63 protein-coding genes and 1 pseudogene (2 of these 64 running past the window's edge) are annotated in these 53,426 nt (G+C 67.3%); 18 read left to right on the top strand and 46 right to left on the bottom strand.

From position 1 onward, the window contains the following. The 4 genes from ftsY to rpoH all read left to right on the top strand — a co-directional run. On the top strand, positions 1 to 641 hold the 3' portion of the coding sequence (gene ftsY / locus ACUVYZ_RS05050; RefSeq protein ID WP_439933576.1) for a signal recognition particle-docking protein FtsY. 319 nt of this gene lie to the left of the window's left edge; only the last 641 of its 960 coding nucleotides appear in the window; the start codon falls outside the window, past its left edge; the stop codon is at positions 639 to 641. Positions 642 to 643: 2 nt separating this feature from the next. Next, positions 644 to 1,297: a cell division ATP-binding protein FtsE gene (gene ftsE, locus ACUVYZ_RS05045; protein WP_439933626.1), complete on the top strand. Its 654-nt coding sequence runs from the start codon at positions 644 to 646 to the stop codon at positions 1,295 to 1,297. Then, positions 1,294 to 2,205, top strand: coding sequence for a permease-like cell division protein FtsX (ftsX, locus tag ACUVYZ_RS05040; protein ID WP_439933575.1), 912 nt, complete (start codon positions 1,294 to 1,296; stop codon positions 2,203 to 2,205). The genes ftsE and ftsX overlap by 4 nt, the downstream gene beginning before the upstream one ends. Before the next feature lie 116 nt (positions 2,206 to 2,321). Then, positions 2,322 to 3,191, top strand: coding sequence for an RNA polymerase sigma factor RpoH (rpoH, locus tag ACUVYZ_RS05035; protein ID WP_439933574.1), 870 nt, complete (start codon positions 2,322 to 2,324; stop codon positions 3,189 to 3,191). A gap of 55 nt (positions 3,192 to 3,246) precedes the next feature. On the opposite strand, the gene ACUVYZ_RS05030 is transcribed toward rpoH, so the two are convergent. From ACUVYZ_RS05030 to ACUVYZ_RS05015, 4 genes are all read right to left on the bottom strand, one after another. Then, on the bottom strand, positions 3,247 to 3,861 hold the full coding sequence (locus ACUVYZ_RS05030; protein WP_439933573.1) for an SCO family protein: 615 nt from the start codon (positions 3,859 to 3,861) through the stop codon (positions 3,247 to 3,249). Then, positions 3,861 to 4,754, bottom strand: coding sequence for a heme o synthase (gene cyoE, locus ACUVYZ_RS05025; protein ID WP_439933572.1), 894 nt, complete (start codon positions 4,752 to 4,754; stop codon positions 3,861 to 3,863). Before cyoE ends, ACUVYZ_RS05030 begins: the two co-directional genes overlap by 1 nt. A gap of 84 nt (positions 4,755 to 4,838) precedes the next feature. Further along, positions 4,839 to 5,360: an SCO family protein gene (locus ACUVYZ_RS05020; protein WP_439933571.1), complete on the bottom strand. Its 522-nt coding sequence runs from the start codon at positions 5,358 to 5,360 to the stop codon at positions 4,839 to 4,841. Positions 5,361 to 5,403: 43 nt separating this feature from the next. Continuing rightward, positions 5,404 to 6,114: an SURF1 family protein gene (locus ACUVYZ_RS05015; RefSeq protein WP_439933570.1), complete on the bottom strand. Its 711-nt coding sequence runs from the start codon at positions 6,112 to 6,114 to the stop codon at positions 5,404 to 5,406. Positions 6,115 to 6,224: 110 nt separating this feature from the next. Here ACUVYZ_RS05015 and ACUVYZ_RS05010 point away from each other — a divergent pair, with 110 nt between their 5' ends. Further along, positions 6,225 to 6,422, top strand: coding sequence for a twin transmembrane helix small protein (locus ACUVYZ_RS05010; RefSeq protein WP_439933569.1), 198 nt, complete (start codon positions 6,225 to 6,227; stop codon positions 6,420 to 6,422). A 113-nt stretch (positions 6,423 to 6,535) separates the two neighbouring features. Here the strand turns inward: ACUVYZ_RS05010 and ACUVYZ_RS05005 are convergent, their stop codons facing one another. The 12 genes from ACUVYZ_RS05005 to bioB form a co-directional block, all read right to left on the bottom strand. Continuing rightward, a complete protein-coding gene (locus ACUVYZ_RS05005) occupies positions 6,536 to 7,387 on the bottom strand; it encodes a cytochrome c oxidase subunit 3 (protein ID WP_439933568.1) in 852 nt (283 codons plus the stop codon). A 38-nt stretch (positions 7,388 to 7,425) separates the two neighbouring features. Next, positions 7,426 to 7,632, bottom strand: coding sequence for a DUF2970 domain-containing protein (locus ACUVYZ_RS05000; RefSeq protein ID WP_439933567.1), 207 nt, complete (start codon positions 7,630 to 7,632; stop codon positions 7,426 to 7,428). 3 nt (positions 7,633 to 7,635) lie between these two features. Continuing rightward, complete coding sequence (locus tag ACUVYZ_RS04995; protein ID WP_439933566.1) at positions 7,636 to 8,196, bottom strand: cytochrome c oxidase assembly protein; 561 nt, start codon at positions 8,194 to 8,196, stop codon at positions 7,636 to 7,638. Further along, on the bottom strand, positions 8,193 to 8,309 hold the full coding sequence (locus ACUVYZ_RS04990) for a cytochrome oxidase small assembly protein (RefSeq protein ID WP_333840721.1): 117 nt from the start codon (positions 8,307 to 8,309) through the stop codon (positions 8,193 to 8,195). Before ACUVYZ_RS04990 ends, ACUVYZ_RS04995 begins: the two co-directional genes overlap by 4 nt. 32 nt (positions 8,310 to 8,341) lie before the next feature. Continuing rightward, complete coding sequence (gene ctaD, locus ACUVYZ_RS04985) at positions 8,342 to 9,931, bottom strand: cytochrome c oxidase subunit I (RefSeq protein ID WP_439933565.1); 1,590 nt, start codon at positions 9,929 to 9,931, stop codon at positions 8,342 to 8,344. Positions 9,932 to 9,985: 54 nt separating this feature from the next. Next, positions 9,986 to 10,810: a cytochrome c oxidase subunit II gene (coxB, locus tag ACUVYZ_RS04980; protein WP_439933564.1), complete on the bottom strand. Its 825-nt coding sequence runs from the start codon at positions 10,808 to 10,810 to the stop codon at positions 9,986 to 9,988. 31 nt (positions 10,811 to 10,841) lie between these two features. Then, positions 10,842 to 11,315 carry a DUF2244 domain-containing protein gene (locus ACUVYZ_RS04975; RefSeq protein ID WP_439933563.1) on the bottom strand — a complete coding sequence of 158 codons (474 nt, stop codon included), beginning with the start codon at positions 11,313 to 11,315 and terminating at the stop codon, positions 10,842 to 10,844. Positions 11,316 to 11,476: 161 nt separating this feature from the next. Beyond that, positions 11,477 to 12,169 carry a dethiobiotin synthase gene (gene bioD, locus ACUVYZ_RS04970; protein ID WP_439933562.1) on the bottom strand — a complete coding sequence of 231 codons (693 nt, stop codon included), beginning with the start codon at positions 12,167 to 12,169 and terminating at the stop codon, positions 11,477 to 11,479. Beyond that, on the bottom strand, positions 12,166 to 13,062 hold the full coding sequence (gene bioC / locus ACUVYZ_RS04965; protein WP_439933561.1) for a malonyl-ACP O-methyltransferase BioC: 897 nt from the start codon (positions 13,060 to 13,062) through the stop codon (positions 12,166 to 12,168). Before bioC ends, bioD begins: the two co-directional genes overlap by 4 nt. Beyond that, a complete protein-coding gene (locus ACUVYZ_RS04960; protein WP_439933560.1) occupies positions 13,025 to 13,831 on the bottom strand; it encodes an alpha/beta fold hydrolase in 807 nt (268 codons plus the stop codon). The genes bioC and ACUVYZ_RS04960 overlap by 38 nt, the downstream gene beginning before the upstream one ends. Then, positions 13,828 to 15,042, bottom strand: a complete 1,215-nt coding sequence (gene bioF / locus ACUVYZ_RS04955) for an 8-amino-7-oxononanoate synthase (RefSeq protein WP_439933559.1) — start codon at positions 15,040 to 15,042, stop codon at positions 13,828 to 13,830. The genes ACUVYZ_RS04960 and bioF overlap by 4 nt, the downstream gene beginning before the upstream one ends. 36 nt (positions 15,043 to 15,078) lie before the next feature. After that, positions 15,079 to 16,056, bottom strand: coding sequence for a biotin synthase BioB (gene bioB / locus ACUVYZ_RS04950; protein ID WP_439933558.1), 978 nt, complete (start codon positions 16,054 to 16,056; stop codon positions 15,079 to 15,081). Positions 16,057 to 16,168: 112 nt separating this feature from the next. Between bioB and ACUVYZ_RS04945 the strand changes: the two genes are divergently transcribed. Next, positions 16,169 to 16,852: a ComF family protein gene (locus ACUVYZ_RS04945; protein ID WP_439933557.1), complete on the top strand. Its 684-nt coding sequence runs from the start codon at positions 16,169 to 16,171 to the stop codon at positions 16,850 to 16,852. On the opposite strand, the gene ACUVYZ_RS04940 is transcribed toward ACUVYZ_RS04945, so the two are convergent. The 17 genes and pseudogenes from ACUVYZ_RS04940 to ACUVYZ_RS04860 form a co-directional block, all read right to left on the bottom strand. Beyond that, positions 16,849 to 18,081: a tetratricopeptide repeat protein gene (locus tag ACUVYZ_RS04940; RefSeq protein WP_439933556.1), complete on the bottom strand. Its 1,233-nt coding sequence runs from the start codon at positions 18,079 to 18,081 to the stop codon at positions 16,849 to 16,851. The two genes, ACUVYZ_RS04945 and ACUVYZ_RS04940, sit on opposite strands and share 4 nt — an antisense overlap. Next, entirely contained in the window at positions 18,078 to 18,971 is an 894-nt protein-coding gene (locus ACUVYZ_RS04935) for an ExeA family protein (protein ID WP_439933555.1), read from the bottom strand. The genes ACUVYZ_RS04940 and ACUVYZ_RS04935 overlap by 4 nt, the downstream gene beginning before the upstream one ends. 1 nt (position 18,972) lies before the next feature. Further along, entirely contained in the window at positions 18,973 to 20,790 is a 1,818-nt protein-coding gene (mshL, locus tag ACUVYZ_RS04930; protein ID WP_439933554.1) for a pilus (MSHA type) biogenesis protein MshL, read from the bottom strand. Next, positions 20,787 to 21,224, bottom strand: a complete 438-nt coding sequence (locus ACUVYZ_RS04925) for a hypothetical protein (protein WP_439933553.1) — start codon at positions 21,222 to 21,224, stop codon at positions 20,787 to 20,789. The genes mshL and ACUVYZ_RS04925 overlap by 4 nt, the downstream gene beginning before the upstream one ends. Beyond that, positions 21,209 to 21,904, bottom strand: coding sequence for a hypothetical protein (locus ACUVYZ_RS04920; RefSeq protein WP_439933552.1), 696 nt, complete (start codon positions 21,902 to 21,904; stop codon positions 21,209 to 21,211). The genes ACUVYZ_RS04925 and ACUVYZ_RS04920 overlap by 16 nt, the downstream gene beginning before the upstream one ends. Further along, positions 21,901 to 22,548 (bottom strand): hypothetical protein, encoded by a 648-nt coding sequence (locus tag ACUVYZ_RS04915; protein ID WP_439933551.1) that lies wholly within the window; start codon positions 22,546 to 22,548, stop codon positions 21,901 to 21,903. The genes ACUVYZ_RS04920 and ACUVYZ_RS04915 overlap by 4 nt, the downstream gene beginning before the upstream one ends. After that, positions 22,545 to 23,441, bottom strand: a complete 897-nt coding sequence (locus tag ACUVYZ_RS04910) for an agglutinin biogenesis protein MshI (RefSeq protein ID WP_439933550.1) — start codon at positions 23,439 to 23,441, stop codon at positions 22,545 to 22,547. Before ACUVYZ_RS04910 ends, ACUVYZ_RS04915 begins: the two co-directional genes overlap by 4 nt. A 179-nt stretch (positions 23,442 to 23,620) precedes the next feature. Beyond that, on the bottom strand, positions 23,621 to 27,241 hold the full coding sequence (locus tag ACUVYZ_RS04905; RefSeq protein WP_439933549.1) for a DUF6701 domain-containing protein: 3,621 nt from the start codon (positions 27,239 to 27,241) through the stop codon (positions 23,621 to 23,623). Next, the gene (locus ACUVYZ_RS04900) at positions 27,238 to 27,717 is read right to left on the bottom strand and encodes an agglutinin biogenesis protein MshP (RefSeq protein WP_439933548.1); all 480 of its coding nucleotides are present in this window, start codon (positions 27,715 to 27,717) and stop codon (positions 27,238 to 27,240) included. The genes ACUVYZ_RS04905 and ACUVYZ_RS04900 overlap by 4 nt, the downstream gene beginning before the upstream one ends. Beyond that, complete coding sequence (locus ACUVYZ_RS04895) at positions 27,707 to 28,516, bottom strand: PulJ/GspJ family protein (RefSeq protein ID WP_439933547.1); 810 nt, start codon at positions 28,514 to 28,516, stop codon at positions 27,707 to 27,709. Before ACUVYZ_RS04895 ends, ACUVYZ_RS04900 begins: the two co-directional genes overlap by 11 nt. 71 nt (positions 28,517 to 28,587) lie before the next feature. Further along, positions 28,588 to 29,103, bottom strand: a complete 516-nt coding sequence (locus ACUVYZ_RS04890; protein ID WP_439933546.1) for a type II secretion system protein — start codon at positions 29,101 to 29,103, stop codon at positions 28,588 to 28,590. Positions 29,104 to 29,170: 67 nt separating this feature from the next. Then, positions 29,171 to 29,566: a hypothetical protein gene (locus tag ACUVYZ_RS04885; protein WP_439933545.1), complete on the bottom strand. Its 396-nt coding sequence runs from the start codon at positions 29,564 to 29,566 to the stop codon at positions 29,171 to 29,173. Between the two features lie 100 nt (positions 29,567 to 29,666). Beyond that, positions 29,667 to 30,092 carry a hypothetical protein gene (locus ACUVYZ_RS04880; protein WP_446033038.1) on the bottom strand — a complete coding sequence of 142 codons (426 nt, stop codon included), beginning with the start codon at positions 30,090 to 30,092 and terminating at the stop codon, positions 29,667 to 29,669. 3 nt (positions 30,093 to 30,095) lie between these two features. Further along, a pseudogene (locus tag ACUVYZ_RS04875) lies at positions 30,096 to 30,173 on the bottom strand (prepilin-type N-terminal cleavage/methylation domain-containing protein); the annotation flags it as partial. A gap of 32 nt (positions 30,174 to 30,205) precedes the next feature. Beyond that, positions 30,206 to 30,646: a type II secretion system protein gene (locus ACUVYZ_RS04870; protein ID WP_439933543.1), complete on the bottom strand. Its 441-nt coding sequence runs from the start codon at positions 30,644 to 30,646 to the stop codon at positions 30,206 to 30,208. A 212-nt stretch (positions 30,647 to 30,858) separates the two neighbouring features. Next, positions 30,859 to 32,088 carry a type II secretion system F family protein gene (locus ACUVYZ_RS04865; protein WP_439933542.1) on the bottom strand — a complete coding sequence of 410 codons (1,230 nt, stop codon included), beginning with the start codon at positions 32,086 to 32,088 and terminating at the stop codon, positions 30,859 to 30,861. Between the two features lie 18 nt (positions 32,089 to 32,106). Beyond that, a complete protein-coding gene (locus ACUVYZ_RS04860; RefSeq protein WP_439933541.1) occupies positions 32,107 to 33,810 on the bottom strand; it encodes a GspE/PulE family protein in 1,704 nt (567 codons plus the stop codon). Positions 33,811 to 33,951: 141 nt separating this feature from the next. On the opposite strand from ACUVYZ_RS04860, the gene ACUVYZ_RS04855 reads away from it, so the two are divergent. Next, positions 33,952 to 34,134 carry a tRNA (cytidine(34)-2'-O)-methyltransferase gene (locus tag ACUVYZ_RS04855; protein ID WP_439933540.1) on the top strand — a complete coding sequence of 61 codons (183 nt, stop codon included), beginning with the start codon at positions 33,952 to 33,954 and terminating at the stop codon, positions 34,132 to 34,134. A gap of 9 nt (positions 34,135 to 34,143) precedes the next feature. Here ACUVYZ_RS04855 and ACUVYZ_RS04850 read toward each other — a convergent pair whose 3' ends face one another. The 6 genes from ACUVYZ_RS04850 to ACUVYZ_RS04825 form a co-directional block, all read right to left on the bottom strand. Next, on the bottom strand, positions 34,144 to 35,139 hold the full coding sequence (locus ACUVYZ_RS04850; protein ID WP_439933539.1) for an NAD(P)H-dependent glycerol-3-phosphate dehydrogenase: 996 nt from the start codon (positions 35,137 to 35,139) through the stop codon (positions 34,144 to 34,146). Beyond that, positions 35,136 to 35,588, bottom strand: a complete 453-nt coding sequence (locus ACUVYZ_RS04845; protein ID WP_439933538.1) for an SH3 domain-containing protein — start codon at positions 35,586 to 35,588, stop codon at positions 35,136 to 35,138. The genes ACUVYZ_RS04850 and ACUVYZ_RS04845 overlap by 4 nt, the downstream gene beginning before the upstream one ends. Beyond that, the gene (gene secB / locus ACUVYZ_RS04840; RefSeq protein ID WP_439933537.1) at positions 35,585 to 36,040 is read right to left on the bottom strand and encodes a protein-export chaperone SecB; all 456 of its coding nucleotides are present in this window, start codon (positions 36,038 to 36,040) and stop codon (positions 35,585 to 35,587) included. The genes ACUVYZ_RS04845 and secB overlap by 4 nt, the downstream gene beginning before the upstream one ends. An 80-nt stretch (positions 36,041 to 36,120) precedes the next feature. Then, a complete protein-coding gene (grxC, locus tag ACUVYZ_RS04835; RefSeq protein ID WP_439933625.1) occupies positions 36,121 to 36,363 on the bottom strand; it encodes a glutaredoxin 3 in 243 nt (80 codons plus the stop codon). Positions 36,364 to 36,382: 19 nt separating this feature from the next. After that, positions 36,383 to 36,796: a rhodanese-like domain-containing protein gene (locus tag ACUVYZ_RS04830; RefSeq protein ID WP_439933536.1), complete on the bottom strand. Its 414-nt coding sequence runs from the start codon at positions 36,794 to 36,796 to the stop codon at positions 36,383 to 36,385. A gap of 338 nt (positions 36,797 to 37,134) precedes the next feature. Next, complete coding sequence (locus tag ACUVYZ_RS04825; protein WP_333843830.1) at positions 37,135 to 37,449, bottom strand: ArsR/SmtB family transcription factor; 315 nt, start codon at positions 37,447 to 37,449, stop codon at positions 37,135 to 37,137. 139 nt (positions 37,450 to 37,588) lie between these two features. Here ACUVYZ_RS04825 and gpmA point away from each other — a divergent pair, with 139 nt between their 5' ends. From gpmA to ACUVYZ_RS04800, 5 genes are all read left to right on the top strand, one after another. Then, on the top strand, positions 37,589 to 38,341 hold the full coding sequence (gpmA, locus tag ACUVYZ_RS04820) for a 2,3-diphosphoglycerate-dependent phosphoglycerate mutase (protein WP_439933535.1): 753 nt from the start codon (positions 37,589 to 37,591) through the stop codon (positions 38,339 to 38,341). After that, entirely contained in the window at positions 38,316 to 39,515 is a 1,200-nt protein-coding gene (locus tag ACUVYZ_RS04815; RefSeq protein ID WP_439933534.1) for a murein hydrolase activator EnvC family protein, read from the top strand. The genes gpmA and ACUVYZ_RS04815 overlap by 26 nt, the downstream gene beginning before the upstream one ends. A 75-nt stretch (positions 39,516 to 39,590) precedes the next feature. Further along, the gene (locus tag ACUVYZ_RS04810) at positions 39,591 to 41,006 is read left to right on the top strand and encodes a S41 family peptidase (RefSeq protein WP_439933533.1); all 1,416 of its coding nucleotides are present in this window, start codon (positions 39,591 to 39,593) and stop codon (positions 41,004 to 41,006) included. Positions 41,007 to 41,093: 87 nt separating this feature from the next. After that, positions 41,094 to 41,492, top strand: coding sequence for a hypothetical protein (locus tag ACUVYZ_RS04805; protein WP_439933532.1), 399 nt, complete (start codon positions 41,094 to 41,096; stop codon positions 41,490 to 41,492). Between the two features lie 91 nt (positions 41,493 to 41,583). Next, positions 41,584 to 42,351 (top strand): HesA/MoeB/ThiF family protein, encoded by a 768-nt coding sequence (locus ACUVYZ_RS04800; protein ID WP_439933531.1) that lies wholly within the window; start codon positions 41,584 to 41,586, stop codon positions 42,349 to 42,351. A gap of 7 nt (positions 42,352 to 42,358) precedes the next feature. On the opposite strand, the gene slmA is transcribed toward ACUVYZ_RS04800, so the two are convergent. The 4 genes from slmA to ACUVYZ_RS04780 form a co-directional block, all read right to left on the bottom strand. Beyond that, a complete protein-coding gene (slmA, locus tag ACUVYZ_RS04795; RefSeq protein WP_439933530.1) occupies positions 42,359 to 42,937 on the bottom strand; it encodes a nucleoid occlusion factor SlmA in 579 nt (192 codons plus the stop codon). 34 nt (positions 42,938 to 42,971) lie between these two features. Next, positions 42,972 to 43,613, bottom strand: coding sequence for a pyrimidine 5'-nucleotidase (locus ACUVYZ_RS04790; protein WP_439933529.1), 642 nt, complete (start codon positions 43,611 to 43,613; stop codon positions 42,972 to 42,974). 40 nt (positions 43,614 to 43,653) lie between these two features. Then, positions 43,654 to 44,541 carry an acetylglutamate kinase gene (gene argB / locus ACUVYZ_RS04785; RefSeq protein ID WP_439933528.1) on the bottom strand — a complete coding sequence of 296 codons (888 nt, stop codon included), beginning with the start codon at positions 44,539 to 44,541 and terminating at the stop codon, positions 43,654 to 43,656. 145 nt (positions 44,542 to 44,686) lie between these two features. Then, the gene (locus tag ACUVYZ_RS04780) at positions 44,687 to 45,106 is read right to left on the bottom strand and encodes an Hsp20/alpha crystallin family protein (protein WP_439933527.1); all 420 of its coding nucleotides are present in this window, start codon (positions 45,104 to 45,106) and stop codon (positions 44,687 to 44,689) included. Between the two features lie 219 nt (positions 45,107 to 45,325). Between ACUVYZ_RS04780 and ACUVYZ_RS04775 the strand changes: the two genes are divergently transcribed. The 5 genes from ACUVYZ_RS04775 (at position 45,326) to lipA (ending at position 49,309) form a co-directional block, all read left to right on the top strand. Then, positions 45,326 to 46,459, top strand: coding sequence for a D-alanyl-D-alanine carboxypeptidase family protein (locus ACUVYZ_RS04775; RefSeq protein WP_439933526.1), 1,134 nt, complete (start codon positions 45,326 to 45,328; stop codon positions 46,457 to 46,459). Positions 46,460 to 46,466: 7 nt separating this feature from the next. Further along, the gene (locus ACUVYZ_RS04770; RefSeq protein WP_439933525.1) at positions 46,467 to 47,339 is read left to right on the top strand and encodes a D-amino acid aminotransferase; all 873 of its coding nucleotides are present in this window, start codon (positions 46,467 to 46,469) and stop codon (positions 47,337 to 47,339) included. A gap of 11 nt (positions 47,340 to 47,350) precedes the next feature. Then, complete coding sequence (locus ACUVYZ_RS04765; RefSeq protein ID WP_439933524.1) at positions 47,351 to 47,617, top strand: YbeD family protein; 267 nt, start codon at positions 47,351 to 47,353, stop codon at positions 47,615 to 47,617. Positions 47,618 to 47,807: 190 nt separating this feature from the next. Further along, positions 47,808 to 48,371 (top strand): lipoyl(octanoyl) transferase LipB, encoded by a 564-nt coding sequence (gene lipB / locus ACUVYZ_RS04760; protein ID WP_439933624.1) that lies wholly within the window; start codon positions 47,808 to 47,810, stop codon positions 48,369 to 48,371. Next, positions 48,368 to 49,309, top strand: a complete 942-nt coding sequence (gene lipA / locus ACUVYZ_RS04755) for a lipoyl synthase (RefSeq protein ID WP_439933523.1) — start codon at positions 48,368 to 48,370, stop codon at positions 49,307 to 49,309. The genes lipB and lipA overlap by 4 nt, the downstream gene beginning before the upstream one ends. A gap of 90 nt (positions 49,310 to 49,399) precedes the next feature. Here the strand turns inward: lipA and ACUVYZ_RS04750 are convergent, their stop codons facing one another. Continuing rightward, complete coding sequence (locus tag ACUVYZ_RS04750; RefSeq protein ID WP_439933522.1) at positions 49,400 to 51,418, bottom strand: site-specific recombinase; 2,019 nt, start codon at positions 51,416 to 51,418, stop codon at positions 49,400 to 49,402. Between the two features lie 320 nt (positions 51,419 to 51,738). Here ACUVYZ_RS04750 and ACUVYZ_RS04745 point away from each other — a divergent pair, with 320 nt between their 5' ends. Further along, complete coding sequence (locus ACUVYZ_RS04745) at positions 51,739 to 52,455, top strand: DUF4197 domain-containing protein (RefSeq protein ID WP_439933521.1); 717 nt, start codon at positions 51,739 to 51,741, stop codon at positions 52,453 to 52,455. Between the two features lie 17 nt (positions 52,456 to 52,472). On the opposite strand, the gene ACUVYZ_RS04740 is transcribed toward ACUVYZ_RS04745, so the two are convergent. After that, on the bottom strand, positions 52,473 to 52,652 hold the full coding sequence (locus ACUVYZ_RS04740; RefSeq protein WP_439933520.1) for a hypothetical protein: 180 nt from the start codon (positions 52,650 to 52,652) through the stop codon (positions 52,473 to 52,475). A 78-nt stretch (positions 52,653 to 52,730) separates the two neighbouring features. Next, positions 52,731 to 53,426, bottom strand: partial view of a DNA polymerase I gene (polA, locus tag ACUVYZ_RS04735; protein ID WP_439933519.1) — the 3' portion only. It continues 2,013 nt past the right edge of the window; the window shows 696 of its 2,709 coding nt (coding positions 2,014-2,709); the start codon falls outside the window, past its right edge — the gene reads right to left on this strand; the stop codon is at positions 52,731 to 52,733.

Below are 53,426 nucleotides of genomic sequence, written 5' to 3'. Positions count from 1 at the left end.
CCCTGGAGCGCCCCCTGGACGTCTCTTCCCACCGGCCCTTCATCGTCATGCTGGTGGGGGTCAACGGCGCAGGCAAGACCACCAGCATCGGCAAGCTCGCCCGCTACTACCAGGGTGAGGGGCGCTCGGTGCTGCTGGCGGCGGGGGACACCTTTCGCGCCGCGGCACGGGAGCAGCTAGAGGCGTGGGGGGCGCGCAACCAGGTGACGGTGGTGGCCCAAAGCGGCGGCGACCCGGCCGCGGTCATCTTCGACGCGGTGAGCGCGGCCAAGGCCCGCGCCGTCGACCTGGTGCTGGCCGACACCGCAGGACGGCTCACCACCCAGTCCCACCTGATGGAGGAGCTCAAGAAGGTGAAGCGGGTCATCGCCAAGGCGGAGCCCGGCGCGCCCCACGAGGTGCTGCTGGTGCTGGACGCCAACGTGGGCCAGAACGCCCTGGCCCAGGTGAAGGCCTTCGACGACGCCCTGGGGGTGACCGGGCTCCTTCTTACCAAGCTGGACGGCACGGCCAAGGGCGGCGCGGTGGCGGCGATCGCCCGGGAGCGGCCGATCCCTCTACGCTTCGTCGGCGTGGGCGAGGGCATCGACGACCTGCGCCCCTTCGACGCCCGGGAGTTCGTGGAGGCCCTGTTCGATTGAGCCTGATCGCCTTCAGCCGCGTCCACAAACGCTATCCCGGCGGCTACGAGGCGCTCAAGGACGTGACCCTGGCCGTCGCCCCCGGAGAGCTGGTCTACGTGACCGGCCATTCCGGCGCCGGCAAGAGCACGCTCCTCAAGCTCGCCGCCGCCATCGAACGTCCCACCAGCGGCAGCGTCATCGTGAACGGCCAGAACCTGGCGCACCTGCGGCGAAGCGCCCTTCCCTACCTGCGGCGCCACCTGGGGCTGGTGTTCCAGGACCAGAAGCTGCTCTTCGACCGCAGCGTGTTCGACAACGTGATGCTCCCCCTGGAGGTGGGCGGTTTCGATCGCCGGGAAGCGGTGCGCCGGGTCCGGGCCGCCCTGGACAAGGTGGGGTTGCTCTCCAAGGAAAAAGCCCGCCCCATCACCCTCTCCGGCGGCGAGCAACAGCGCCTGGCCATCGCCCGGGCGGTGGTCGGCCGACCCTCCATCCTGATCGCCGATGAGCCCACGGGCAACCTGGACCCGGAAAGCGCCCGCGAGATCCTGGGGGTGTTCGCCGCCTTCCACCAGGTGGGGGTCACCGTGCTGCTGGCCACCCACGACGAGGGGATTCTGGGCGCCCATCCCGGGCGGGTCATCACCCTGAAGCACGGGGCGCTTGTCTCGTGATCCGCTGGGTGCGGCAGCACGCCCAGGTGTTTCTGCGAACGCTGGCCCGGTTCATAGCCCAGCCGGTGGCGGCAGCCCTCAATGCCCTGGTGATCGGCGTGGCCCTGTCCCTGCCGGCGATGGGCTATGTCTTGCTCGACAACCTGGGCGCCGCCGCCCAAGGGATCGCCGCCCGTCCCCAGTTGAGCCTATTCCTGCGCCTGGACGCGAACGCCCAGGCGGTGGCGGACATTCAGGCCCGGCTCGAGGCCCATCCTTCCGTCGCCGCCGCGCGCTTCGTACCGAAGGAGGTGGCCCTTGAACAGCTCGCCGAGCGCACCGGGCTCCCCGAGCTCGCCTCGGCCCTGGACGGGAATCCCCTGCCCGACGCCTTCGTGGTGGACGCCCGGGCGGACCTCCCGCCCTCCGGCCTGGAGCGGCTGCGGGAAGAGCTGGCCGGCTGGCCGGGGGTGGACCATGTACAGCTCGATTCCGCCTGGGCCCGCCGGCTGGATGCCTTGCTGCGGCTGGGGAGGACCGGGATCGCCGTACTGGGGGCATTGCTGGGGATCGCCCTGGTGCTCGCTTCTTTCAACACCATCCGGCTGCAGATCCTCACCCAGCGGGAGGAAATCGAAGTCTCCAAGCTGATCGGGGCGACCGACGGTTTCATCCGCCGGCCTTTCCTCTATTACGGGGCCCTGCTGGGCCTCGCGGGCGGGGCGATCGCCTGGGGCATCGTGGAAGCCTGCCTGCGGCTATTGGAGGCGCCCGTGGCGGAACTGGCCCGGCTCTATGGCGGCTCCTTTCGCCTGGCCTCCCTGGGGTGGCGGGAGAGCCTCGCCCTCCTCGGCCTTTCGGCCGCCCTAGGCTGGCTCGGGGCGATCCTTTCGGTCTCCCGGCACCTGCGGGATATCGAGCCCCGTTAAGAACAATACTTTAATTTTTATAGACTTGGCGCCAGGACTTGCAGGAACTTTGGCGCTTGCTAGCACTCTCATGCGGTGAGTGCTATAAAATAGTCGAGTCAGAAAAGGGAGGATTTATGACCCAATCCATGGCGCTTCCCGTCCCCGTCCCCACCGCGGTCGGGAGCTTGGAAGCCTACATCCAGGCGGTCAACCGGTTTCCGGTCCTCACCCAGGAAGAAGAGATCCGGCTCGCCCGCAAGTTTCGCGACGAAGGCGACCTGGAAGCCGCTCGGCAGCTAGTCCTCTCCCATCTCCGGGTGGTGGTGGCCATCGTCCGCGGCTACCTGGGCTACGGCCTGCCCCAGGCAGATTTGATCCAGGAAGGCAACATCGGGCTGATGAAGGCGGTAAAGCGCTTCGACCCGGACCGGGGCGTTCGCCTGGTGTCCTTCGCCGTGCACTGGATCCGGGCCGAGATCCATGAATTCATCCTGCGCAACTGGCGCCTGGTCAAGGTGGCCACCACTAAAGCCCAGCGCAAGCTGTTCTTCAACCTACGCAGCTTGAAGCAGGACCTGGGCCCCATGAACCGGGCCGAGGTGCAGGACGTGGCCCGGCGCCTGGGGGTCAAGCCGGCCGAGGTGGTGGAGATGGAGACTCGCCTTTCAGGCCAGGACGTGGCCTTGGAAGCATCCCCGGACGAGCTGGACGAGGGCGCCCAGCCCCCCATCGCCTACCTGACCGATGGGTCGGAGGAGCCGGCCGCTCTCCTGGAGGCCCGGGAAGCGGAACGGCTGCGGAGCGAAGGCCTGCAGAAGGCCCTCTCCACTCTGGACGAGCGCAGCCGCCGCATCATCGAGGCCCGCTGGCTGCGGGAGAAAGAGCCGGCCACCCTGCACGAGCTTGCCGCCGAGCTCAAGGTCTCCGCCGAGCGGGTACGCCAGATCGAGCAGAAGGCGATGGAGAAGATGCGGCGCGTGATCAGCGCCACGGCCAGCGCCTGACTGGGACGGACGGGAAGAGTTCGAAAACGCCGCTTGGAGCGGCGTTTTTTTTCGTTTAGCCCGTTTGCGCCAGCAGCAGCCCCAGGTCGTGGGCCAGCACCTCGGGTCCCTGGCCATGGCTCACGTAAAGGCGAAGCCGGCCCTGGGGATCGAACACGAAAATGCCGGCGGAGTGGTCCATGGTGTAACCGCCCGGACTCTGGCCCGGCACCTTCTGGTAGAACACCTTGAACGAGCGGGCCGCCTCGGCGACGGCTTCCGGGTCCCCGGTGAGCCCCAGAAAACCGGGGTGGAAGGCGGGCACGTAGCGGGCGAGCACCTCGGGGGTGTCCCGCTCGGGATCCACCGTGATGAACAGGACCTGGACCCGCCGGGCCTGGTCTTCGGGCAATTGCTTCAGGGCCAGGGCCATCTGGGCTAGGGCGGTCGGACACACGTCGGGGCAGTGGGTGAAGCCGAAGAACACTACCACCGCCCGGCCGCGGAAATCTTCCAGGGTGCGGGGCGCCCCCATGTGGTCCACCAGCCGGAAGGCCGGCCGCATCTCGGCGCCAGTCACGTCGGTGGACTTGAACGCGGGGGCGCGAGTGCCGGAGTCGCAGCCTGCCAGCAGCAACGCCGCGCCCGCGAGCGCCCCGAGGAAGCGGAGGAACCGGCCCGGCGCGCCCATCACGGGAACCGCAGGTAGTGGTCCACCAGCAGGGCGCTGAAGAGGGCCGCCAGGTAGACGATGGAATAGCGGAACGCCTGCCGGGCCAGGCGATCGGTATAGGCGACGTAGATGCGCACCGCGTAACCGAGATAGACGGCGCCCAGCGCGAGCGCCGAGGCGAGATAGATCCAGCCGCTCATCCGGGTGGCGAAGGGCAGCAGGGACACGGCCACCAGGATCAGGGTATAGAGCAGCACCGAGAGCCGGGTGAAGCGGTCGCCGTGGGTCACGGGCAGCATGGGTACGCCCGCCTTGGCGTAATCCTGCTTGCGGTACAGAGCCAGGGACCAGAAGTGGGGCGGGGTCCAGGCGAAGATGATGAGAAAAAGGAGCAGCGCCTCGTGGGAGACCTCGCCGGTCACGGCGGCCCAGCCCAGCACCGGCGGCATAGCGCCGGAGGCGCCACCGATGACGATGTTCTGGGGCGTAAGGGGCTTGAGCAGCACGGTGTAGACGATGGCGTAGCCCACGAAGGTGGCGAGCGTCAGCCACATGGTGAGGGGATTGACCAGATGATGGAGGATGGCGAGCCCCGCCCCACCGATCACGCCGGAAAAGACCAGGGTCTGCAGAGAAGTGAGTCGACCTTGGGGCAAGGGCCGGCCGCGAGTGCGGGCCATGACCGCGTCGATCTTCTGCTCCACCAGGCAGTTCACCGCCGCCGCAGCGCCCGCCACCAGGGCGATGCCCAGGGTGCCGAACACCAGGGGCTGGAGAGGGACCGGCCCCGGCACCGCAAGGAACATGCCGATCACCGCGGTGAAGACGATGAGGGATACCACCCGGGGCTTCGCGAGCTGCAAGTACTGCTGCCAGCGGGGGAGGGGGTGCCAGGCGGCTTCACTAGCCATGGGGCAAGAACCGATCGGGGTCAATCAAAAAAAGAATTTTAGCATCGGGCAAGGCGCAACGCGTCGCCGTTCCGTCCTCGGTCTTCAACCGATGCGGGAAGCCTTGAGCAGCCGGCTCAAGTCCTTCACCATGCGCGCGGGATCCGCGTCCGCGGGGAAACGCAACACCACGTTGCCCAGGGGATCCACCAGGTAGACGTGGTCCCGCACCGAGCCCTCGGCGGGGAGCTGGGCCAGTAGCGGGCTGCCGCGGGCATCCGCCATCCAGGTGCCGTCGTAGGCCCTGCGCAGCCTCTCCTCCGGCTCGATTCCGTCGTCGATCAGCCACAGCCGCTCCACCCGGTCCATGTTCTTGCCCTGGGCGAGCCGCACCTGGCGCTGCTGGTACAGCTTGGTGCGGCAACGCTCCGGGCAGAGGCCCGAGTCCACCTGCACCAGCCACCACTTCCCTTTCAAGTCAGCCAGCCTCACCGTGCCGCCGCCCAGCCGAGGCAGGGTGAAATCGGGCAGCCGCCGGTCCGCCAGCAGCTCGCCGTAGTTGACCCGCTCCCCGGGCGGAAACAGGTAATAGGCGAGGAACGAGCCGACGAAGGGAAAGGCGCACACGGCCGCGATCAGCCACAGGGTCGTCAGGCGTCGCGGTCGGGACTCAAGGCTTTCGTTTCGCATTGAGCACGATGTAGAGCACCAGGATGGTGGCGGCGAAAGCGAACCACTGCAGGGCGTAGGCTTTGTGGCGCTCGATCCCCAGGTCGAAGGGGGGCCAGTCCCGCACCAGGCCGTCGTCCGCGGCCCCCCCCTGCCGCACCACGATGGGCAGCAGGGTATGGGGAAAGCGCTGCCGGAAGCGTTCCACATCGATGCGCTGCCATACGCGCCCTTCCGCGGGGTCGTCCGAAAGGGCCATCACCCGCTCCCGGCCCGGCATGGCGATCCCCGTCACCGTGACCGTGCCCGCCGGGGTCTTCACTTCCGGCAGCGTTTCCCTCCGCCCCGTCCCCGCCACCCAGCCCCGGTTCACCAGCACGTAGGTGTCGCTGCCCGCGATCCGCAGCGGGGTCACCACGTAGTAGCCGGCTCGGCCCCGATAGACCCGATTATCCACGTAAAAGGTTTCCCGGGCGGCGAACTCGCCGCGGACCTCCACCCGCCGCAGCTTCAGGTCTTCCGGGTGCGCCGGGGCGCCGGACAACCGCACCGGCGGCTCGCGGCTCAACCGCTCGAGCCGCAGTTGCAGCGCCTCCTTCTGAGATGCCCGGTCGAGCTGCCAGTTTCCGAGCGCCAGCGTGAGCGCGACGCCCGCCGCCGCGGCCAGGGTGGCCCACCCTGGGGGACGAAAGCTGAAAGGAACGAATTGCACGACTAGCCCCCCGTCCCGCGCCATCTTCCCGAGTCCCTCGTGAAATATCCGGGTTGGCACCGGCACTGGCCTTGGCCTAAACTGGAGTCTCGGCCCGCCAAGAAAGATCCATGAAGCTTCTAGTCATCGCGCTGGTGGCCCTCATCGTCTCCAGCCTCGGCTCGGCGCTCTATTACCTGGTCAAGGATAAAGGCCAGTCCGACCGCACCGTCAAGGCCCTCACCGTCCGGGTGGGACTTTCGGTGACCCTCTTTCTGCTCCTCATGCTGGGCTACTACTTCGGCCTCATCCCGCAACAGGGTCTCTGAGCGGCGTCCTTTCCCCGTTGCATCAAAAAAATGCCGCACAAGCGAGTGTGCGGCTTAATGGTGCTCTCCCCGCGGTCGCGGGGAGCCTCCTCCCCTCCTTGTTCAGCCGCGGCTCACAGCCAGTACACGAACACGAACAGCAGCAACCATACCACATCGACGAAGTGCCAGTACCAGGACACGCCCTCGAAGGCGAAGTGGTTGTCCGGCGTGAAGTGCCCGGCCAGAGCCCGTCCCAGGATGACGATCAGCATGATGGTGCCAATGGTCACGTGGAAGCCGTGGAAGCCGGTCAGCATGAAGAACGTCGCCCCATAGGCGCCCATGGACAGGGTCACGTTCAGGTCCCGGATCATGTGGCCGTACTCGTAGGCCTGGAACCCCAAGAAGGTGGCGCCCAGGAGGATGGTGAACACCAGGCCCCAGATGAGCTGGGAGCGGTTGTTTTTCTTGAGACCCCAATGGGCCCAGGTCACCGTGACTCCGGAAGAAAGGAGCAGCAGGGTGTTGATGGCCGGGATGCCCCACGCGCCGATGGGAGTGAACTGCTCCCTGATGCCCGGGCCCGCCACCGGCCAGCCGGGGGTGAAGTCGGGCCAGAGGAGCTTCTGGTCCATCTCGCCCAGCCAGGGCACGGACAGAACCCGCATGTAGAACAGGGCGCCGAAAAACGCGGCGAAGAACATGACCTCCGAGAAGATGAACCAGCTCATCGCCCAGCGAAAGGAAATGTCCACCTGCTTGTTGTACAGGCCGCGCTCGTTTTCCCGGATGACGGTGCCGAACCAGCCGATCATCATGTAGATCAGGATGAGGGCGCCGACGGCGAGGCTCACCCACCCGGCCGCGGCCATCTCGTTGAAAAGGAGCACCGCGCCGATGGCCATGAAAAACAGCCCGGTCGAGCCCAGCACTGGCCAATACGAAGGGGCGGGGAGGTAGTAGCCGCCTGCCTGAGTCGCCATGTTCCGTTTCTCCCTTCTTTAAAGCTCTGTTGTGTTGTTCAACCCTTGCCAGTGATCAGCCGCACCAGCGCGACCAGCGCCAGCACGAACAGTGACGCGCCGATCAGGCCGGCCACGACGAAGTGGACCGGCCTGAGATGGCTCACCTCCTCATGGGCCTGGCGCTTGCGGATGCCGAAAAAGGCCCAGAACACCGCCTTGAGAGCGGCCAGCGGACCCGCTTTTCCTTCCTTGGAGTCCCGCACAGCTCATCCCTGTCCCTGCCGAGTTGCGCCGCTCACCTGAGCAGTGGAACCCTCGATGGTGAACAAGGTGAAGGACAGGGTCACCGTGTTGACATCCGCCGGCAGCGCCGGATCGATCACGAAGACAGTGGGAAGCTTGCGCGTCTCCCCTGGCTGCAGCCGCTGCCGGGAAAAACAGAAGCATTCCAGCTTCTTCACGTGCTGCACTGCAAGCTGGGGGCCGTAGCTCGGGATCGCCTGGGCCGCCACGGTCATGTCCGTGGGGTTGGAAAGCTCGAAGGTCACCTGCACCAGCTCGCCGGGGTGGACCCGCACCCGCCGCTCCAGCGAGGCGAAGCGCCACGGCACGTCGCCGCGCACGTTGGTGTCCAGCTCCACCGTGACTATGCGGGAGGTGTCCACCTGAGTGTTCACCACCTGGTCCGGCCGCCCGACGTCCCGGATCCCGGTCACCTCGCAGAACACTTCGTACAGGGGCACCAGGGCGAAGCCGAAACCGAACATAGCGATGGCGATCACCACCAGCTTTCTCACCAGGACCCGGTTGGCTTGCGCGGTGCTCATCGGGAAAGCAGGTATTGCTTCAGCACGAAACCGAGAAAGATGGCCGCCGCGATGGACGCCAGGATGAGACCCGTCCTCAGGTTCTTCAGCGCCTGCGCCTTGTCGTCCCTCATGGGCTTCTGGCCCCGAGCGGAGCCCTCTCCCGTCACTTGATCACCGGCGGCGTCTCGAAGCTGTGGTAAGGCGCGGGCGTCGGTAGCGCCGTCCACTCCAGGCTGTCCGCCCCCTCCCACGGCTTCTCAGGAGCCTTCTCACCGCTTCGGATCGCCTTCAGCACGATGTACAGGAACAGCACCTGGGAAAGGCCGAAGCCGAAGGCACCGATGGAGGACATCATGTTGAAGTCGGCGAACTGCAGGGCGTAGTCGGGAATGCGCCGCGGCATGCCCGCGAGGCCCAGGAAGTGCTGCGGGAAGAAGGCCACGTTGAAGAAAATGATGGACAGCCAGAAGTGCCACTTGCCCAGCCGCTCGTCGTACATGCGCCCGGTCCACTTGGGCAGCCAGAAATACACCCCGGCGAAGGCCGAGAACAGAGCCCCTGCCACCATCACGTAGTGGAAGTGGGCCACCACGTAATAGGTGTCATGGAGCTGGATGTCCACCGGCGTGATGGCGAGGATCAGCCCCGTGAGCCCCCCGATGGTGAACAGGAACAAGAAGCCCAAGGCGAAGAGCATGGGCGTCTCGAAGGTGAGCGACCCGCGCCACATGGTGGCGATCCAGTTGAATACCTTGACCCCGGTGGGCACGGCGATCAGCATGGTGGCGTACATGTAGTAGAGCTGCGCTTCCACCGGCATGCCCACGGTGAACATATGGTGCGCCCACACCAGGAACGAGAGCACCGCGATGGAGGCGGTCGCGTACACCATGGAGGTGTAGCCGAACAGGGGCTTGCGGGAGAAGGCGGGGATCACCTGGGAAATGACGCCGAAGGCGGGAATGGCGATGATGTACACCTCCGGGTGGCCGAAGAACCAGAAGATGTGCTGGAACAGCACCGGGTCGCCGCCGCCCGCCGGGTTGAAGAAGTGGGTGTCGAAATGGCGGTCGGTGAGCAGCATGGTCACCGCCCCGGCGAGCACCGGCATCACGGCGATCAGGAGGTACGCGGTGATCAGCCAGGTCCACACGAACAGGGGCATCTTCATCAGGGTCATCCCCGGCGCCCGCAGGTTGAGGATGGTGGTGATGATGTTGATCGAGCCCAGGATGGAGGACATCCCCAGGATGTGGATGGCGAAGATGGTGAGATCCATGCCCATGCCGAACTGGACGGTGAGGGGCGGATACAGGGTCCAGCCCGCCGCGGCCGCGCCCCCGGGCACGAACATGGAGATGATGAGCAGCAGCGCCGCCGGCGGCAGCAGCCAGAACGACCAGTTGTTGAGCCGGGGGAAGGCCATGTCCGGCGCCCCGATCATCATGGGGATCTGCCAGTTGGCGAAGCCCACGAAGGCCGGCATGATGGCTCCGAACACCATGATCAGGCCGTGCAGGGTGGTCATCTGGTTGAAGAAGTCGGGGTTCACCACCTGCAAGCCTGGCTGGAACAGCTCGGCGCGGATGGTGAGGGCCATGACGCCGCCCACCAGGAACATGATGAAGCTGAACCACAGGTACATCGTGCCGATGTCCTTGTGGTTGGTAGTCATCACCCAGCGCAGGAGGCCGCTGGGATGGTGCTCGTGCCCATGGGCGTGACTCTCAGCGTGTCCGTGCACTGCTGCCATCTCGATCTCCTTGTCCTTGATCCCGTCCGATTGCCGAATTCGTCGCCGGCCGGCTTACTTCGCGGCAGCCGCGCTCACCTGGACCGGCTGACCGGCCGCCTTCTTCTGCTTATGCTCGGCCACCCACCGGTCGTATTCCGCCTGCTCCACCACCTTCACCACGATGGGCATGAAGCCGTGCTCCTTGCCGCACAGCTCGGCGCACTGGCCCCGGTAGATGCCGGTCTTCTCCGCCCTGAACCAGGAGTCCCGGATGAACCCGGGGATGGCGTCCTGCTTGACACCGAAGGCGGGCACGAACCAGGCGTGGAGCACGTCCCCGGCGGTGATCAGCAGGCGCACCTTCTTGCCCACGGGCACCACCATGGGGTTGTCCACCTCCAGGAGATAAGTCTCGCTCTTGGGCGCCCGCCCTTCGATCTGCTCCTTGGGCGTGGCCAGGTTGCTGTAGAAGCCGATGCCCTCGTTCAGGTAGTCGTAGTGCCACTTCCACTGGTAGCCGGTCACCTTGACCGTCATGTCGGGCGCGGAGGTGTCCTTCATCTCGATCACGGTCTTGGTAGCCGGGTAAGCCATACCCACCAGGATGAAGAAGGGGATGACGGTCCAGATGATCTCGACGGTGGTGTTTTCGTGGAAGTGGGCCGCCTGGTGGCCCGCCGCCTTGCGGTGCTTGAACACCGCGTAGAACATGAAGCCGAACACCACCACGAAGATCACCACGCAGATGGCGAGAATGATGGTATGCAAATCGTAGATCTGGGCCGCGATGGGGCTTTGGGGCGGCTGCAGGTTGTACTTGGACGGCCCGAGGGTGGCGGCGAGCGCAGCCGATGGGGCGAATGCGAAGAAGCCGCCCCCGAATAGTTTTCTCTTCATTGTTTTGCCCATGTACCGAAAAATTTGAATATTACCGTTTCGCGAGACGCAATTTCAATTCTCGCGCGAGCTCGCGCCGCCGCTCTTGCGGCAGATGGCGTCCTACCTCCACCAGCCGCCCGTGGGAACGGAGCCACACCCGGGGTACCGCCAGGACCGATTCCGGTTCCACCACCACCACCTGGACCCAGTGGCGGTTGAACTGCACCGAGTGGCGGCTGCCGGCGCGCACGGTCTCCACCCTCACCGTGTCGCCGGCGATCACGATGGTTTCGCAGTCCCCCTCGTGGCGGGCGATCTCGCGGAAAGCGAGGAACAGAATCGCCAGCTCCATCCCGGCGAAAGGCACGATCGGCCACGCCCCCGCCGCGGCGAGTCCGCCGGCGATGCCCAAGGTAAGGGCGGCGATCGAGCAGAGCGCCCAGCGCCGCGCGACGGGCGGGAGGGAGGCGTTCCGCTTACAGACGACGGAAAACTCCGCTTCGTTGGAGAGGGCGAAAGCCATTTGCTCGGATCGCAGCCGCGGGCCCGGGCCGGAACCGGTCGAGCCTGCGGGCAAATTCTCGTTTTGGACGTTATCCAAAAGTAGCATGGCTGCACCCGCCGTGGCAAGGAAACGCATGGGCTCTGCATGGGCTCCAATGCTTGATTTTCCTGCCAAAACGGCTATTCCCAGGGCGGCGGCAACCTCAAGAAGCGCGCCGCCGCCTGGGGATCCGGCTGCGGGAGCGCCGGGACCACGCCGAGGCACGGCGCCCCCAGGCGTTCTTCCAGAGCAGCCACGTTGTCGTGGAAGGCGGCCATGGCGGGATCGAGGGTGTTGGCCACCCAGCCCGCTAGACGCAAACCCCGGGCCCGGATCGCCTCCCCGGTGAGCAGGGCGTGGTTGAGGCAGCCCAGCCGCATGCCCACCACCAGGATCATGGGGAGCGCCAGCCGGACCGCTAAGTCGGCGGTATCCCAGTCCGAGGCCAGGGGAACCCGGAAGCCGCCCACCCCTTCCACGATCACCCCCTCCGCCTCCCGCGCCAGGTGGCGGAAGGCTTCTAGAATCGGCTGCGGCCGAATCTCCACGCCCTCCGATCGAGCGGCGAGATGGGGCGCGATGGGCAAGGCCAGGGGATACGGGTTGATCAGCGCCCGGGGGAAGGGGCGGCCGGAAGCGTCCGCCAGGGCTTCCACGTCGGGGGAGCGGCCGTCTTCGCAGCCGGCGGCCACAGGCTTCATCCCCGCCACCGACCATCCCTTCTCCCGCAGCCGGTGCACCAGGGCACAGGCCACCAGGGTCTTGCCGACTCCGGTGTCGGTGCCGGTGACGAAGAGACCGCGTCCCATGACCGCGGAAGCGCCGGCGCTCATGTCGGCCTTCGGGGTCTGATCTCGATCACCGCCCGCCCGCCCGCGGAAAGCCGCGGCGCCCGCTGCCAGGCATGGCCGTACACCACCTCGAAGGTGGCCGGCAGCCGGCCGTCCCGCCGCAGGGCTTCGTAGCGCGCCTGGGCCTGGCGCCATTGGTTCTTGCCCATGAGCCCGCGGCGGCGGCCCTCCGTGGCATTGTGGGCACCGATCGCCTTGAGGTCGCGCAGGATCTGCCCGAACTCGGCGTAGGCGACGGTGATGAACTCCATGTCCATCACCGGGTCGGCGAAGCCGGCGCGCACCAGGGCGTCGCCCAGGTCGTGCATGTCGATGAAGCGGCTCACGTGGACGTAGCCGTCCACGCCGGCGAAGGCCTGCCGCAGCTCCTTGAGCGTGTCGGGGCCGAAGGTGGTGAACAGGAAAAGCCCCCCCGGCCGCAACACCCGCCGCACCTCGGCGAACACCCGCGCTGGGTCGTTGCACCACTGCAGGGTCAGGTTGGACCAGACCAGGTCCAGGCTGGCCCCCGCCAAGGGCAGGCGTTCCAGGTCGCCGCACACCCGCTCCGGCAGCGGATCCCGCCCGGGAAGAAACCGCCGCCAGCCGCCCCGGCGGGTCTCGATCTTCCTGAGCATGTTGAGCGCCAGGTCCAGGGCTACCAGGCGCGCCTGGGGATAGCGGCGCTTGAGGCCCGGGAGCGCGTAGCCCGTGCCGGTGCCTGCGTCCAGCACCGTGCGCGCCTCCAGCTTGATGTAGTCCAGGCGCGCCAGCAGGCGTCCGGCCACTTCCCGCTGCAGCAGCGCTGCGGCCTCGTAGCCGTCGGCCGCCCGCTCGAAGGCGCGGCGCACCGCGCGCTTATCGATGCGGTAGAGGAAATCGGTGGGACTCGCCATAAACCTGCTCGATGAAACGCTCGAAGAGGGCGGTGCACGTCTCCGGTTCGACAAGGAATGGGGCGTGCCCGCCGCCGGGCACCCGGGCGAGCCGGGCCCGGGGGAGCCGGGAAGCGAGCCACGCCCCCGCTGCCGCGGGAACGATTTCGTCCGGCTCCCCATGGATCACCTGGACCGGACAGCCCACCCGGGCGACGAGGGGGCGCAGGTCGTTGTCCCGGAGAAACTTAAGTCCCGCCGCCAGGGCCTCGGCCGCCGGCCGGGGACCCGCTCCCTGGACGGCGCGAAGCTTCTCCACCAGGGCGCGGGGGCGGGCCGCCCCGCGGGCCATGAGCACCAGGAACCGCTCCAGGGTGGCGTCGGGATCGCGGGCGAGCCCCGCCTCGAATCGGTCCAGCACCGCTCCCGCGACCCCCTGGGACCAGTCATGGCCCGCCACGAAGCGGGGGGTGGCGCTCACCAGCACCAGCCCGGACACCCGCCCGGGGCGAGCCACGGCCAGGGCCAGGGCGAGCTGGGCGCCCAGGGACCAACCGCCCACGACGGCGCCCGGGGGAACCACCTCCCCCAGCGCCTCCACCCACTCCGGCCATTCGCCGGGCAAGGGGTCACTCTTCCCGTGGCCCGGCAGGTCCACCCGGTGCACCCGGGCCTGCCGTGCCAGGGCGGCGGCCAGCGTTTCCCAGACGCCCTCGTGCAGCCCCCAGCCGTGGAGTAACACCAGGTCCGGCCCCCGGCCACAGCACGTCACATGCAGCCGATCCTTCATTGGGCAAGCTCCCCGGACGCAGGTACAGCCAGCTCCCGCCCCGCCTGGACCAGGGCCTCCGCCAGCCGATCCACGTCCGCCTCTCCATGGGCGGCAGACAGGGAGATGCGCAGCCGGGCGGTACCCGGGGGCACGGTGGGGGGACGAATCGCCGGAACCAGGATTCCCAGGCGAGCAAGGATCCGGCTCGCCGCCAGGGCGAGGGCGTTGTCCCCCAGGACCAGGGGCTGGATCGGCGTTTGGGAGGCCATAAACCGCCAGGGCCCGGTAGGCAGGCGGCGGCGCAGCCGGGCGACATGCTCTCGGAGCCGGGCCCGGCGCTCGTCGCCGCCCTCGATCAAGCGCAGGCTCTCGAGGAGGGCGCAGGCGAGGAGCGGCGGCAAAGCCGTGGTGTAGATGTAGGGACGGGCCCGCTGGATTAGGGTCTCCACCACCGCGGCATCGCCCGCGACGAAGGCGCCGAACACCCCAGCGGCCTTGCCCAGGGTACCCATGTAGACGATGCGGGGGGAACGCAGGCCGAAATGGGAGAGCGTCCCCCGGCCTCTTTCGCCCAGCACACCGAAACCGTGGGCGTCGTCCACCACCAGCCAGGCGTCGAATTCTTCGCACAAGGCGAGGAGCTGCGGCAGCGGCGCCAGGTCCCCGTCCATGCTGAACACGGCGTCCGTCAACACCACCCGGGGCCCGCGGTGGGCGCCGGCGAGCAGCCGCCGGAGGGCTTCCGCGTCCCCATGGGGGTAGCGCTTGAACCGGGCCCGGGAAAGGAGTGCCGCGTCGTTCAAGGAGGCATGGTTGAGCCGGTCGGCGAACACGGTGCCCCCCCGGCCGGCGAGGGTCGCCACCACCGCCAGATTGGCCATGTAGCCCGTGGAGAAGAGGAGCGCCGCGGGCAGCTCGACGAACTCGGCCAGGGCCTCTTCGAGGCGATGATGGGCGGCGCTGTGACCGCTCACTAGATGGGAGGCGCCCGCCCCCACTCCGTAGCGTTCGATCCCCTCCCGGGCGGCGCGGGCGACGCCCGGATGGTGGGCGAGCCCCAGGTAGTCGTTGCTGCAGAATGCCAGGTACTCGACCCCGTCGATGACGAGCCGGGGACCCTGGGCCGCCTCCACCCGAAGCCGCCGGCGCTTGAGCTGCAGGGCCTCCAGCTCCGCCAGTTCTCGCCCCAGCTCCGCAAGCCCGGGGAAAGGAGCGACGGTCGGATCCATGCAACGAGCCATCCGGTGGGCGCCTTCCAGCGCCCGTCAGGAGAGGGCCTTAAGCCCCAGCTTGGCGAACAAGGCCTGGTCCCGCTCCACCTGGGGGTTGCCGGTGGTGAGCAGCCTTTCGCCGTAGAAGACGGAATTCGCGCCCGCGAAAAAGCACAGGGCCTGCACCGGCTCGGGCATGGTTTCGCGCCCGGCGGACAGGCGCACCCACGCCTTGGGCATGGTGATGCGAGCGCAGGCGACGGTACGCACGAACTCGAGGGGATCTAGCGCCTCGGTGCCGTACAGGGGCGTGCCCTCCACCTGCACCAGGGCGTTGATGGGCACGCTCTCGGGATAGGGGTCCAGGCTGGCGAGCTGGGCGATCATGCCCGCCCGATGCTGCCGGCTCTCCCCCATGCCCACGATGCCGCCGCAACAAACCCGGATGCCGGCGGAGCGCACCCGGGCCAGGGTTTCCAGCCGCTCGGCCTGGGTGCGGGTGGTGATGATGCGCCCGTAGAACTCCGGGTCCGTGTCCAGGTTGTGGTTGTAATAATCGAGCCCCGCCGCCCGCAGCCGCTCCGCCTGTCCCTCCTTCAGCATCCCCAGGGTGACGCAGGTTTCCAGGCCCAGGGCCTTCACCGCGCTCACCATCTCGGCGACCCGTTCCAGGTCCCGGTCTTTCGGGCCGCGCCAGGCGGCCCCCATGCAAAAGCGGGTCGCACCCTTGGCTTTCGCGGCGCGGGCCGCGGCCACCACGTCGGGCAGGGAGAGAAGCTCCTGTGCCGCGAGGCCGGTCGCGTAGCGCACCGACTGAGGGCAATAGGCGCAGTCCTCGGGACAGGCGCCGGTCTTGATGGAAAGGAGCGTAGAGAGCTGCACCTGGTTCGGATCGAAATGCCGCCGGTGGACCCGCTGGGCTTCGAACAGCAGGTCATTGAAGGGCCGCTCGAACAGGGCGAGCACCGCTTCCACCGACCAGGCGGGGCGCTGCTGCGCCGCGGTGGAGGAAACCGTCATGGGCTGGGACATGGCTACCGTTGTGGCGGGAAAGAAGAAGCTTTTAAATTTCCCGCAGTATCGGTTCCGGGACGGGAGGCTGTCAATTTTTCTTCCCAGATTTTTGAACAGCCTGGCGCAGGCTTTGCGCCGCGCCGCAGCCGAGGCCTGCCTCCTCTGCGGCGGCGCGACCCGGGAGGGAAACCCCTGTCCGGCCTGCCGGCGGACCCTGCCCCTGCTCCCCTCCCCCCGCTGCCCGGTCTGCGCCGTCCCGGCGCCCCAGGCTGCCGCCTGCGGCGACTGCCTGCGGCGCCCGCCGGCTTTCGACGCCGCAGCGGCCCTCCTGGAATACCGGTTCCCGGTGGACGCCATGATCCGCCGCTTCAAGTACCAGGGAGACTTGGCCGCGGGCCGGGCGCTGGGGAGGCTGCTGGCCGAGCACGTGGCTCCCCTGCCCTCCCCCGACCTCCTGATCCCCATGCCCCTGCACCCGGCTCGGCTCAAAGTCCGGGGATTCAACCAGGCGGCGGAGCTGGCCCGGGAAATCGCCCGCGGCACCAGGGTCCCGGTGGCCATGGACCTGTGCGCCCGCCACCGGGACACGGCCGAGCAGGCGCGGCTTTCCATGGGGGAGCGGCGCAGGAACGTGCGGGGGGCGTTCTCCTGCGCCCGGGACCTGGACGGGGCGGACGTGGCGGTGGTGGACGACGTGCTCACCACCGGCGCCACGCTCAATGAGCTGGCCCGGCTGCTCAAGCGCCGAGGCGCCGCCCGGGTGCGGGCCTGGGTGGTGGCGCGGGCGGTGCCCAATTGGGCCGGAGAGGCCTAATTCGAGGGTAACTGCCCCAGCCGCTGCTCGACGAAGGTGGCCAGTTCGGCGCTCAACTGGCGGCTCGCCCGGGCCTGCTCGAAGGCGGCACGGGCCTCCGCGTGGCGGCCGTCCGCCTGAAGGGCGAGGCCCATGCCCAGCAGCCACACGCCGGTGCCAGGGGCAATCTGCAAGGCGCGGGCGTAGCGCTCCGCGGCTTCCCGGTGCCTCCCCGCCCGGTGCAAGAGCGCCGCGAAGAAGGCTTCGAACTCCGCCGAAGCTCCCCCATAAGGGGCCGCCGCCGCCAGGGTGTCCAAGGCGGCGGCGGTGGCGCCCCGCTCCACCTGGATCCGGGCAAGCGCGGTGGCGAAGCCGATCTGGCGCGGATTGAGGGCCAGCCCCTCCGCGAGGGCGCTTTCCGCCTCGGCCAGCCGGTTGCCCGCCAGCAGCAGCGCCACCAGACTCTGGCGGGCCGTCTCGTGGCGGGGATTGCGCTCCAGGGCGGACCTGAAGGCGTCCATCGCCTCCCCATCCCGATGCCGCTGCAACGCGGCGAGCCCGCGGCGGAACTCGTTTTCCGCCTGTTCCTCGGGCGTGGGGGGCCGGATCTTCTTGTCGATCGAAGGGGGGGCCTGGGGCGTGGGCTCGCCGCCGGTCTTTTCGGACGCGGGCGCCGGCGGGCTGGATCCGCCCCCAGGGGCCGCGTCTTCGCCCGTCGGGAGAGCCGCCGCGGGCAGCGGTAAGGATCGGGGCGGCTGGGCACCTTCCCGGGAGGCTGCCGGGGGGGAAGCGGCCCCCGATGGCTTCGTTCCCGGACGAGCCCCTTCTCTCGCTTGTGGGGCGGGCGTGGGGCTTGCCGCCTGCTCGGGCGGGCCCGAATCGTCGGCCGGCCTCCCGGCGGCCTGAAGCCTCGCCTCCTGGGCCCCTTCCCCGGAAGCCTCGGCCTCCGAGGAAGGGGCGGCGGATGCCGGTTCCGAAGACGGCTCCGGCGCTCCTATGACCTGGACGGCCGCCATGCTCGCCTGGGAAGGCCGGGCCGCGCCCCCTTCCGCCGGTCCCGGCGCCGGCCGGGTCCAATACAGCGTCATGGCGACCCCCCCGATCGCCCCCGCCGCCAGCAACACTCCGACCCCTAGCCAGGGACGCCGCGGGCGGGGGGGCACGGCGCGGATCTCCGGCTCGAAGGCCGCTGGCCGGGCTTCCCCAGACCGGCGCTCCAGGTCCGCCAGCATCTGGTTGATGAGGCTCATGCCAGCCACATCCAGGTGAGCCCGCCGAGGGAAAGCAACGCCCCCGTGGCCACGGGCCAGGCGCGGCGCGCGAAGCCCCGGGCCGCCGCCGGGGTATCCAGGGCGGCACGAACCACGGCACCCGCCGCGACGGCGCGGCGCCCCTTCCCGTAGGCCACCATCATGGACTTGTGGGCCAGGATGTTGAGGAGTCGGGGCACACCGCCGGAGAAGGCGTGCAGCAGCCCCACGGCGGGGGCAGTGAAGACCTCTCCGCCCTGATAGCCCGCCACCTGCAGCCGGTGATTCAGGTAGCGGCGGGTCTCTTCGGGGCTCAAGCCCTTGAGCCGGTACTGGAACGTGATCCGCTGGCGCAACTGCCGCACCGAGCGGTCCTGCAGGTTTTCGTCCAGCTCGGGCTGGCCGAACAGTACCACCTGGACCAGCTTGCGCTTCTCGGTCTCCAGGTTGGTGAGCAGGCGCAGCGTCTCCAGAGTCTTCAAGGGCATCGCCTGGGCCTCGTCCAGGCATACCAGTACCCGCTTCCCCGCCCTGGCGTAGTCGAGCAGCGCGTGGGTCAGGGCCCGGATCAAGCGAGTGCAATCCCCCTCGCCCGGGATCTGGACCTGGAAATCTTCCGCCAGGGTCTGCAACAGGGCCTGGGAATCGAGGTGGGGATTGGGGATGTAGGCGGTGACGAATTGGCGCCCCAGGGAAGCGAGGAACTTGCGGGCGAGCAGGGTCTTGCCCGTGCCCACTTCGCCCGTGATCTTGATGAAGCCCTCCCCGGTGCCGGCCGCCACCAGCAGGGTGTTGAGCGCTTCCTGGTAGGTGGAGCAAGCGAAGAAGAAGCTGGTGTCCGGCGTCAGCCCGAAGGGCAGCTCCCGCAACCCGAAGTGGGCCTCGTACATGTCACCTGGGCTGCGGCTGCCGGGCGGAGGACTCCCAGGGCGCAGGCCCCCCTTCCCCCTTGGTCCCGAACACCTCGGACTTCCCGCCCCAGGAGAAGCCCCGGTCCAGCTTCTCCAGCCGCGCCCGGCTCTCCCCCAGCTCGCCGACCCATTCCTGGTCGCTCTTGATGATGGTGGGCTTGAGCAGGATCACCAGCTCCCGCTTGGTGGAACGCTGCTGGGTCTGGCGGAAGGCGGCGCCCAGGAACGGGATGTCGGACAGGCCCGGCACCCCGGAGCGTTCCTCGGTCTGGGTCTGGGCCATGAGGCCGCCGATGGCCACGATCTGCCCGTCCTCCACCCGAACGATGCTGTCGGTCTCCCGGATCTGGCTGCGGGGCACGGGGATGCGGATGGTACCCAGGGTGCCCGACAGATCGATTTGCCGCTCGATCTGCTGCACGTCGCTCACGGAAGGATGGATGTGCAGGGTGATCATGTTGCGCTCGTCGATTTGGGGTGTAACGTCCAGGGCGATACCCGAGAAGAACGACTGCAGGGTCACGGTGGGCGTGGTGGTGGTGGCCGTGCCGGTGGTGGTGGTGGAGCTCACGTTAGTGACGAAAAGCTCGTCCTGACCCACCTTGAGCACCGCCTTCTGGTTGTTCAGGGTGGCGATGCGGGGGCTGGAGAGCACGTGGACGTTGCCCTGGGTTTCCAGGAAGGACAGCAGGGCGGCGAAGCTGCCGGTCTGGAACGCCAGGCTGAAGAGGCCGCCCGCCGTCCCCGGACGGACGAGATCCACCCCGGGGAGGGCGCTCACGGCGGGATTCTGGATCGTGGTGACCCCCGTCGCCGGGTCGGTGCTGAAGGTGGCGCCCGTGTTGAGGCTTCCGTTCGGGCGCAGGAGGGTTCCCGGGGCGAGTTGGCCCGCGGAGAGTCGGCCGTCGTTGGCCCGGAACGCCGCCCAGTTGATGCCGGCTTCATAGCCGTCGTTGAGTTCCACCTCCAGGATCTTCGCCTCCAGCACCACCTGGCGCTCCACGTTGAGCCGGGACGCCTTGAGGAACACCTCCACGTTCTTGAGCTCCTCCGGCATGGCGCGCACCACCACCACCCCCGACTGGGGGCTCACCACCACGCTGCGCCCCTCGCCGCTACCCACGATGGCGTTGAGGGCCGCGGTCAGCTCTTTCCAGAAATCGGACTCGGATCGGGTGGTGACTTCGCTGCTCTTGATCGCCGGGGCGGCCAGCCCGGGCAGAGTTACCGCCGTGGACTGGGGCGTGAACAACGGCCCGGGGGCAACACCCTGGATCGCGCTGGAGCTGACGGTGGTCTCCGAGGCGCCCCGCCGCACCCCGGTGAGGTAGCCCACGCGAAACACCTTAGTTCGCACTGTGAGCGGGTGGATCACGATGCGGTTGCCCTCCAGGGTGTACTCGTAACCGTAAAGGTCCCGGATCGCGTCCAGAGCCTCCCGCACCGTGACGTCGCGCAGGTTCACCGTCAGGGTTCCCTTGACCTCGGGGTGAACGAGCATGTTGTAGCGGGTGCCCGAAACGATGGCCATGAACACCTGGGCCGCCGGCGCGTTGGTCACCGCCAGGTCGAAGCGCGGTTCCTCCGGGGCCGGAATCGCCTTCGGCACTTCGATGGTGAGGGAGGGCAGCAGGGCCCGCTCCACCGCCTCCGGCGTAGCGGGCTTGGGCCGCTCCCCGGCGGCCCGCTTCAGCTCCTCCAGCATGACGTCATAGGTGGTGCCGTGCTTGGGCGGCGTGGTAGAGCACCCTCCCAGCAGCAGCGCCGCCGCGGCGAGCGTGGCTGCCAGCGCTCTCATCGTTTCTCTCCCCCGATTTTCCCCCTCGGCCGGCTTCTGACCGACCAACTGACGTCGGGGGCGCCTCCCCCCTTCTCCGCAAATCGCTTTTCCACTTCCGGGAAAAGCCGCAACTCGCGCCTTCCCTCCGGGCTCTGCAGGGTCACCGCGGCCTCGTCGATGGCCACGACCCGGGCGTCCCGGTAGCGGCCGCCCAAGGATACCCAGGTTCCGCTGATGAGGGCCGCCCGGCGCCCGGGGGAAACCAGCACCGACTGGAGCACCGGCGCCTCCGGGGCGCGGGCGTTCCCCGCCTCCCCCGCCGCAAGCGCCGCCGGCGGGCGGGTGGGATCGGGAAGCTCCTGGGCGCAGAGCTGGAGGGCCGGGCCCGCCGCCAGGAGAAAGGCGCCGGCGCGCAGAAGGCGCATCATCCCTGGGCTCAGATCACCAACCATGTCCGCTCCATGCTCAAGGTGTACACCGTGAGGGTCAGGGTGCTCACCGGGTACTTATCCACCGCAAGCTGCAGACGCCCCCAATACATGCGCCACGGCAGCCGCTCCAGTTCGGTCACGTAGCGCAGCAGGTCCGAGTAGCTGCCCCGCACCGAGATCTCCACCCCGTGCCGGTACAGCCGCTGGGGACCTTCGCCGCCCTGGGCCTGGAGGCGCAGCGGGTTTTCCGCTGTCCCCTGGGCCGGATTGGGATCGGCGAGGTCGACTGGAGGCAAGGTCGTCAAAGAAACGAGCTGCAAGCCCCGATTTCTCTCCAGCACTTCCCGCAGCAGCCGGGCGATACGCTCGGCGGGCACCAGGTGGGATTGCCGGTTCTGCAGGGAGGCCTCGAGGGCCTCAAGCTCTCGCTTCAGGGCAATTAGCCGCTGCCGGTTCGAACGATCTGGGTCGGCCGCTTCCCCTCGGGCGAGGACCTCGATCTTCCGCTGGATATCCTCAATCTCCCGGGTGTGGGACTGAAGGCGCTGGGCAAGCTGGCGGTTTTGCGCCATGACCGGCTCCAGCAAGACCAGGTAAAAGAGGAATACCATCGCCCCGAGCAGGGCGACCAGCACGTACAGGCGTTCCCGCTGGGGCAAAGCGTCGATGCGCGCCGCTAAGGCTTGCCATCGAGTCCTCATCGCCCTACCTCCTTAATCGGCGCCTTCGAGCTCAGCTCGAAGGCGAGGAACCGGACCGTGGCGTCATGTCCTGCCGTGCTGCCGGCCGCCTCGGACTTGGGCGCCTGAATCTCAAGCGCTTCGAAGCTCCGCCCGCGCATGGCCGGCTCGGCGTTGAGCCGCTCCAGGTACAGAGGCAGAAGCTTGGGCTCCAGCACATGCCCGCGGATCACCAGCTCCGTGCCTGCCCCGGAAACGACGAATCCGGTGAGCCAGAGCCCGTCGATCGCCTGGCGCGCAAGGGCCCGCATGTATTCGGAATAGCCCTCGGCGTCGCCCAGGTCCCGGCCCTCCAGGGTCTGCTCGAGTGCCTGGTACTGCCTGAGCCGAGCTTCCGCCGCCTTCAGCTCTTCTTCCAGCAGCTTGCTCGTCCCCCCCGGCGCCGAGCGCTCGGAGAGCTGCTGCAGCCGGCCGCGCTCGGCGGCAAGGGCCTGCTCGGCCCGGTCGGCAGCCTGAGCGAGCCGCGCCTGCTCCATTCGCAGGTAGCCGTACAGGGCGGTGCCCGCGAGCAGCAGGAGCCCCAGCGCCCGCAGCATGAAAGCCGCGGAGAAGGGCTTGCGCCGGGGCGCAAGGAGCTCGGGCTTGAGCAGGTTGATCTGCTTCATGCGTGTCCCACCTCATCCCGCAGGGCCGCGCCCAGGACGTGGAAATGGGCGCACTGCTCGGTAGGATCGGCCAGCTCGGGGACCGCGGAGAAGTCCATGAGCTGCGCCAGGTCCAGGGTCGTCACCGGAATGCCCAGGCTCTCCGCCAGGAATTCCCGCAAGCCCACGGGGGCGGGCAGGGGGCCGAGCAAGAGCTTGTCCAGGGCAATGAAAGGAAGCTGGCGGTCCACGTGATCCAGGGAACGCTGCAGCTCCAGGGCGACCCGCTCCCGATGCTGCCGGGCGCGTGCCTCGTCCGCATCCTGGAGTTCCCCCAGGGTCACCTCGATGCGCCGCGCGAGGTAAAGGTCGCCGCCCTGGCTGACGGTGAAGAGCCCGCCGCTGCCGTCGAAGGCGAGAAGGGCGACGGCGCCCGCGGGCTCATGGAGGGTTGCCAGGTTGCGCTGGGCCATCTCGGGAATGTCGATCACCCGGAGGGGCACCTTCGCTGCCTTGAGCCGCAGCAACCGCTCCTTGAGCCGTGGGGTGCGGGCGGCGACCGCGTACACCGCCTTGCCCCGGCCGGAGGCGCTCCGGGCGGGGATCTCCAGCACCTCCACCGTGGCCTCCTCGACCGGATAGTCGAGGAGATCCTTGATCCGCCAGCGGATAGCGGCCCCCAGTTCTTCCGCGGGCACGTTAGGCGCCTCCACCAGGAGCATCTGATACTCGCCCGGCTCCAGCAACAGGGTGCAGGTCCAGCGACGAAGCTGGGCTTCTTTGCACACCCGTTCCAGGGAGGCCCCATTCCCATCCAGCGGAAAACCGTCACAGCCAAAGACGACCGGCCGATGACCGCCGGCGGGACGGGTCACCTGCACCAGTTGCAGGCCCGAGGGACTCACGAAGCGCAACGCCGCCCACCCTTGCGTCCGGCCGTTTCGGTTGAAAAATCCGCCAATCATCTGTTTATGATAACTGTGCACTTAAAAATAAATCAATAACTCATTGTTGCTTTGTGATTTTTTCCTGCCAGTCGCGCTGCATTGCAAAATTTCACAATTCTAGCCCCGCCTTTTCCCATTTCGCCCTCTTAGTAGCTCTCCCGCAGGTCGATGAGCCGCGCGCCCGCCTTGTACTGGCCGAAGCTCGCGCGGGCGGCCGGATCGTCGTCGTAGGCCGTGCCGGCGTTGGCATCGGGGTTCGCCCCATCGTCCCAGCGGCCGCGCAGGTAGCTCTTTCCTTCGGCGGCGAGATCGACGCGCAATAGGACGCTCCCGAAGTTGCCGGCGCCGGGCCTGGTGAGCTTGAGATTTCCCACGCCGCCGGAGAAAACAAGGGTGGGCGCGGGCGCCACGCTGGTCTCGCCGGCGTTCAAGTTCCCTTGATAGCCGGAGAGCAACACGTGGGCCGCGGCAAGGCGCGTGCAGCCGTCGTCGGCGTTGGTGACGAAGCCGACCCCGTTCCAGTGCTCGACCCGGATCGGGATGGGCAAATCCAGGAGCTCCGAGCCATAGGCGTTGGCGAGCCGCAGCCGGCCGAACCGCACCCGGGTCTGCCCGACCTTCACGTGGTCGTTGCCGCCCGCCCCGTCCACGTCCAGGTCGAGATCCGCCGGCCGCAGGGCGGTGCCGTCGCTGTCCTGGGGGGCAATGCCCAGCTCGAAGACTTCGAAAGGCCCGTCCGGGTTGTCTGGGCTTGCCCGGCGCAGCGCCAACCGCGCACTGACCGTCGCCTCTCCCGCCACGAAACTGCCGCTCACGCTGCCGAGATCGAGGCGTGGGGTGAGGTTGACCGCGCCGTCCCGGGCGCCGAAGCCGAGGGAAGCGGGCGAGCCTACGGGATCCAGCTTGGCGTAGCCGCTGGCGGTGGTGTAGTTCTGGGTCACCGCGCCCGCCGCGTTTTTCGCCGAGAGCTTGAAACCCGCCTCCATGGCCTCGTTCATGTAGGTGAAGTTGGAGGCCACACTGCAGCCTGCCGCGATCCGGTTGGTGAGGCTAGCGTTGGTCACCGTGAAGTACTTAGGACGGAAGCGCCCGACGTAGCCGCCCGTGGGGCCGCTGCCGTCCAGCCCGCTATTGCCGGTGACCTGAAGGCCGGCCACCAGATAGTCGGACGCAGCCGCCGCGAAGAACGCGTTGCCCGCCTCGGTGTAGCACCAATCGGACAGGGTGGCCGCCCCCCCGGACCAGGCGGCGGCCGGCGCTGTGGCTGTAGCCGAGCATCCCGCGCCCCGCGCCACCGCCCCCAAAGCCATTCCCGGCAAGTTGGCGGAGACGCTCACGACCACGTCCGCGGCGAAGTTGGGCGTCAAGCCGTTGTCGGTGATGTCGGCGCCCGGGAGGGGACGGCCCGTGCCGTCGTCTTCGGCGGCTGCCCACCGGTAGGCCGCGACAGTCATGACGAATGGATCGCCGGCGGCCGCCAGCACGGGGCTCGCCGGGCTCGTGCCGTGCTGGATGGAAGTGGCGGCATTGGCCCCGCGAAAAGCAAGTCCGAAGGGGCGAGTAGCGAAGGCGTTGCTCGCTCCTTGTACGTAGGCACCCGATGGGGGCGGCGGCAAGGCCCGGCGGAACTGCAGCCGGATCTCTCCCGCGTCGGCATAACTGAAGCTAAAGGGTGCCTCGGCGTTGGCCGTCGTGAAGCGGAAGTTGACGCTGGCTGGATACCCTCCGTTGGGCACGAAGGAAGCGGTGTTGCCGCTCGATGCGGCGGTGGCGAGGGTGACCGGCTGGGTGCAGGTGGCGGGGTTGACGCACTGCGCGCCCACTTCGATCGCCACCTCGGATCCGCTCGGAAATAGGCTCACGCAGGCACCGGTTTCGGTGTCGGTGCGGATCGCCTGGAGATAGAGCGCCTGGGCGCCCGCCCCCACATTGGAAGGTTTCCCGGCGATCTGGGTGCCGATCGCCAGCGGCGCGTTGGCGCCGTTGCTCACCCGCAACGCCGACTCCACGAAGGCGATGGCCGGATCCTCCGTTCCACTCTCGGTAACGCCCGCGTTGTCAAGAAGGTTGACCGAAAGGGTGCTAACCGTGGTCAGTCGCAACCGCACCGTGAAGCTCGATTCGTTTCCCGGCCACACGTAGGCGGCCACGCCGTTGTTGGCTCCCGAAGGACTCCAGGCGCCGCTGCCGGACACCAACGTGGGCTGCCATACCCCGGTGCCGCTGGAGGTGGAAAGGGCGAGCACCCGCCCCGCCGGGGGGCTGACCGGTGCATGGGCGGCATCGTGCCCGCGGATGGTGACCTCGGCGTAATCGCAGGTCGCCACCGAGGTGTTGAGGGCGCTCACCGCGTAGTGGTGAAGGGTGATCGCCGGCCGTAGGGCGAGCATATGGGTCGCGCCGGTATCCGGCGCCGGCGGATTGGCTAGGGTGGCGGTCCGCGTACCCGTCGCCCCCGCCGCCGAGCGCGGCTCGTAATTCATCTCCAGGGCAAGGCCAAGGTCGTCAGAAACGGGCAGCGAAGCGATATCCACCGTCTCGGTCATGCCGGCGGGGGCCGTCCAGATGCCCGAGGAGTTCACAGTATGGCTGCTCACCAGCATGGTCTCGGCGATGGCCCCGGTATCGATACTGGGCGCCGTATGGTTAGAGGAGAAGCCCGTCGCCTGTCCCGCCTCGGCGACCAGGGGATTCGCCGTGTCCACGCCGGAAAAACTCAGGATGCCGCCCACGGCCCCGGTGTGGACCGGGGTGCCGCCGATCACCCAGGTATAGCTCGCCGGCTCCGCGTTTCCTGCGACCCGCCGATAGACGTAGAGACGATTGCCGAATCCCCCCGTGCCGCCGCCGGTGGCCTGATCGACTGCGCTCACGAGCGTCCAGCCGCCGGGCGGATTGACCGTCACCGTGCATGCGCCGAGGATCAAGCTGCTGCAGGGGCGAACCGAGAGGCTCGCGATCATGACGTCGTTCGCCTGCGTGCCGGCGGGCACCGGGATCACGAGCTTGAGCCCCGCCGGCCGCAGCGCGAAGACCGTGCCGTGGTTAGGGTCCGCGCCCCGGGTCTTAGTCACCGTATAAGGGCCTGCCGTCCCGGGCGAGGCCTGCGCAGCGTAGTAGAGCCCGATGGCGACGTCGTTGCCGGTGCGAGTCTGGGAGCTGTAGGCCTGGGTAAACCCCAGTAGTACGCCGAAATCGCTGTCGTCAGTCGTGTGCGCTGTGACCACCAGCATGGCGCCGGGGTAGTCCGTCGTCTCGGTCCCCGTAGTCACCGTGTTGGCGTTTTGATAGGACCAGTTCGACGCTGCGAGCGGAGCGGTCATGAAGGGCTGCTGCGTATCCACGCCCGTAAAGCGGGAAATACGCGCGGCGAGCACGTTACAGGTGCCGGATTGGGTAATGGTGTTGGGATCGCCGCCCGTGGCGATGCGCCAGTAGATCGCCGAGGTGAGGTTAGAAACGGGGTTTTGCTGGAAAAGTAGGTTCCAGCCCGGCATGGAGAGGGTGGGCGAAGCGCCCGAGGCGACGACCGCGATCAGCAGGTCTCCCGCCGCCGTGCCGGTCGGCAGCGTGGGAGAGATCGAGCCGCAGTTTCCCCGCACGGCGAAAGTTCCCTGTCCGCCATATGTGATCGTGGAGGCTGCGGGAATGGAAGCGGAACTCGAGGCGCGAAACGCGATTCCCGCCTGCGCCCATCCGGGCAGCAGGCAGGCGAGCAGCATCCCTGCCGCCCATTTCTGCCATCGAGGAAAAGGCAAGCCCGTCATGGCGCGATGGTCCCCTGCACCCGCCGCTCCACGTAACGGGCGCCGGGGTCGGCGCTGGTGTTGGGACACGCCCCCGCCATGGGGTTGTTGCAGGCCGTAGAGACAAGGCGGAAGACGCTGAAGGGATTAGGCGTGTGCCCCGTTTCGTCGGCGGGAAACCCACTGCATTCGACGGTGACAGTGAACGCCGAAAGGGTCCCCCCGAAAGAGAGGTTCTGCGGGCTCGCCGGGCAGGCGCTGCCTCCTTGCGCCACCAGCACCTGGTACATCCCCCACTCGATTCCCGCTCGGGCGGCGCGCAAGGCCCGGGAGCCCTGAAGGTCCAGGCCGCTCGCCGCCTGTTGCAGGCCGAAGACGCTCATGAGGGCGGCCCCCAGCAGCGCCAGCACCACCACCAGGAAAAGCGCGGTGACGGTGCTGAAGCCGCGCCCCGAGCGGCTTCGAAGAGCCCGTAGGGGGCGGCGGTCAGGGGACATTGGCCACGTGGACGGCATGGTAGAGGGTCACCGATTCGCCCAGCCGGGTGAGGGTCAATCCCAGGGTCACCAAGCCGGCCCTGACATTGGCGATGGAAGCGTTGTAGGTCACGAAGCAATCCGTCACGTCCCTCACCAGGAGGGCCGGGGGCGTGCCCGAAGGGGGCGTGGGCTGGGCCGCGGCGATGGGATAGTTCCAATAGCGCCGGATCACCCCCGCCCCCGGGTCGCACTCGTAGGTCACGGGATACGACACCACCTGGAAGCGGTGGGCCGGCGACTCCAGGGGAAACCGAAACGGATTGATGGCGAGGTTGTTGAGGGCCACGCCAGTGGGGCTGGTAGCCGCGCTGACATTGTCCCCTGCGTAAGCGTCCGCCCCGGGAATTCCCAGGTTGTAGACGAGGATCAGGTTCTGTTCCCCAGGCGCCAGGGTGATGGGCGGGCCCAGTACGTCGAAGGAGCCATCCGGCGCGGAAAAGTCTAGGGGGTCGCCCGCGCCGGTGCCGTCCACCTGACCCCGGTAGCGGCCGCCGCCGCTTGTCTGCAGGAATTCCAGGTAGGTTTTCCCGCCCGTCGTGGCCACCCGCACGCTGTTGGGCGCCGCTCGGGCGACATCCCGGGCGATGCGCCGCAGAGCCGTGTCTGCCTGGTCGGTCAGTTCGGCCCGGCGAGTCGCGTCTGCATAGCCCTCAATCGGCACGCGAATGAAAAGCGCCGCCAGGGCAGCCACGATCCCGGTGACGGCGATGGCCACCACGGCCTCCACCAGGGTGAAGCCGCCTCGGCGGCCGTGCATGGCCACCCCGAAGAAAGCTGCGGCGTCCCTGTTCGACGCCGGTTTCCGCGGCGAGGCCAATCCTCTCCTCATCACGGCACCCCGGTGGGCGTGTGGCGAGTGCGGTAGCCGTCCACCGTGACGGAGGTTCCCGCAGGGCCGGTCACTGTCACCGTGACCCGCAAAGAGTCACCGGCGGGAATCCCCCCGGCGGCCTCCTGCGCGACGCTCACCACCGCGCGATAGGCGCTCAAGGCAGAAAAGCAGTTGCCCGCCAGGTCGCAGATGCCGGCGGGCGAGGCCGTCTGGGTATCGAAACCGTGGTAGTCGTTCACGTTGTCGAAAGGAGCGGTGGCGGAGTAACGGCTCTCCCCCGCCTCCGGCCCCAGACCCTCCGGCGTGGCGCAATCCCCGGGGCCGCTCGCCGTGGGCGCGCCGGGGTCGTCCGGATCGCACCAGGTGAAGGGCATAAGGAGTACCTCTTCCAGCAGGGATTCGGCGATGGCCAGGGCCTGCTTTTGCGCCAGGGGATCGCTGGAATGGCGGGTGGTATAGGTAAACACGCTCAGGATGCCCGTGACACTGATCGCCACAATCGCGATGAACACAACCAGCTCAATCAGGCTGATGCCACGAAGAGCCCGACGCCCACCGCCGTCAGCGGCACCCCTCGCGTCAGCCGTGGACATAGCCGGTTTCTGCCTCAATCACCAGGGTCTGTGTAACGCCGCCAGCGATCATGAGGGATACGCCGGAGCTTGGACGGCCGAGGGCATCGAAAAAGAAGCTGAGGGGTGCGGGGCTCAAGGTGACGCCATCCGGTACCCCAAGGCTCAAATCCCCGCCTCGTACGGGATCCCGGACGGCTTGGGTGCAGACGGGGTCATAGCAGGCTCTTATCTCCGACGCGGTAGCGTTGATCCAGACCGCGCGTCGCTGTGCGACAGCGACCTTCTGTCCATGACGCAAGAGCGCTGCGAGCTCGTCGGCGAAGGCACGGTGGCCAAAAATTTCCCAATGAGCGATCCGAGGCAAAGCGATTGCCGCGAGAACGGCAGCAATCGCGACCATGACCACGAGCTCAACCAGACTGTAGCCGTTTACACGCATCGGGATGCCGACCGACCGTGACGTAAGCCCGCGCGCTTGACAGACGGTGGAAGCGCTTTCTTTAGCAGCCCGTCGTGACCACGGTGATCGCCGGGGAGCTGCCTCCTGCGGCCGGTGCCGTGTAACTCACCTGGCAGGCGGTAGGCGTAGGCGCGCCGATCACCCGGACGTTGAGGGTTGCGCCCGCCCCCGTTCCACCCCCGGCGAAAGTCAGCCCGTCGGCCACGTCGTCGAGTTGGGCAGCCACCAGAATGCCGCGGTTGGGCGCCGCGGGAAGCGGATTGTTATCTGAGCTCGACGCGGTGGGGTAGCCGTGGAACAAGTCGATGGTCTGCCCCTCCATGACGACCGTCGCGGCCCCTGTCGTCGGCGTACTCGTGACCAGGGCTTGGGCGTGGGCTAGAGCCGCGGCTGAGCGGATCGCGCCGTAGATGCCCTGAACCTTTGCAACGCGCGCTTGCTGCTGGAGGTTTATGTAGCGAGGCAATGCCACCGCCGCCAGTATGGCAATGACGGCAATCACAACGACAAGCTCGATGAGGGTAAAACCACGAGTTATACGAGCCATGGTACGCATCCTCTCTTTGTCATGGCTAGCTCTTAATTGGTGCAGGGGACATAAGCCGTTGCTGTCTTACCGCCTTTGCTTTCGATGGTGCATTGAATGGTCGTACCGGCGGTGCATGCAGCGGGGGTTCCGGCGGCGATCTTGTACTGGTCGTTGTTCGCCGGCGTGCCTGTCACCAACGTGACGCTGCCTGTCAGTAACGACGTTTGCCCGGCAAGAACGCTATTTGCACTGCTCGCACAGGCGTCGGTGGCGTGCGTGATGGCCACACCGCTGCCACCGGCCTTGAGCTTGCCGTAGTTGATGGCGCCTGCCGACGAAATCGACGCAGCCACGCCTTTAACAGCAGCCTGCTCCGCTTCGCCCGTGAAATCGACGAATTTGGGCAAGGCCGTCGCCGCCAAAATACCTAAGATGACGATTACCACCACGAGCTCGATCAACGTAAACCCGCCGTACCGCTTTTTTTGCATCTGTATTCCTCCCTCAAGAAAGCTCAACAACTCAATACGGAATGCCCACGGTATAAAGCAGCTTCTGTGCCAACCTGGATTAGTTCGTCGTCATTCGTAAAGTATCGTAATCTCAATGGCTTACGTCTTTGTTTGCGAAGGAAGGGTCTTTCCTTTGTCAACCCAGCGTTCAAACGATGACATCTACGTCTGAAGCTCGACCCGGATACTCTCTATCTCGAAAGCGCAGCGCTGCCCAAGTCCCATAGAGGCAAGAACACGCCCAGGGCGAGAACCAAGACCAGGACCCCCAGGCCCACGATCAGGATCGGCTCGATCTGGGCGGAGAGGGTCTTCAGCTCGTACTCCACTTCCCGCTGGTACATATCGGCGATCTCCTGCAGAAGATCGTCCAGCGCTCCCGAGTCTTCCCCTACCTTGATCATCTGCAGCACCACCGGGGTGAAGATTCCCGCCTGGATCGCCGCCCGCAGGACGCTCTCCCCTCGCTCGACGCTGGAGCGCATCTTCTCCACCCGGCCCGCCACGTAGTCGTTGTCCACCACCTGGGCCACCAGGCTGAGCCCCTGCACCACGGGCACGCCGCTCCTCAGGGCCAAGGAGAGGCTTCGGGCGAAGCGGGCCATGGTGGCCTTGTGGACGATCTTGCCCGCGATGGGGATCCCGAGCTTCGCCCGGTCCCAGCCGTGGCGCCCTTGGGGGGTGCGGACGAGGCTCTGGAAGGCGAGGGCAGCCACGATCGCGCCCCCCAGAAGCCACGGCCAGTGGCTCACCATGAAGTCGGAGAAGCCGATGAGGAAGCGGGTGAGGGTAGGCAGCTCGGCCTTGAAGCCGGCGTACACCTTGGCGAAGGCCGGAATGACGAAGACATTGATGATGGTGAGGGCGATCGCCATGGCGGCCAGCACGAAAAGAGGATAGCGCAACGCCGACTTCACCTGCTCCCGCATGAACTTCTGGAACTCCAGGTGATGGAACAGCCGCAGGAACACTTCCTCCAGGCGGCCGGTCCTCTCTCCCACCTGCACCATGGCCACATAGAAGGGAGAAAACACCGGCTGCTGCCGGGCGAGGGCCGCCGACAGCTCCCGCCCAGCGTCCAGGTGCTCGCGGATGCGCTGCAGAACGGCGCGAAACGCCCGGTTGTCGGTGGACTCCTGCAGTCCCGCCAGGGCCTGCATGATGGGGACCCCCGCCTTGAGGAGCGTGAACATCTGGCGGCTGAAGAGCAAGAGATCCAGGAGGCGCACCCGCTCCCGGAACAGGGTGAAGCGCGTCTCCCCGCCCGCGGCGGGCCGCGGCGCGTCGGCGGGCACGATGTCCACCGGCGTGACCCCGCTCGCAAAAAGCTGCGCTGCCACCGCCCCTGCGTCGGCCCCTTCCAGAACGCCCTGCACCGCCTCCCCGGCGGGGCTCCTGCCCTTGTATGCAAAAAACGCCATGGTCTCCTTCCCCGTCCGTCAATCCTCGCCTTGGCTCGCTACCCGCATGGCTTCCGCCACGGTGGTCTTGCCCGCCGCCGCAAGCTGCGCGGCGTGGCGCCGCAGGGTGCCCCCTCCCATCTGCTCGCGCGCCGCCGCGGCGAAGGCAGAAGCGTCTTCCCGGCTCAAAGCCTCCACCACGGGGCGGGTCATCTCCAGCATCTCGTAGATCCCTGTGCGGCCCCGATAGCCGGTGCCGCTGCAGCGGGAACAACCCCGGCCGCGGACGAAGCCTGCGTTCGAGGCGCCGACCGCCGGCTCCTGGCGCAGCCATTCCAGTTCCTGGGGAAGCGGACGGTAGGGCTCGGCGCAACCCTCGCACACGAGGCGCAGCAGCCGCTGGGCCAGGACCAGGTGCAGTGACATGGCCACCATGTAACGGGGCGCGCCCATGTCTAGGAGCCGAATAGGCGTGCTCACGGCGTCGTTGGTGTGCAAGGTGGAAAAAACCAAGTGGCCGGTCATGGCGGCCCGCAGGCCCGTCTCCACCGTACCCTGGTCCCGCATCTCCCCCACCAGGATCACGTCCGGGTCCTGGCGCAGGGCGGAGCGCAGCACGCGCCCGAAGGTGAGGTCGATCTTCTCGTGGACCTGCACCTGGCTGATCCCCGGAAGCCGGTACTCCACCGGGTCTTCCACGGTGATGATCTTGCGTTCCACCGAGTTGAGCTCGGAAAGGAGCGCGTAGAGGGTGGTGGTCTTGCCGCTGCCGGTGGGACCGGTCACCAGCACCATCCCGGACGGGCGCTGGATCATCTGGCGCAGCCGATCCTGGATTTCCTCCGGCATGCCGAGCTGGGAAAGCCGCAGCAGCCCCTCGCTCTGGTTGAGAAGCCGCATGACGATGGACTCGCCATGCTGGGTGGGCATGGTGGAAAGGCGCACGTCGATGCTCGATCCCCGCACCCTGACGTTGAACCGGCCGTCCTGGGGAAGGCGCCGCTCGGCGATGTCCAGCCCGGCCATGAGCTTCAGCCGCAGCGCCAGGGCCGAGGCGATGCGCAGATCCGTCTCGGTCTGCAGGTGCAGCACCCCGTCGATGCGGAAGCGGATCTGCAGCCGCCGTTCCTGGGGCTCGATGTGGATGTCTGAGGCGCGCACCTGGACCGCGTCCTCGAAGACCGTCTGCAGGAGCTTCACCACCGGGGCGTCTTCCACCCCTGCGCCGAGGCCCAGGGCTGCCAGGTCGATGCCGGGCTCCCCCAGCTCTTCCTCCAGAGCTTGAGCGAGGCTGCTGATCTCCTCGGTGCGCCGGTAGACCCGGTCGATCACCTCCAGAAGCTGGGACTCGGTCACCACGGCGAGCTCCAGGTCCCGTTTGAGGACGCGGGTAAGTTCGTCGTAGGCGAAGAGATCCGTGGGGTCCGCCATCCCCACCCGCAAGGCAGAACCGATTTCCTCCAGCGCCAGGGCGCGGAAGCGCCGGGCGTAGACTTCAGGCAGTTTCTGCGCCACCTCCGGGCGGATGTCCTGGCGCCGGAGATCCACGAAGGGAATCTTGAGCTGCCGGGCGAGGGCCCGGGAGATCTCGTCCTCGGTGACGAAACCCAGCTCCACCAGGGTCCGTCCCAGCTTGCGGCCGGTCCGCTTCTGCTCAGCGAGCGCGCGGGCGAGCTGATCCTCGGAGATGAGCTTCTGGTCCACCAAAAGCTGCCCCAGGCGTACTCTTTCAGTCCGGGCCAAGGGGTTCCTCCCATGATTTCGTGTAAAAAGCGAATAGCAATCTTCATGCCATTGAAAGTGAATGCAAAGATCCTGAGGACGCTTGAGCTCGAAATACTGGAAGTCGTCCTGTACTAGCCGGATATCCCGCCCAATGGGAGGGTGGTGTTCGGCCCGAAGAGCCGGGGGTTGGCCGAGGAAGTCCTGGCGGAATTCACGCCCGCAGGGCGACTGCGCATCCCCATCAGGCAAGGTGGCCCAAGCCTCAACCTGGCCAACGCGGTGGCCGTGGTGGTGTACGAGGCTTGGCAGCAGGTGGGGTTTACCGAAAAGGAAGAATTGTGACGCTCCGGGCTAGCTCGCGGGATGCTCGGGCTTCGGTTCCCGGGAAAGCAGCATGTCCACCGCCTGCTCGGGAGGCAGTTCCTGGAACAGGACCCGGTAGACCGCCTCGGTGATGGGCATGTCTACTCCCAGGCGCTGGGCGAGCCCGTGAACTTCCCGGGCCGTGTTCACCCCCTCGGCCACGTGGCCCAGGCTGCCTAGGATCTCTTCGAGGTGCTTGCCCTGGGCGAGCAGGCGGCCCACCTGGCGGTTGCGGGAAAGATCCCCGGTGCAGGTGAGGATCAGGTCCCCCGCCCCGGCCAACCCGAGAAATGTTTCCTGGCGGCCGCCCAGCTTGAGCCCCAACCGGGTGATCTCGGCCAGGCCCCGGGTGATCAACGCCGCCCGGGCGTTGTGGCCTAAGCCCAGGCCGTCGCAGATGCCGGCGGCGATGGCGATCACGTTCTTGACCGCGCCCCCCACCTCGACCCCCACCACATCGGTGCTGGAGTAAACCCGCAACCGCGGCCCGTGGAGCGTCCGGGCGGCGCCCTCGGCGAACGCCACATCCGCGGCCGCCAGAGTGACCGCAGTGGGCAGCCCCCGGGCCACTTCCTGGGCAAAGCTCGGGCCCGAGAGCACCCCGTACTGGGCCTCCCGGCCCAGGGTCTCCTCCGCCACCTGGTGGGGAAGGCGCCCCGTGGCGGGTTCGAAGCCCTTGCTCGCCACCACCACCGGAGGCGCCAGGGCCCGGGCGGCCACTCGCTGGAGGGTTTCCCGCAAAGCGGCGGTGGGCACCACCGCCAAGGCTAGGTCGGCCCCGGCGAGCGCCATGGCGGGGTCGCCCTCCAGCGCCACCGAGGGAGGGATCGGGAAACCGGGCAGGTAACGGCCATTGACCCGGGTGCGCTCCATGGCCTCCAGGTCCGCCGGATCCCATACCCAGAGGACGATCGAGTGGCGGTCCGCCAGGTTCATGGCAAGGGCGGTCCCCCACGCCCCTGCCCCCAGCACGGCGATCCTCATCCGCCCCATACCTGGCCGACGGGGACGAAACCGGTCTGCCCGTCTCGGTGCCGTACCTGGACCCAGCCCGGAACGGACCCTTCCAGCCGCTCCAGCACGACCCCCTTCTCGGCCTCGAAGACGAGGGGTGCGCCCGGGTCCGGCTGGCGGCGCACCACGGCGCGGGGGGCGCTGACAATGACGGTGGGCCGCTCCGCGAGGGCCCGCTTTTCGACCCAGGCCAGATCCCCCGCCACGTCCCGCACCTTGACCCAGTGCTCCAGAGAAACCACCACCTCCAGGGGATAGCCCGGGCTCGCCACGTACAGGGGCCGCCCCTGGAGGGAGGGGGCGTCGTAGAGGACCGCCGGCTCGGCCCCCACCGCCCGGTATTCGGTAGCCAGGACCGGCATCGCCCCGGCGAGCAGCAGGACCGTCAGCAGGGGCGCCTGGAAAAGCCGCCGGCTCATGATGCGGCCGGGGGCTGGGAGGCAGCCCGCTCCCGACGCTGGCGGTACAGGGCCTCGAAGTTGACCGGGGAAAGGATCACCGGGGGGAAGCCCGCCCGCCCCACCACGTCGGAAACCACTTCCCGGACATAAGGGAAGAGGATGTTGGGGCAGGCGATACCGAGCACCGGATCCAAGTCCTCCGCCGAGAGGTTGCGGATCTGGAAGATGCCCGACTGGGCCGCCTCCACTAGGAACAGAACCTTCTCCTTCGCTTTGGCCGTGACGGTCACCGTGACCACCGCCTCGTAGATCCCATCGTTGAGGGGCTGGGCCTGGGTATGGAGCTGGACCTCCACCTGGGGCGGCTCCCGCTCCAGGAAGGCCTGGGCCCCATGGGGAATCTCCAGGGAGAGGTCCTTGACGTAGAGCTTTTCAATGGAGAAGACCGGTTGCGCTGGTTGATCGTTCATGGAAAAGGTCCTGGGAAACTACCCATTTTTTAAGAGAAAGAGGGGGAATCGTCCGGCTCACCGCCTGGGCCGGTTCGCCGTCACTCCGCCAGCAACGCATCCAGGCGGCCGGCCCGGTTGAGGGCCGCCAGGTCGTCGTAACCCCCCACGTGGGTGTCGCCGATGAAAATCTGGGGCACGGTGCGGCGCCCCGTCCTGCGTACCATCTCCTCGCGCAGGGCCGGCTCCAGGTCGACCCGGATCTTCACGATCTCCCGCACGCCCTTCTGTCTAAGCAGGGCTTCCGCCATCTGGCAATAAGGGCAGACGGCGGTGCAGTACATGTTCACCCGGGCCACCGAGCTAACCCTTTTCGATGGGCAGGTTGGCCTGTTCCCACGCCACCAGCCCGCCCTTCAGCACCCATACCTCTTCGAACCCACGCTTGCGCAAAAGGTTGGCGGCGGCGCCGGAGCGGTTCCCGCTGCGGCAAATGATCAGGATGGGCCGCTTCCGATATTTCTCCAGCTCCCTGATGCGGCTGTCGATGGCGGTCAGGGGCACGTGTCGCGAGTGGGGAATGTGGGCCGCTCGGTACTCGCCTTCGTCGCGCACGTCCAGCACCAGGGCGTCTCGTTGGTTGATGAGCCGGGTCGCCTCCAGGGTTCCCACCTGGGGAATGCCCAGGATCTTGGGGCCGAGAAAGGACCAGACCAACATCCCGCCGCTCACCACCGCGATCAGCACGAGCCAGATGTTGTCCTGAATAAACTCCATAGCAGATTCGTCCGCTTTGTTTGATCCTACGCAACGTGCAGCGCATTCTATCAAACCCGTTCTGGCCGGCCGGAGGGCACGAAAATCGGCTGTTCCTGGCTCTCCCGCCAGCGGAACCCGGCTGCTCCCTCACCTTTGCCTTGCCTGGGTTCAAGAGAAAGTAAGCACATGCTCAATAGTTGAGCGCCGAAGGGCTTTCCGTCTTTTGTGCGGCACAAAAAAAGACGGAAGGCGAAAGCGGGCGGTAGTGGGCGGAAATTATGAATTAGAAAGTAGTAATATTTTGTTGTCTGCGGGCGAAAGGCTTATGTCAAAACAAGCCGGCGCCAAGCCGGACCCTATTGGGTATAGCCGCAGAAAACCTCGCGCATCATATTGATTAATTTCAATATGCGCGGGTCTGCGATGCGGTAGTAAACTCGGTTGGCATCCTTGCGAGTGCGCAACACCCCCTTGTCGCGCAAAATGGCGAGATGCTGGCTGATATTGCTCTGGGAGGTGCCTACGGCCTCCACGATCTCCTGGACGCTCACCTCCCTCTCCCCCAGCACGCAGAGAATCTTGAGCCGCAGGGGATGGGACATGGCTTTGATCGCCCGGGAAGCTTGCTCGATGTGCTCATCCTGGTCGATGAGCTGGTGGAGAAAGTCCATTTTTGAAGTCGCGGTCGACGGCATGGATGTCGTGGTCAACGGCAGCGTTGTGGGGGCTTAAGGAACGCTATGAAAGCATACTAGAATATTAAAGTAAATTTCTGCTCCCTCGGCCGTCCTTCACAGAAAAAAGAGGCATATGGCAACGCACAAACTGGTCCTGCTCCGCCACGGAGAGAGCCTGTGGAACCGGGAGAACCGCTTCACCGGCTGGACCGATGTGGACCTGTCGGAGAAGGGAATCGAAGAGGCCCGGGCCGCGGGCCGTGTGCTCAAGGCGGAGGGTTTCGACTTCGACCTGGCGTTCACCTCGGTCCTCAAGCGGGCAATCCGCACCCTGTGGCTCGCCCTGGACGAAATGGACCTCATGTGGATCCCCGTCCACAACTCCTGGCGGTTGAACGAGCGCCACTACGGCGCCTTGCAGGGGCTCAACAAGGCCGAGACCGCCGCCCGCTACGGCGAGCAGCAGGTACTCCTGTGGCGCCGCAGTTACGACACTCCGCCCCCCGCCCTGGAGCCCTCCGATCCGCGCCACCCCGGCCGCGATCGGCGCTACCGGGAGCTCAACCCGGAGGAGCTGCCCCTCGCCGAGTCCCTCAAAGACACCGTGGCCCGGTTCGTTCCCTACTGGACCGGGGCCATCGCCCCCGCCGTTCGGCAGGGCTCCCGGGTGCTCATCGTGGGCCACGGCAATTCCCTGCGCGCCCTGATCAAATATCTGGACCGGGTGAGCGACCAGGATATCGTGGGCCTCAACATTCCCACCGGCATCCCCCTGGTCTACGAGCTGGGTCCGAACCTCGAGCCGCTGCGCCACTATTACCTCGGTGACCCGCAAACCGTGGCCCAGGCCGCCCAGGCCGTTGCCAACCAGGGCCGGGCCCGCTGAAGGGCTGCCGCCCCGGGCGGGACGCCTCCTCGTCGCGGCGCTGGCCGCGTCCGTCGTCTTTTCGGTCCAGGCCGGACCGAAGGACGAGCTGGGGGAGTTGCGCCAGCGCCTGCAAGCCCTACGCCAGGAGCTGGAGAAGAACGAAGGATCCAGGGTCGAGGCCGCCGACGCCTTGCGCAGCTCCGAACGAGCGATCAGCGAAGCCAACCGGAAGCTGGCGGCGCTGGAGGCGCGGGAGCGGGAGATCGACGCCCGGCTCGCCGCCCTGGATGAAGAGGCCCGCCGGATCGAGCAAGCCATCCGGGAGCAACGGGAGGTCATCGGCCGGCTTCTCCGGGAACGGTACCGGGCCGGCCAGCAGGAAAGCCTGCGCCTGATCCTGAACAGCGAAGACCCCAACCAGATCGCCCGCCACCTGCACTACCTCACCTATCTCGCCCGCGCCAGAACCGAACGGGTGCGGGCGCTGAAAGAGGACCTGGACCGGCTGGCCCGCCTACAGGGGCAAGCCCGGGAGGAACGCGAGGGCCTGGCCCAGGTGCGGGCGGATCAGACGGCCGAGCGTCAGAGGCTGGAAAAAGAGCAGGAGGCGCGCAGGACGGTTCTCGCCCGGCTTGCCGAAAAAATCCAGGAACAGCGCCGGCAGATCGACACCCTCAAGCGGGACGAGGTGCGGCTCGCCCGGCTGGTAGAGCGGCTGGGCAAGGCGCTTTCGGGCCGCAAGTCGCCGCCGCCTCTGCGCAACCAGGCCACCCCCGACGCCTCCCTGGACGGCCGGGCCTTCGCCGAGCTGAAAGGACGACTGCGGCTCCCCGTACCGGGGGAACTCGCCCATCGCTTCGGCAGCCCAAGGGAAGGCGGACTCACCTGGAAAGGCTTGTTCATCAGGACGCCGCCCGGGCAACCGGTAAAGGCCATCGCCGCGGGCACGGTGGTGTTCGCCGACTGGTTGCGGGGCTTCGGGAATTTGCTGATACTGGACCACGGACGGGGGTTCATGAGCTTGTACGGATTCAACGAAGCTCTGTTGCGGGAAGTCGGCGACCGGGTGAAGGGCGGCGAGCCGGTCGCCCAGACGGGCAACACCGGCGGCCATTCCGAAACGGGGCTATACTTTGAAATTCGACATGAGGGAAAACCGCTCGACCCGTTGGAGTGGGTGACGCTACGTTGATCGAGCCGGGGTTGCTTGGGGGTCGCGGGCACGAAAGGCGTCTCGTGCCGGCGCGGGAAGTTGGAGTAACCGGTAATGCGTAACAAAGTGCATCAAATCGTCCTGGTTCTGGCGGGAGTGGTGGCGGGCGTTTTCTTGAGCCTGCACTTTTCGGCCGTGGCGAACAAGGACGCCTTGACTCCCTTGCCGGTGGAGGAGTTGCGCGCGTTCGCCGAGGTCTACGGGCGCATCAAGAGCGACTACGTGGAGCCGGTGGACGACAAGAAGCTCATCACCGAGGCCATCAACGGCATGCTGACGGGGCTGGACCCCCACTCCGCTTACCTGGACCAGGAGGCGTACAAGGAGCTCCAGGTCGGCACCCAGGGCGAGTTCGGCGGCCTCGGCATCGAGGTCGGCATGGAAGACGGCTTTGTCAAGATCATTTCCCCCATCGAGGATACGCCGGCCCACCGGGCGGGCCTCAAGGCGGGCGACCTGATCATCAAGCTGGACGACACCTCGGTGAAGGGCATGTCCCTCAACGAGGCGGTCAAGCGCATGCGCGGCAAGCCCAACACCCAGATCACCCTCACGGTGCTGCGCAAGGGGGAGGCCAAGCCCTTCGTGGTGACCCTCACCCGGGCCATCATCAAGATCCAGAGCGTCAAATCCAAGCTGATCGAGCCGGACTATGCCTATATCCGCATCACCCAGTTCCAGGAGCATACCGGGGAGAACCTGGTGAAGGCCGTGCAGAATCTTTACAAGCAGAACGAACGGGATCTCAAGGGACTGGTCCTCGATCTGCGCAATGACCCCGGGGGGCTCTTGAACGGGGCCGTGGCGGTGGCGGCGGCGTTCCTGCCCAAGGACGCGCTGGTGGTCTACACGGACGGGCGCACCGAGGACGCCAAGATGCGGCTCACCGCCAGCGCCGAGAACTACCTGCGCGGCCCCTACCGCCGGGATTACCTCAAGGACCTGCCGACCCAAGCGAAGTCCGTGCCCATGGTGGTGCTGGTGAATGGGGGTACCGCCTCGGCCTCGGAAATCGTGGCGGGGGCGCTACAGGACCACAAGCGGGCCGTGATCATGGGCACCCCCACCTTTGGCAAAGGCTCGGTGCAGACTATCCTGCCCCTGGGCAACAACACGGCCATCAAGCTCACCACCGCCCGTTACTATACGCCGAGCGGCCGCTCGATCCAGGCGAAGGGCATCGAGCCCGATATCCTGGTGGAAGACCCGGCCAGCTCGGACCTGGAGGCCCTGCGCCTGCGGGAGGCCGACCTGGAGCGGCATTTGTCCAACGGCCAGGATCAGGGCAGGAAGGATAAGGAGGGACCGGGGAACAGGGAGCCCGCCACCAGCCCGCAGAACGACAAACCCAAGGACGGGGCGCCGGACAGCGCGGAGCGGCGCAAGCCCACGGAGTTCGGCTCCAAGGACGACTACCAGCTCGCCCAGGCCCTCAACCTGCTCAAGGGGCTCAACATCATCGCCAAGTAGGGTGCCCGGGCGGGTGACCTGGCATCCGGTTTGGCGCTACCATGGGAGCGTTGCCTTCGCCCGCGGCCGGCGGAGGCGCCCGCTTCCATGGCTCTCGACGACCGTCACAAGCAACGCCATCTCGTGTTCCATCCGTTGCCCCCCGGCCAGGCGGAAGCGGCCGCCGCCCTGCTCGGCCGTATCGACGGGTTGAAGGTGCGCTGCGAACCGGATGGGGTATCGCTGCGGGTGGAGTACGATCTGCCCGACTTCACCCTCCAGGGCATCGAAGAGACCTTGACCGGCCGCGGCTTCCACCTGGACGGCTCCCTGCTCTCCCGGCTGCGCCGGGCCCTCGTCCACTACTGTGAAGAGGTGCAGTGCGAGAACCTGGCCGCAGAGGGGGAACGCTGCCAGAAATCCCGCGAAATCTGGGTTCAGGCCTACGAACACCATCCCCACGGGGACGCGGACGAGACGCCGGAGGAATGGCGGGCGTATCGATGACGAGGCGGGAGCCTTTCGCAACGAAACGTTCGAATTCCCGAGGACGAGCCGAGGCGGCGCGCCCCCTCCGCCGCAGCGCGCAGGCGAACCCATGAACGACCAGCAGCTTCTCCGCTACAGCCGGCACATCCTGCTCCCCGAGATCGGCATCGAGGGTCAAGAACGCATCCTCGCCGCCCATGCCCTGGTGATCGGCGCAGGCGGCCTGGGTTCCCCCGTGGCCCTGTACCTCACCTCCGCGGGCATCGGCACCCTGACCCTGTGCGACGGCGACCAGGTGGACCTCACCAACCTCCAGCGCCAGATCGTGCACCGGAGCGACGCCCTGGGGCTGCCCAAGGTGGAGTCGGCCCGGCGCACCCTCGCCACCATCAACCCGGAGGTGCGGGTCGAGCCCGTGGCCCAGCGCCTCGACGCCGAGGCCATCGACCGGCTCGTGGGGGAAGCCCACGTGGTGGTGGATTGCAGCGACAATTTCGCCACGCGCCACGCCATCAACCGGGCGTGCGTGGCCCACCGCCGTCCCCTGGTCTCGGGGGCGGGGGTGCGCTTCGACGGCCAGGTGGCGGTGTTCGATCTGCGCCGCGGGGACAGCCCTTGCTACCACTGCCTGTTCCCGGAAGAGGGGGAGGCGGAAGAAACCCGCTGCGCGGTGATGGGGGTGTTCGCGCCCCTGGTGGGCATCATCGGCGCGGTGCAGGCGGCGGAGGCGTTGAAGCTCGTGGCGGGCGTGGGCGAGCCTCTCGCCGGCCGGCTGCTCCTGCTTGATGCCCTCGCCATGGAATGGCGCGAGGTCAAGCTCAGCAAGGACCCCCGCTGTCCCGTGTGCAGCCGGCAGCCGGCCGCGGCCCACGCCTAGCCGGAACCTAATCCCCCAGCAGATCGGCGCGCTGGCCGTTCCAGTATTCCATCGGGTCGCGCTTGAAACCGCTCTTGGCGTACTGGTGCCAGCGGCCCACCACGAAGCTCATGATCAGGTTGGCCCGGGCGGCGGGATCGGCCGCGCCGTCGATCTCCCCCTGGCCGACGGCGAAGCGCAGCGCCTGCCGCAGGCTCGCCTCCAGGCGGTCGTGGAGCTGGTTGACCCGGCCCTGGAGCCGCCCGTCCTCGTAGATCAGGGCGTCCCCGATCAACACCCGGGTCATTCCCGGGTTCTGGCGCGCGAAACCGAGCAGCAGGGAGACTATGCTCTCCAACTGGCGTTTGCCGCTCGGCTCCTCCGCGGTGATCTTGTTCACCAGCCCGAACAGGGTCTGCTCGATGAACTCGATCAGGCCCTCGTACATCTGGGCCTTGCTGGCGAAATGCCGGTAAAGGGCTGCCTCGGACACGTCGAGCCGGGCCGCCAGCGCCGCCGTGGTGATCTTCTCCCCCTTCGGCTCTTCCAGCATCTGGGCCAGAGCCCTCAGGATCTGCAGCTTTCTTTCGCCGCGCCTCGCTGGCATCGCCCCTCCCCTGTGCCGCGCCGCTCCCCGTCCGTTATATCAGCAAGTGCAGCCTGTGCGGAAGCTCCGGCAGGGAGCTTATCTTGACATCGACGTACGGGGGCAGCCGCCCGGAGCGGGTCACCCAGACCGTGCGCATCCCCAGCCGTTTCGCGGTGCGCAAGTTCTGTGGAGTGTCGTCCACCATGACGCAGCGCCGCGGCGACAGGCGGTGCCGGTCGAGCAGCCGGCGGAAGCCGTAGACGTCCGGCTTGGGACGGAACTGGGTGTGCTCGATGGAAAACACGTCGTCGAAATACCGGTCGACGTCCAGGAGCCGCACCACCGCTCGGGCGTAGTGGGCCGGCGCGTTGGAAAAAACGATCTTGCGGCCGGGCAGGCGCCGCAGGACGCCGTGCAGGTATGGCTCCCGGCGCAGCATGCGCTCGAGTTCCGGGAACTGATGCGTGTGCCAGAGGAAGTGGCGCGGGTCGGTGCCGTGGTGGCGCATGAGCCCCAGCAGCGTCGCCCCGTAGCGTTTCCAGTAGGCGACGCGCAGGGCCTGGGCGGCCTCCGGATCGAGATCGAGATGGGCCTGTAGATAAGCCGTCATGCTGCGGCTCAAGTGGGGAAAGATATGGGGCGAGGCGTCATGGAGCGTGTTGTCCAGGTCGAAGATCCAGGTGAGGCCCCGCATCGCCGACTCCGCTCCCGGCCGGCATATCCCCGGGTAGCGTCTAACGGGCCTTGATCAGGGTGCCGACCCCTTCGTCCGTCAGCACCTCGAGGAGCACGGCGTGCTCCACCCGCCCGTCGATGATATGCACAGATTTCACGCCGCTGCGCGCCGCGTCCAGGGCCGCGGCGATCTTGGGCAGCATGCCGCCCGAAAGCGTACCGTCGGCGAGCAGGGCGTCCACCTCCTTGGGGGTGAGCCCGGTGAGGAGCCTGCCGTCCTTGTCCAGCACCCCCGGGGTGTTGGTGAGCAGGATCAGCTTTTCGGCGCGCAGCACCTCCGCCAGCTTGCCGGCCACCACGTCGGCGTTGATGTTGTATGCCTCGCCCTCGGCGCCGACCCCGATCGGGGCGATGACCGGAATGAAGTCGCCCTGGTCGAGGAAAGCGATCAGGCCGGGATCGACGCTCACGATCTCGCCCACCTGGCCGATGTCGATCGGCTCCTCGGCGTTGTCGCGGCTCGGCATGAGGAGCTTCCTGGCGCGGATGAAGGCCCCGTCCTTGCCCGTGAGCCCCACCGCCTTGCCGCCGTGCTGGTTGATGCGGTTGACGATTTCCTTGTTCACCAGGCCGCCCAGCACCATCTCCACCAGATCCATGGTTTCCCGGTCGGTCACCCGCATGCCCTGGACGAACCGTCCCTGCTTGCCCACCCGGGCGAGCAGCTCGTCTATCTGGGGGCCGCCGCCGTGCACCACCACCGGATTCATGCCCACGAGCTTCAACAGCACCACGTCCCGGGCGAAACCGTTTTTCAGGTTCTCGTCGATCATGGCGTTGCCGCCGTACTTGATGACGATGGTCTTGCCATGGAAGCGCCGGATGTAGGGCAGCGCCTCGGCGAGAACCCGCGCCTTTTCGCGGGCGCTGGCGGGGGTAAGGCTCATGGGGGACGGGGCTCGGGGGAACGGGATTGGGGAAAAAAGAGCTCGCGACGCGGGGAAAACCTGCCTTATTCTACATCGGCCGGCAGGCCACGCGCGGGCGTTGCCGCCAGCGCGTGGCCCGTGCCGTACGCCGCATGGATGCCTGTCAAGAGATGGTCAGCCGGCGGCCGCTTGCTGCCGTGCGCTTGGGCAGGGTAAGCTCCAGCACGCCGTCGACGAAGCGGGCGCTCGCGGCCCCTTCGTCCACTTCCTGCCCCAGGGAGAAGGCGCGGAAGAGCTTTCCGTAGTAACGCTCCCGGCGCAACACCTTTTCGTTCTGCCGCTCCTCGCCGTTCTTCTTCACCTCCGCGGCGATGGCCACCTGATTGCCGTCGATGGTGACCTGGATGTCGTCTTTTTTGACACCGGGCAGCTCCGCCAGCACGGTGTACTTCTGCTCGTCCTCCTTCACGTCCATCCTGAAATGGGCGGGTCCCCGGCTCTCCAGGCTCATGGGTCGGACGAAAAACCCCTGCAGCAGGTCGTCCAGCTCTCCAAAGGGATCGAAGCGGGTGATGTTAGCCATGGGTGCCTCCGTCGGTGCTGGTGCATGGGTGGAACCTTTTTTGTTTAAATAGGTGCTGGAGCGCCTGTTTCAAGGCCGGCCCGGTGAGGGAGACCCACGGCGGGCCGTACGGCCCGGAAACCTTTCTCGCCAGCGCGCGGTCTTCCGGGAGGGCGGACGCCTCGCGGAAACGGATCCTGAGGTCGTTCGCCGCAAGACGGTATAATACAAATTTTGCCTATGACACGTCTCCTTACCGCCCTTCTCTTCGCCAGCTTTCTCCTCCACGCCCAAGCCCAGACTCCCGGAGCGCCCAAGGCGCCGCCCGTGACGGCCAAGGCGTGGGTGCTCATGGACTTCTATACCGGCCAGGTGATCGCCGGGGAAAACATGCACGAACGCATGGAGCCGGCCTCCCTGACCAAGCTCATGACGGCCTACCTCGCCTTCTCGGCCCTCAAGCAGAAGCAGTTGCGCCTCGACCAGACGGTACCGGTATCGACGAAGGCCTGGCGCGCCGAGGGCTCCCGCATGTTCATCGAGCCGGGGAAGCCGGTGACGGTGGAGGAGCTGTTGAACGGCATGATCGTGCAGTCCGGCAACGACGCCTCCATCGCCCTGGCCGAGGCCGTCGCCGGCTCCGAGCAGGTCTTCGCCCAGATGATGAACCGGGAGGCGGCCCGGCTCGGCCTCAAGAACACCCAGTTCGTCAACGCCACCGGGCTGCCCGACCCGCAGCAATATTCCACCGCCCACGACATCGCCCTACTGGCGGCTGCGTTGATCCGTGATTTCCCGGATTTCTACCCGCTCTACTCGCAAAAGGAGTACACCTATAACAACATCCGGCAGGCCAACCGCAACCGCCTGCTGTGGACCGATCCCTACGTGGACGGGGTGAAGACCGGCCACACGGAGGCCGCAGGGTACTGCCTGGTCGCCTCTACCCGCCGGGACGGCCGGCGCCTGATCTCGGTGGTTATGGGGGCGGGCTCCGAGACCGCCCGGGCGGTGGAGAGCCAGAAGCTGCTCAACTGGGGATTGCAGTTCTTCGACACGGTGCGGGTGTACCAGAAAGGGCAGGAGGTGGCCGTGCTGCCGGTCTGGAAAGGCAAGGAGAACGCGGTCAAGGTGGGCTTCCAGGACGACCTCTACCTCACCCTTCCCAAGGGCCAGGCGGAGCGCATTAAGGCCGCCCTGGAGCGGCAGGAACCCCTGATCGCCCCGGTGGCGGCGGGCCAGAAGGTGGGAACCTTGCGCCTCACCGTGGACGGCCAGCCGCTGGGCGAGTATCCGGTGGTGGCGTTGCAGAGCGTCCCGGTGGCCAACGTCTTCGGTCGCGCCTGGGACAGCTTGAAGCTCCTATTCAACTGAGGCTGCCATGATCTACCTGAACGGCCAGTTCATGCCCCTGGAAGAGGCGCGCATCCCGGTGCTGGACCGCGGCTTCATCTTCGGCGACGGGGTCTACGAGCTGATCCCGGTGTATTCGCGCCACCCGTTTCGCCTGGTCGAGCACCTGCAACGGCTGGATGCGAGCCTCAAGGAAATCCGGCTGCCCAATCCCCATTCTCTCGACGAGTGGGCGCGCCTTGTCCAAGAGGTCATCGCCCGCAATCCCTGGGAGGACCAGGGCGTGTACCTGCAGGTGACCCGCGGCGTGGCTCCGCGCGACCACGCTTTTCCCGTAGGCGTCGATCCCACCGTGTTCATCATGGCGAACCCCCTGTCCACCCCGCCCCGGGAGCAGATGGAAAAAGGGGTCGCCTGCGTCACTGCCGCCGACAACCGCTGGCTCCGGTGCAACATCAAGTCCATTTCGCTTCTGGCCAACGTGCTGCTGCGGCAGCAGGCGGTTGACGCTGGAGCGGTGGAGACCATCCTGCTGCGGGACGGCTTCCTCACCGAGGGGTCGGCGAGCAACGTGTTCGTGGTGCGCGGGGACACCCTGCTCACGCCGCCCAAGAACCACTTGATCCTGCCGGGCATCACCTACGACGTGGTGCTGGAGCTGGCCGCCTCCGGCGGCATCCCCGCGGAGGTGCGCGAGGTGTCGGAATTCGAGCTTCGTTCCGCCCAGGAGGTAATGCTCACCTCCTCCACCAAGGAAATCCTGGCGGTGGTGGAGCTGGACGGCCGGAAGGTGGGCGGCGGCCGGCCCGGACCGGTGTTCCAGCGGCTCCACCGGCTGTACCAGGAGTTCAAAGCCCGGGTGATGCGGACTCCGGCCCAGTCCCAGGCCCTCACCCGTTGAGATGGAGCCTTATGGACGAGCCCGCTTCAGCCCTCCGATACCCGTGCGATTTCCCCCTCAAGGTGATGGGACGGATGGAGCCTGGCTTCGCCCAGGCGGTGCTGGAGATCGTGCTGCAGCATGCCCCGGACTTCGACGCTGCGTCCATGGAGCTGCGCCCGAGCCGGCAAGCCCGCTACCTCAGCGTGACCTGCACCGTCCGCGCCACTTCGCGGGAGCAGCTCGATGCCCTGTACCGAGCCCTGTGCGACCACCCGAAGGTGGTGATGGTGCTGTGACGAGAGAGGACGCATGGGGCTGGAGGTGCTGAAACCAGCGGAGCCGAGCCACGAGGGCAACGCGCCCGCGGACGGGGTCGCAGTGCCTACGCCCGAAGGGCGCAGGGGCAACCCGGGAGCGGGCAAAGGCGCGCCCGCTTTCGTGATCCGACGGCTGGGGCATGCCGACTACGTCCCCACCTGGCAGGCGATGAAGGCGTTCACCCTTTCCCGGCGCGAAGACACACCGGACGAGCTGTGGGTCGTGGAGCATCCCCCCGTCTATACCGTGGGGCTGGCCGGGCGGGCGGAGCACCTGCCGCGCCGCGCCGACATCCCGGTGGTGCAGGTAGACCGGGGCGGCCAGATCACCTACCATGGGCCGGGCCAGATCGTCGTCTACCTGCTCCTGGACCTGCGCCGGCTGAAGCTCGCCGTGCGCCCGCTGGTGCGGCGCATGGAGCGGGCCGTGATCCAGCTCCTCGCCCGGCGCGGCGTCGAGGCCCACGCCCGAGACGACGCGCCGGGCGTCTACGTGGAGGGCGCCAAGATCGCAGCGCTGGGGTTGCGGATCCGCAACGGCTGCTGTTACCACGGGCTGGCGTTTAACGTGGACATGGACCTTGCGCCCTTCGAGGCCATCGACCCCTGCGGCTACCCGGGCTTGCGGGTGACGCAAGCGCGCAACTGGGGACTCACCGAACCCATGGACGCCCTGGCCGAGGAATTGATGGAAAACCTGGTAAGCGCCCTGTATCCGAGCATCCGACCATGACCGGCGCCATCGAGCGGGAAAAAGGTGCGGCCAAGACCGCCCGCAATCCCATCAAGATCGTTCCCCAGGAGACCCTTCTCAAGAAACCTTCCTGGATCCGGGTGCGAGTGGGGGGCGGCGAGCGGTTCCAGGAGATCAAGCGGCTGCTGCGCGCCCAGAGGCTGCACACCGTGTGCGAAGAGGCCTCCTGCCCCAACATCGGCGAGTGCTTCGGCAAGGGCACGGCCACTTTCATGATCCTGGGGGACCTGTGCACCCGCCGCTGCCCCTTCTGCGACGTGGCCCACGGCCGGCCGAAGCCGCCGGACCCCGAAGAGCCGCGGCATCTCGCGGAGACCGTGGCAGCGCTGAAGCTCAGATACGTGGTGATCACCAGCGTCGACCGGGACGACCTGCGGGACGGCGGCGCCCGGCACTTCGCCGATTGCATCCAGGCGCTGCGGCAGCGCTCTCCAGGGACCCGGATCGAGATCCTGGTGCCCGATTTCCGCGGCCGGCTGGAAGTGGCCCTCGAGATCCTTACCCGCCATCCCCCGGACGTGATGAACCACAACCTGGAGACGGTACCGCGGCTCTACAAGCTGGCGCGCCCAGGGGCGGATTACGCCCACTCCCTCAGGCTGCTCCAGGCGTTCAAGGCCCGGGCGCCGGGCGTGCCCACCAAGTCCGGGCTGATGGTGGGCCTGGGGGAGACGGACGAGGAGATCCTGGCGGTGATGCGCGACCTGCGGGCCCACGACGTGGAAATGCTCACCATCGGCCAGTACCTCCAGCCCACGGCCGGACACCTCCCCGTGGCCCGCTACGTGGAGCCCGAACGATTCCAGGCCTACGAGCGGGCGGCGCGGGAGATGGGCTTCGCCCACGCAGCGTGCGGCCCCCTGGTGCGCTCCAGCTACCACGCGGACCTACAGGCCCACGAGGCCGGCGTCTATTGAGCCTTCGTCAAGGGTTGTTTGACCATTGACCGCAGTCCCCTCCCTCCTCCCGGGAGAGGGGTTGAGCGCTCGCCGTGGAAATCCTGCCGCTCAAGGCGCCGCGGTCTCTCCCCGCCGCATCGGGACGAAAAACTCCAGCGGGCTGCGGAAAAAGCGCTTCACCACCTGCCACAAGAGCCCCTTCGCATCCCGCAGCCTGGCCCTGCGCGCCCGCAGGGCCACGTTGATCGCCAGGGTGAAGCTCACCAGCAGGTTAGTGACGCCGATCAGGTATAACCCCACCAGGCTGACGGCCAGGGCCTCCCACGCCACGGCATGCTCCAGCCCGACCAGGGCGTAGCCCAGGTTGGCGGTGGAGAAGGCGACGTGGCGGATGTCTAGGGGTAAGCCCATCAGAAACCCGATGAAGGGCGTGATCCCCAGGAGGACGCCGAAGAAGAAGTTGCCCGCCAGCGCCCCCAGGTGCTCGTGCACGTAGCCGGCGAAGCGCTCGGTGCGCTCCCTCCCCAGCAGCCGGTTCAGCCAGCGCAGATGTTTCACGCGCTGCGGGATTTGGTTGTAGACCGCCAGGTTGTCGTAATAGCCGGCGATCAGTCCTGCCAGGAACAGCCACACTCCCGCGATGGCGGCGTGGACCAGGGCGAGGCTCGTCCAGGGATCGAGCTCGTGCAGCAGCAGACCTGCCTTGGCCGGCGACACCGCGTGCTCGTCCAGCAGGCCGAACCAGAGCCAGGCGAGGAGATACGCCACCGGAAACGCCATCACCATGTTGCCCACGATGGCGATGAACTGGCTACGCATCACGTCCACGATCAGCGTTTCCAGCTTGCTCAGGTTGCGCCGGCCCGAGTCGGTTTCCGCCTCGATGGTGGCGGCGATGGTCTGGGCGGTCATGGCGGGCTGCTTGGTGGCGATGGTGAAATGGAAAAGATGCACCACCACGAAACCGAGCCCGTAGTTGAGACACACCGCCGCGGCCTCGATCAGGGGCGGAAGCTGGAGCTTGAGCAGGGCGATCTTGACCAGGGCCATGACGCCCACGATGAGCCCGGCGCCCATGGCGGAGCGCAGCATGCCGAAATACTCGGACGCGGTCACGGTCACGTAGTGCTCGCCCGCCCGGCCGCCCCGCTCCACGATCTGCAGCGCCAGCAGCTCCACGTTCTGGGCGATGTAGCGGCGCAGGCTGGCGCGGGTGTTCTCCGCCTGGATCACCTGCTTGAGCAGGGCGAGGGCCTGCCGGGGCCGGTCCTGGGCCTGGGCGGGATCCAGGAGGGCGAGGAGCGTCTTGACGCGCTCGATCGATTGAGCGAGGCGCAGCAGCAGGTAGCCCAGGTTCACGCTGGCGCCGTTCTTATTGGCCCGCCGCCGGATGCGGGCCATCACCTCCTCGCACTGGTGCAGAAGCACCCCCAGGTGCCGGTCGTCCTCGGGGGCCGGCTCGCGCCCGTCGAGCCATGCCCGGTAGCGCCGGATCCAGGCCACGATCTCCTGATTCTGGGCGAGGAACGGAGACTCGAACTCCTCGATGGCCGGCTCGTTGCGCACGAGCTCCGGTTCGAGCCCCATGGCCGCGATGCGGTAGGAGACGATTTGCAGCGCCTCCAGCACCTCCTCCTGCAGGGCGCCGGGGTCGGCGGCTTCGGCCAGCCTCAGGGCCCGGTACAGGCCGAGCCAGGTGTCTTCCGGGATACGGCCCACCCACTGATAGTCGTCCCGCCGCCAGAACACGACACCGATCAGATCCCGCAGATGGGCGGGATTCGGGGCCCAAGGGAGGAGGGCGCCGCCGATGCGCCGCAGCAGACCCCGGGCAAAACTCTCGTTGGGGAAGATTCCGCTGTCGGCGTACAGGTGCACCTGGCGCTTGGAGGCCAGCAGGTGAAGCAAGTAACGGCGGAAGGCATCCTGATACTCGGCGTTCTCCTCCAGGAGAAGCGCGAGCTGCTGGAGACGGGCGATGGCGGAGGCAACCTTCGCTGGATTCTCCGGCCGCAGCCTATCCACCAGGTGGACCAGGGGAGCGATGTCCTCGGAATCGGCGCCGACGAAGGCCTGAAGCGCCCGCTCCAGATGCTGGCCCTGAGCTTCCTGCGCCGTCCGGGTCATCCGGTCGCTCCCAAGACAATGGAATGAGGAAGTTTGCGGTCTTTCCCCGGTGGCGGCAAGCTTCCCGCTTTATTGAGCCTCCGGTAAATGGTTGACGAACCATTTACCGCTGTCCCTCCTCTCTCCTTCCCTCTCTCCCGGAGGGAGAGAGGGACTGGACTGTCCTCCTCCCTCGCCGGGGGAGAAGGAAGAGGAGGGGGATGCCCCTCTCCCCCAGGGAGAGGGGGAAGGGGAGAGGGCCGAGTATCGTCAAGCATTTTCAGGAGGCTTCGTAGGTTCTGGTTGAGGCAGACGTCCGGGGGCCGTATGATGGCGGGGCCATGACCCGCCGTCGTCCCAAGAACTGGAATTTCACCGTCACCGGTTGCCTCGCCCTGCTCCTGCTGGGGCCTTCTTTCTTTCCTCCCTCCGCCCTCGCCGTGACCGGGCTGTCGGACCAGGAGGCCGTCGACGGGCTCAAGCAGGCCCTGATCCAGGGCTCGAGCGTGGCGGTTGGGAAGCTCGGCGTGCCGGACGGGTTCCTCGGCAACCCCAAGGTGAGGATTCCCCTGCCCGAGCACCTCCAGAAAGGCGCCTCGATGCTGCGCATGCTGGGCCTGGGGGCCCAGCTCGACCAGTTGGAAGTGACCATGAATCGGGCCGCCGAGGCGGCGGTGCCGGAAGCGAAGGCCATCTTGCTGGAATCCATCAAGAAGATGTCGATCCAGGACGCCCGGCAGATCTTGACCGGCGGCAACACCGCCGCCACCGAGTACTTCCGCCGCACCGCCTCCGCACCCCTTGCCGCTCGGTTCCTGCCCATCGTCAAGCGGGCCACCGACCAAGTGGGGCTCGCCCGCCAGTACGACCAGATCGCCGGGCCGGCCGCTCAGTTGGGCCTGATCGACGAAAAACAGGCCACCTTGGACGGCTACGTCACCCAGAAGGCCCTGGACGGCCTGTTCCTGATGATGGCCGAAGAGGAACGGGCGATCCGCCGGGATCCCCTGGGCCAGGGAAGCCGCCTCCTGCGCAAGGTGTTCGGCGCGATCCGTTGAAGCGCAGGACCGGCGGCTCAAGGGGCTTTGCGCAGCGCCCCCAGCAGCCGCTTGATGATTTGCTCCTGGCTCTTCAGCCGCTCGCGGAAGGCGAGGCGCTCGGTGTCCGCGATTTCCATCCGCAGGTCCGAGAGAAAGCTCTCCAGCACTTCGATCAGGACTTCCCGCTCCTCAGGCGACAACTCCAATTGGGTCATGGCGGCGGCCCTCCTCCTTCTTCTTCGATTTTAGACACTCGGGGAGCTTCGGGGGATGGAGAGCCCTCAAGAAACTCCTCAGTGGGCCTCGTCCCAGTTGCGTCCGACCCCCACGTCCACCACCAGGGGGACCCGCAGCCGGGCGACGCCTTCCATCAGGCGGGGAACCTCCCGCTTGACCTCCTCCAGCTCCGCTTCCGGCACCTCCAGCACCAGCTCGTCGTGCACCTGGAGGATCAACCGGCTCGCGAGATTCCGCTCCCCGATCCAGCGGTGCACCGCGATCATGGCCAGCTTAATGAGGTCCGCCGCCGTGCCCTGCATAGGGGCGTTGATGGCGGCCCGTTCGGCCGCCTGACGCCGGGCGTTGTTGCCGCTCCTGATCTCGGGAAGCCACACCCGGCGCCCGAAGACCGTCTCCACATAGCCCTGGGCGCGAGCCTGCTCCCGCACCTGGGCCATGTAGGCGGCGACCCCGGGAAAACGGGCGAAGTAGCGGTCGATGTAGGTCTGGGCGGCGGCGCGCTCGATCCCGAGCTGGCTCGCGAGGCCAAAGGAGGACATCCCGTAGATCAGGCCGAAGTTGATGACCTTGGCGTAGCGGCGCTGCTCCGGTGTCACCTGGCCGTGGGGCACCCCGAACACCTCCGCCGCCGTGGAGGCGTGGATGTCCTCGCCCGCCTCGAAGGCCTTGAGCAGCCCCTCGTCGCCGGAGATATGGGCCATGATGCGCAGCTCCACCTGGGAATAGTCCGCCGAGACGATGAAATGGCC

This window comes from Pelomicrobium sp. P1 (assembly GCF_052805615.1).
The sequence above is the reverse complement of the archived record's forward strand: the minus strand, read 5'-3'. Positions and strand labels throughout refer to the sequence as shown.

Coding starts and splice junctions, on each gene's coding strand:
- rpoH (WP_439933574.1), top strand. CDS start 2,322: ATGACCCAATCCATGGCGCTTCCCGTCCCCGTCCCCACCGCGGTCGGG.
- ACUVYZ_RS05030 (WP_439933573.1), bottom strand. CDS start 3,861: ATGGGCGCGCCGGGCCGGTTCCTCCGCTTCCTCGGGGCGCTCGCGGGC.
- cyoE (WP_439933572.1), bottom strand. CDS start 4,754: ATGGCTAGTGAAGCCGCCTGGCACCCCCTCCCCCGCTGGCAGCAGTAC.
- ACUVYZ_RS05010 (WP_439933569.1), top strand. CDS start 6,225: ATGAAGCTTCTAGTCATCGCGCTGGTGGCCCTCATCGTCTCCAGCCTC.
- ACUVYZ_RS05005 (WP_439933568.1), bottom strand. CDS start 7,387: ATGGCGACTCAGGCAGGCGGCTACTACCTCCCCGCCCCTTCGTATTGG.
- ACUVYZ_RS04995 (WP_439933566.1), bottom strand. CDS start 8,196: ATGAGCACCGCGCAAGCCAACCGGGTCCTGGTGAGAAAGCTGGTGGTG.
- ACUVYZ_RS04990 (WP_333840721.1), bottom strand. CDS start 8,309: ATGAGGGACGACAAGGCGCAGGCGCTGAAGAACCTGAGGACGGGTCTC.
- ctaD (WP_439933565.1), bottom strand. CDS start 9,931: ATGGCAGCAGTGCACGGACACGCTGAGAGTCACGCCCATGGGCACGAG.
- coxB (WP_439933564.1), bottom strand. CDS start 10,810: ATGAAGAGAAAACTATTCGGGGGCGGCTTCTTCGCATTCGCCCCATCG.
- ACUVYZ_RS04975 (WP_439933563.1), bottom strand. CDS start 11,315: ATGGCTTTCGCCCTCTCCAACGAAGCGGAGTTTTCCGTCGTCTGTAAG.
- bioD (WP_439933562.1), bottom strand. CDS start 12,169: ATGAGCGCCGGCGCTTCCGCGGTCATGGGACGCGGTCTCTTCGTCACC.
- bioC (WP_439933561.1), bottom strand. CDS start 13,062: ATGGCGAGTCCCACCGATTTCCTCTACCGCATCGATAAGCGCGCGGTG.
- ACUVYZ_RS04960 (WP_439933560.1), bottom strand. CDS start 13,831: ATGAAGGATCGGCTGCATGTGACGTGCTGTGGCCGGGGGCCGGACCTG.
- bioF (WP_439933559.1), bottom strand. CDS start 15,042: ATGGATCCGACCGTCGCTCCTTTCCCCGGGCTTGCGGAGCTGGGGCGA.
- bioB (WP_439933558.1), bottom strand. CDS start 16,056: ATGTCCCAGCCCATGACGGTTTCCTCCACCGCGGCGCAGCAGCGCCCC.
- ACUVYZ_RS04940 (WP_439933556.1), bottom strand. CDS start 18,081: ATGAGCCTCATCAACCAGATGCTGGCGGACCTGGAGCGCCGGTCTGGG.
- ACUVYZ_RS04935 (WP_439933555.1), bottom strand. CDS start 18,971: ATGTACGAGGCCCACTTCGGGTTGCGGGAGCTGCCCTTCGGGCTGACG.
- mshL (WP_439933554.1), bottom strand. CDS start 20,790: ATGAGAGCGCTGGCAGCCACGCTCGCCGCGGCGGCGCTGCTGCTGGGA.
- ACUVYZ_RS04925 (WP_439933553.1), bottom strand. CDS start 21,224: ATGGTTGGTGATCTGAGCCCAGGGATGATGCGCCTTCTGCGCGCCGGC.
- ACUVYZ_RS04920 (WP_439933552.1), bottom strand. CDS start 21,904: ATGAGGACTCGATGGCAAGCCTTAGCGGCGCGCATCGACGCTTTGCCC.
- ACUVYZ_RS04915 (WP_439933551.1), bottom strand. CDS start 22,548: ATGAAGCAGATCAACCTGCTCAAGCCCGAGCTCCTTGCGCCCCGGCGC.
- ACUVYZ_RS04905 (WP_439933549.1), bottom strand. CDS start 27,241: ATGACGGGCTTGCCTTTTCCTCGATGGCAGAAATGGGCGGCAGGGATG.
- ACUVYZ_RS04900 (WP_439933548.1), bottom strand. CDS start 27,717: ATGTCCCCTGACCGCCGCCCCCTACGGGCTCTTCGAAGCCGCTCGGGG.
- ACUVYZ_RS04895 (WP_439933547.1), bottom strand. CDS start 28,516: ATGCACGGCCGCCGAGGCGGCTTCACCCTGGTGGAGGCCGTGGTGGCC.
- ACUVYZ_RS04885 (WP_439933545.1), bottom strand. CDS start 29,566: ATGGTCGCGATTGCTGCCGTTCTCGCGGCAATCGCTTTGCCTCGGATC.
- ACUVYZ_RS04870 (WP_439933543.1), bottom strand. CDS start 30,646: ATGCAAAAAAAGCGGTACGGCGGGTTTACGTTGATCGAGCTCGTGGTG.
- ACUVYZ_RS04865 (WP_439933542.1), bottom strand. CDS start 32,088: ATGGCGTTTTTTGCATACAAGGGCAGGAGCCCCGCCGGGGAGGCGGTG.
- ACUVYZ_RS04850 (WP_439933539.1), bottom strand. CDS start 35,139: ATGAGGATCGCCGTGCTGGGGGCAGGGGCGTGGGGGACCGCCCTTGCC.
- ACUVYZ_RS04845 (WP_439933538.1), bottom strand. CDS start 35,588: ATGAGCCGGCGGCTTTTCCAGGCGCCCCTGCTGACGGTCCTGCTGCTC.
- secB (WP_439933537.1), bottom strand. CDS start 36,040: ATGAACGATCAACCAGCGCAACCGGTCTTCTCCATTGAAAAGCTCTAC.
- grxC (WP_439933625.1), bottom strand. CDS start 36,363: ATGTACTGCACCGCCGTCTGCCCTTATTGCCAGATGGCGGAAGCCCTG.
- ACUVYZ_RS04830 (WP_439933536.1), bottom strand. CDS start 36,796: ATGGAGTTTATTCAGGACAACATCTGGCTCGTGCTGATCGCGGTGGTG.
- ACUVYZ_RS04825 (WP_333843830.1), bottom strand. CDS start 37,449: ATGGACTTTCTCCACCAGCTCATCGACCAGGATGAGCACATCGAGCAA.
- gpmA (WP_439933535.1), top strand. CDS start 37,589: ATGGCAACGCACAAACTGGTCCTGCTCCGCCACGGAGAGAGCCTGTGG.
- ACUVYZ_RS04810 (WP_439933533.1), top strand. CDS start 39,591: ATGCGTAACAAAGTGCATCAAATCGTCCTGGTTCTGGCGGGAGTGGTG.
- ACUVYZ_RS04805 (WP_439933532.1), top strand. CDS start 41,094: ATGGCTCTCGACGACCGTCACAAGCAACGCCATCTCGTGTTCCATCCG.
- ACUVYZ_RS04800 (WP_439933531.1), top strand. CDS start 41,584: ATGAACGACCAGCAGCTTCTCCGCTACAGCCGGCACATCCTGCTCCCC.
- slmA (WP_439933530.1), bottom strand. CDS start 42,937: ATGCCAGCGAGGCGCGGCGAAAGAAAGCTGCAGATCCTGAGGGCTCTG.
- ACUVYZ_RS04790 (WP_439933529.1), bottom strand. CDS start 43,613: ATGCGGGGCCTCACCTGGATCTTCGACCTGGACAACACGCTCCATGAC.
- argB (WP_439933528.1), bottom strand. CDS start 44,541: ATGAGCCTTACCCCCGCCAGCGCCCGCGAAAAGGCGCGGGTTCTCGCC.
- ACUVYZ_RS04780 (WP_439933527.1), bottom strand. CDS start 45,106: ATGGCTAACATCACCCGCTTCGATCCCTTTGGAGAGCTGGACGACCTG.
- ACUVYZ_RS04775 (WP_439933526.1), top strand. CDS start 45,326: ATGACACGTCTCCTTACCGCCCTTCTCTTCGCCAGCTTTCTCCTCCAC.
- ACUVYZ_RS04770 (WP_439933525.1), top strand. CDS start 46,467: ATGATCTACCTGAACGGCCAGTTCATGCCCCTGGAAGAGGCGCGCATC.
- ACUVYZ_RS04765 (WP_439933524.1), top strand. CDS start 47,351: ATGGACGAGCCCGCTTCAGCCCTCCGATACCCGTGCGATTTCCCCCTC.
- lipB (WP_439933624.1), top strand. CDS start 47,808: ATGAAGGCGTTCACCCTTTCCCGGCGCGAAGACACACCGGACGAGCTG.
- lipA (WP_439933523.1), top strand. CDS start 48,368: ATGACCGGCGCCATCGAGCGGGAAAAAGGTGCGGCCAAGACCGCCCGC.
- ACUVYZ_RS04750 (WP_439933522.1), bottom strand. CDS start 51,418: ATGACCCGGACGGCGCAGGAAGCTCAGGGCCAGCATCTGGAGCGGGCG.
- ACUVYZ_RS04745 (WP_439933521.1), top strand. CDS start 51,739: ATGACCCGCCGTCGTCCCAAGAACTGGAATTTCACCGTCACCGGTTGC.
- ACUVYZ_RS04740 (WP_439933520.1), bottom strand. CDS start 52,652: ATGACCCAATTGGAGTTGTCGCCTGAGGAGCGGGAAGTCCTGATCGAA.